The sequence below is a fragment of the uncultured Streptococcus sp. genome (assembly GCF_963545685.1).
In the GTDB taxonomy this organism is placed as follows: domain Bacteria; phylum Bacillota; class Bacilli; order Lactobacillales; family Streptococcaceae; genus Streptococcus.
This window is the reverse complement of the sequence record NZ_CAUUKN010000001.1, coordinates 115,344-158,033: the sequence shown is the minus strand read 5'-3', so window position 1 is coordinate 158,033 and position 42,690 is coordinate 115,344. Positions and strand designations below refer to the sequence as shown.

Annotated in this window: 40 protein-coding genes, 2 pseudogenes and 1 other annotated feature (1 of these 43 cut by a window edge); of the genes and pseudogenes, 38 read left to right on the top strand and 4 right to left on the bottom strand. The window is 38.6% G+C overall.

Translation table 11 applies throughout. From position 1 onward, the window contains the following. On the top strand, nt 1–1,583 hold a 1,583-nt coding region (locus RWZ99_RS00685; protein ID WP_314675752.1), incomplete at its 5' end, for a cation-transporting P-type ATPase. Between the two features lie 130 nt (nt 1,584–1,713). Continuing rightward, a pseudogene (locus RWZ99_RS00680) lies at nt 1,714–1,944 on the top strand (peptide deformylase); the annotation flags it as partial. Here RWZ99_RS00680 and RWZ99_RS00675 read toward each other — a convergent pair. Beyond that, nucleotides 1,919–2,694 (bottom strand): annotated as a pseudogene (locus RWZ99_RS00675) (helix-turn-helix domain-containing protein); the annotation flags it as partial. The pseudogenes RWZ99_RS00680 and RWZ99_RS00675 overlap by 26 nt on opposite strands. A gap of 387 nt (nt 2,695–3,081) precedes the next feature. Between RWZ99_RS00675 and RWZ99_RS00670 the strand changes: the two are divergent. Further along, nucleotides 3,082–5,766: a cation-translocating P-type ATPase gene (locus tag RWZ99_RS00670; protein ID WP_314675751.1), complete on the top strand. Its 2,685-nt coding sequence runs from the start codon at nt 3,082–3,084 to the stop codon at nt 5,764–5,766. A gap of 108 nt (nt 5,767–5,874) precedes the next feature. Further along, nucleotides 5,875–6,621 (top strand): NADPH-dependent oxidoreductase, encoded by a 747-nt coding sequence (locus RWZ99_RS00665; protein WP_314675750.1) that lies wholly within the window; start codon nt 5,875–5,877, stop codon nt 6,619–6,621. 24 nt (nt 6,622–6,645) lie between these two features. Here RWZ99_RS00665 and RWZ99_RS00660 read toward each other — a convergent pair whose 3' ends face one another. After that, a complete protein-coding gene (locus tag RWZ99_RS00660; RefSeq protein ID WP_314675749.1) occupies nt 6,646–7,503 on the bottom strand; it encodes a metallophosphoesterase in 858 nt (285 codons plus the stop codon). A 93-nt stretch (nt 7,504–7,596) separates the two neighbouring features. Here RWZ99_RS00660 and queG point away from each other — a divergent pair, with 93 nt between their 5' ends. From queG to RWZ99_RS00605, 11 genes are all read left to right on the top strand, one after another. Further along, nucleotides 7,597–8,715: a tRNA epoxyqueuosine(34) reductase QueG gene (queG, locus tag RWZ99_RS00655; RefSeq protein ID WP_314675748.1), complete on the top strand. Its 1,119-nt coding sequence runs from the start codon at nt 7,597–7,599 to the stop codon at nt 8,713–8,715. Nucleotides 8,716–8,767: 52 nt separating this feature from the next. Beyond that, nucleotides 8,768–9,866 (top strand): peptide chain release factor 2 gene (gene prfB, locus RWZ99_RS00650; RefSeq protein WP_314675747.1). Its coding sequence is split into 2 segments (ribosomal slippage): nt 8,768–8,839 and nt 8,841–9,866, totalling 1,098 coding nucleotides; the frame shifts between segments, so codons are not numbered across the junction. 87 nt (nt 9,867–9,953) lie between these two features. Beyond that, complete coding sequence (ftsE, locus tag RWZ99_RS00645) at nt 9,954–10,646, top strand: cell division ATP-binding protein FtsE (protein WP_314675757.1); 693 nt, start codon at nt 9,954–9,956, stop codon at nt 10,644–10,646. Then, complete coding sequence (ftsX, locus tag RWZ99_RS00640; RefSeq protein WP_314675746.1) at nt 10,639–11,568, top strand: permease-like cell division protein FtsX; 930 nt, start codon at nt 10,639–10,641, stop codon at nt 11,566–11,568. The genes ftsE and ftsX overlap by 8 nt, the downstream gene beginning before the upstream one ends. A gap of 156 nt (nt 11,569–11,724) precedes the next feature. Next, entirely contained in the window at nt 11,725–12,207 is a 483-nt protein-coding gene (locus RWZ99_RS00635; protein ID WP_314675745.1) for an 8-oxo-dGTP diphosphatase, read from the top strand. 9 nt (nt 12,208–12,216) lie between these two features. Continuing rightward, nucleotides 12,217–13,395 (top strand): AI-2E family transporter, encoded by a 1,179-nt coding sequence (locus RWZ99_RS00630; RefSeq protein ID WP_314675743.1) that lies wholly within the window; start codon nt 12,217–12,219, stop codon nt 13,393–13,395. Continuing rightward, entirely contained in the window at nt 13,385–14,614 is a 1,230-nt protein-coding gene (locus tag RWZ99_RS00625) for a tetratricopeptide repeat protein (RefSeq protein WP_314675742.1), read from the top strand. Before RWZ99_RS00630 ends, RWZ99_RS00625 begins: the two co-directional genes overlap by 11 nt. Before the next feature lie 122 nt (nt 14,615–14,736). Continuing rightward, a complete protein-coding gene (lepB, locus tag RWZ99_RS00620) occupies nt 14,737–15,294 on the top strand; it encodes a signal peptidase I (protein ID WP_314675741.1) in 558 nt (185 codons plus the stop codon). A gap of 148 nt (nt 15,295–15,442) precedes the next feature. Beyond that, a complete protein-coding gene (locus RWZ99_RS00615) occupies nt 15,443–17,638 on the top strand; it encodes a GBS Bsp-like repeat-containing protein (RefSeq protein ID WP_314675739.1) in 2,196 nt (731 codons plus the stop codon). An 80-nt stretch (nt 17,639–17,718) separates the two neighbouring features. Beyond that, entirely contained in the window at nt 17,719–18,942 is a 1,224-nt protein-coding gene (gene pepT, locus RWZ99_RS00610) for a peptidase T (RefSeq protein WP_314675738.1), read from the top strand. Nucleotides 18,943–18,998: 56 nt separating this feature from the next. Beyond that, entirely contained in the window at nt 18,999–19,508 is a 510-nt protein-coding gene (locus RWZ99_RS00605) for an EbsA family protein (RefSeq protein WP_314675737.1), read from the top strand. Here the strand turns inward: RWZ99_RS00605 and RWZ99_RS00600 are convergent. Beyond that, a complete protein-coding gene (locus RWZ99_RS00600; protein ID WP_314675736.1) occupies nt 19,483–19,680 on the bottom strand; it encodes a ferredoxin in 198 nt (65 codons plus the stop codon). The genes RWZ99_RS00605 and RWZ99_RS00600 overlap by 26 nt on opposite strands. A gap of 45 nt (nt 19,681–19,725) precedes the next feature. Between RWZ99_RS00600 and RWZ99_RS00595 the strand changes: the two genes are divergently transcribed. The 6 genes from RWZ99_RS00595 (at nt 19,726) to RWZ99_RS00570 (ending at nt 22,896) form a co-directional block, all read left to right on the top strand. Continuing rightward, nucleotides 19,726–20,340 (top strand): SAG1386/EF1546 family surface-associated protein, encoded by a 615-nt coding sequence (locus tag RWZ99_RS00595; RefSeq protein ID WP_314675735.1) that lies wholly within the window; start codon nt 19,726–19,728, stop codon nt 20,338–20,340. 20 nt (nt 20,341–20,360) lie between these two features. Further along, a complete protein-coding gene (cmk, locus tag RWZ99_RS00590; RefSeq protein WP_314675733.1) occupies nt 20,361–21,041 on the top strand; it encodes a (d)CMP kinase in 681 nt (226 codons plus the stop codon). Between the two features lie 23 nt (nt 21,042–21,064). Beyond that, nucleotides 21,065–21,187: a sequence feature (ribosomal protein L20 leader region), on the top strand. A gap of 13 nt (nt 21,188–21,200) precedes the next feature. Continuing rightward, on the top strand, nt 21,201–21,731 hold the full coding sequence (infC, locus tag RWZ99_RS00585) for a translation initiation factor IF-3 (protein WP_002885108.1): 531 nt from the start codon (nt 21,201–21,203) through the stop codon (nt 21,729–21,731). Between the two features lie 38 nt (nt 21,732–21,769). Continuing rightward, on the top strand, nt 21,770–21,970 hold the full coding sequence (rpmI, locus tag RWZ99_RS00580) for a 50S ribosomal protein L35 (RefSeq protein WP_003003453.1): 201 nt from the start codon (nt 21,770–21,772) through the stop codon (nt 21,968–21,970). Between the two features lie 49 nt (nt 21,971–22,019). Beyond that, nucleotides 22,020–22,379 carry a 50S ribosomal protein L20 gene (gene rplT / locus RWZ99_RS00575; RefSeq protein ID WP_314675731.1) on the top strand — a complete coding sequence of 120 codons (360 nt, stop codon included), beginning with the start codon at nt 22,020–22,022 and terminating at the stop codon, nt 22,377–22,379. A gap of 43 nt (nt 22,380–22,422) precedes the next feature. After that, entirely contained in the window at nt 22,423–22,896 is a 474-nt protein-coding gene (locus tag RWZ99_RS00570; RefSeq protein WP_314675730.1) for a GNAT family N-acetyltransferase, read from the top strand. 198 nt (nt 22,897–23,094) lie between these two features. On the opposite strand, the gene RWZ99_RS00565 is transcribed toward RWZ99_RS00570, so the two are convergent. Then, nucleotides 23,095–23,280, bottom strand: a complete 186-nt coding sequence (locus RWZ99_RS00565) for a 4-oxalocrotonate tautomerase (protein ID WP_002950885.1) — start codon at nt 23,278–23,280, stop codon at nt 23,095–23,097. A 229-nt stretch (nt 23,281–23,509) separates the two neighbouring features. On the opposite strand from RWZ99_RS00565, the gene pepV reads away from it, so the two are divergent. The 17 genes from pepV to cps2T all read left to right on the top strand — a co-directional run. Next, nucleotides 23,510–24,916 carry a dipeptidase PepV gene (pepV, locus tag RWZ99_RS00560; RefSeq protein ID WP_314675725.1) on the top strand — a complete coding sequence of 469 codons (1,407 nt, stop codon included), beginning with the start codon at nt 23,510–23,512 and terminating at the stop codon, nt 24,914–24,916. 39 nt (nt 24,917–24,955) lie between these two features. Beyond that, nucleotides 24,956–25,540, top strand: coding sequence for a uracil-DNA glycosylase family protein (locus tag RWZ99_RS00555; protein WP_314675724.1), 585 nt, complete (start codon nt 24,956–24,958; stop codon nt 25,538–25,540). Between the two features lie 875 nt (nt 25,541–26,415). After that, nucleotides 26,416–29,508, top strand: a complete 3,093-nt coding sequence (locus RWZ99_RS00550) for a GbpC/Spa domain-containing protein (RefSeq protein ID WP_314675723.1) — start codon at nt 26,416–26,418, stop codon at nt 29,506–29,508. A 169-nt stretch (nt 29,509–29,677) separates the two neighbouring features. After that, complete coding sequence (gene rpiA, locus RWZ99_RS00545; RefSeq protein ID WP_314675722.1) at nt 29,678–30,358, top strand: ribose-5-phosphate isomerase RpiA; 681 nt, start codon at nt 29,678–29,680, stop codon at nt 30,356–30,358. A 125-nt stretch (nt 30,359–30,483) separates the two neighbouring features. Beyond that, a complete protein-coding gene (locus RWZ99_RS00540; protein WP_314675721.1) occupies nt 30,484–31,695 on the top strand; it encodes a phosphopentomutase in 1,212 nt (403 codons plus the stop codon). A 1-nt stretch (nt 31,696) separates the two neighbouring features. Then, a complete protein-coding gene (locus tag RWZ99_RS00535; protein WP_314675720.1) occupies nt 31,697–32,242 on the top strand; it encodes a DUF1697 domain-containing protein in 546 nt (181 codons plus the stop codon). Nucleotides 32,243–32,262: 20 nt separating this feature from the next. Further along, nucleotides 32,263–33,072, top strand: coding sequence for a purine-nucleoside phosphorylase (locus RWZ99_RS00530; protein WP_314675718.1), 810 nt, complete (start codon nt 32,263–32,265; stop codon nt 33,070–33,072). 13 nt (nt 33,073–33,085) lie between these two features. Continuing rightward, the gene (locus tag RWZ99_RS00525) at nt 33,086–33,799 is read left to right on the top strand and encodes a LemA family protein (protein WP_314675716.1); all 714 of its coding nucleotides are present in this window, start codon (nt 33,086–33,088) and stop codon (nt 33,797–33,799) included. Nucleotides 33,800–33,986: 187 nt separating this feature from the next. Next, the gene (locus tag RWZ99_RS00520; RefSeq protein WP_314675715.1) at nt 33,987–35,228 is read left to right on the top strand and encodes a chloride channel protein; all 1,242 of its coding nucleotides are present in this window, start codon (nt 33,987–33,989) and stop codon (nt 35,226–35,228) included. Between the two features lie 2 nt (nt 35,229–35,230). Continuing rightward, nucleotides 35,231–35,956, top strand: coding sequence for a type 1 glutamine amidotransferase (locus RWZ99_RS00515; RefSeq protein ID WP_314675713.1), 726 nt, complete (start codon nt 35,231–35,233; stop codon nt 35,954–35,956). Nucleotides 35,957–36,280: 324 nt separating this feature from the next. Continuing rightward, entirely contained in the window at nt 36,281–36,991 is a 711-nt protein-coding gene (gene deoD / locus RWZ99_RS00510) for a purine-nucleoside phosphorylase (RefSeq protein WP_314675712.1), read from the top strand. A 343-nt stretch (nt 36,992–37,334) separates the two neighbouring features. Then, nucleotides 37,335–38,795 carry an LCP family protein gene (locus tag RWZ99_RS00505; protein ID WP_314675711.1) on the top strand — a complete coding sequence of 487 codons (1,461 nt, stop codon included), beginning with the start codon at nt 37,335–37,337 and terminating at the stop codon, nt 38,793–38,795. Next, on the top strand, nt 38,796–39,527 hold the full coding sequence (cps4B, locus tag RWZ99_RS00500; protein WP_314675710.1) for a capsular polysaccharide biosynthesis protein Cps4B: 732 nt from the start codon (nt 38,796–38,798) through the stop codon (nt 39,525–39,527). Nucleotides 39,528–39,535: 8 nt separating this feature from the next. Continuing rightward, complete coding sequence (locus RWZ99_RS00495; RefSeq protein WP_314675709.1) at nt 39,536–40,228, top strand: capsular polysaccharide biosynthesis protein; 693 nt, start codon at nt 39,536–39,538, stop codon at nt 40,226–40,228. Nucleotides 40,229–40,237: 9 nt separating this feature from the next. Beyond that, nucleotides 40,238–40,978: a tyrosine-protein kinase gene (locus RWZ99_RS00490; RefSeq protein WP_314675708.1), complete on the top strand. Its 741-nt coding sequence runs from the start codon at nt 40,238–40,240 to the stop codon at nt 40,976–40,978. Nucleotides 40,979–41,033: 55 nt separating this feature from the next. Next, nucleotides 41,034–42,401, top strand: coding sequence for a sugar transferase (locus tag RWZ99_RS00485; RefSeq protein ID WP_314675707.1), 1,368 nt, complete (start codon nt 41,034–41,036; stop codon nt 42,399–42,401). A 32-nt stretch (nt 42,402–42,433) separates the two neighbouring features. After that, a protein-coding gene (gene cps2T, locus RWZ99_RS00480; protein WP_314675706.1) for a beta 1-4 rhamnosyltransferase Cps2T crosses the window boundary here: on the top strand, nt 42,434–42,690 show its 5' end (the start). It continues 916 nt past the right edge of the window; only the first 257 of its 1,173 coding nucleotides appear in the window; the start codon lies at nt 42,434–42,436; its stop codon lies beyond the right edge, outside the window.

Below are 42,690 nucleotides of genomic sequence, written 5' to 3'. Positions count from 1 at the left end.
ATACAACGCTTCGTGTTATGAACTTTGCCAACGATACAAAAGTTGATCCAACAGGGAAATTGATTGGAGACCCAACTGAGACTGCCCTTGTACAGTTTGGTTTGGACCACAATTTTGAGGTCCGTGAAGTCTTGAAGGATGAACCACGTGTGGCTGAATTGCCATTTGACTCAGACCGCAAGCTTATGTCTACTATTCATAAGGAAGCAGATGGTTCTTACTTTGTAGCCGTTAAGGGTGCACCTGACCAATTGCTCAAACGTGTGACTCGTATTGAAGTCAATGGGGAAGTTCGTCCGATCACAGAAAAAGATAAAAATGCTATCCTTGCAATCAATAAAGACTTGGCTAAACAAGCCCTTCGTGTCTTGATGATGGCTTATAAATACGCGGATGCTGTGCCAACCTTGGAATCTGAAATTGTTGAGTCTGACCTCATCTTCTCTGGCTTGGTCGGCATGATTGACCCTGAGCGCCCAGAAGCTGCAGAAGCTGTCCGTGTCGCTAAGGAAGCTGGTATCCGTCCAATCATGATCACTGGTGACCACCAAGATACAGCGGAAGCAATCGCTAAACGTCTTGGAATCATCGATCCAAATGATACAGAAGATCATGTCTTAACTGGGGCTGAGTTGAATGAACTCACTGATGAAGAATTCCAAAAAGTCTTCAAGCAATACTCAGTGTATGCTCGTGTATCTCCAGAGCACAAGGTTCGTATCGTGAAGGCTTGGCAAAATGACGGTAAGGTTGTTGCCATGACAGGTGATGGGGTCAACGATGCGCCATCTCTTAAGACAGCTGACATCGGTATCGGTATGGGGATTACAGGTACAGAGGTTTCTAAGAGTGCTTCTGATATGGTTCTTGCCGATGATAACTTCGCAACCATTATCGTAGCAGTAGAAGAAGGACGTAAGGTCTTCTCAAATATCCAAAAAACAATTCAATATCTTTTGTCATCTAATACTGCAGAAGTATTGAGTATCTTCCTTGCAACCCTCTTTGGTTGGGATGTATTGGAACCAGTTCACATTCTTTGGCTTAACTTGGTAACAGATACCCTTCCAGCGATGGCTCTTGGTGTTGAGCCAGCTGAACCTGATGTTATGAAGCATAAGCCTCGTGGACGTAACTCAAGCTTTTTCTCAGGTGGTGTCTTGAGATCTATCATCTACCAGGGTATCCTGCAAGCAGCTCTTGTATTGGGTGTATACGGCTATGCCCTTCTCTATCCAGAGCACAGTACTTACGCTGAAATTCACGCAGATGCCTTGACTATGTCTTACTTGACTCTTGGTCTAATCCAGTTGGTACAGGCCTTCAACGTGAAGTCAGTTTACCAATCCATCTTTACAGTTGGTCCGTTCAAGAATAAGCTCTTTAACTGGTCTATCGTAGCTTCCTTCTTGCTCTTGGCAGCAACCTTGACTATTCCAGGCTTTAGTCCCTTCTTCAAGCTTTCAATTTTGACTCCAACTCAATGGTTGGCGCCTATTATTGCTTCAGCCCTCATGATTGTTGTTGTAGAAATTGTAAAATTTGTACAGCGTAAATTGGGCATGGATGAAAAAGCTATTTAAGCATTGAAAAGTCATCTTCGGATGGCTTTTTGTTTTTGTGTAAAGATAAATTGCCAAAGATTTTGTGTTATAATCAAGTATAATGGTAAAGATGGAGGAAAGAGTCTAGGAAAAGAAAATTGTAAAAGATATGTCATTTCTATCGCAGGTATCCCGGTCTGCTAGTCAGGAGGTTCTACCCCTAGCAAAGGGTTTGCAGGATACCCTTTAGGCTAACCGAGAAGCTTGTGTAGGACTAGTAGCCAATATGATTGGAGTGCAAAAACACGTCATTATTTTTAATATCGGAATGATTCCCATGGTCATGTTTAATCCTGTTCTCCAATCCTTTGAAGGTCCTTACAAGTCGGAGGAAGGATGTTCTTGATATCATAGAGTGTTTGGGAACCTCAAGGGCAGTTTTATTATCCAGAATCTAGCGAATATAAAGTTACAGAAAGATAGATTGAAGGTGAGTAGGACTTTGCCTCCTATCCTCCCCATAACGGAGTCCATTTCTAGCCAAGAATTCAGTTGCTTAAGGGACAAATAATTTTGGAAATCCTCATAGGAGCGGCCTTTTTTAGCTTCTTTAGGTATGGGGGAGATTACTTTTTATTCTTTCTTTAAATTTAACGGCTCTGGCAAGACCAATCGGAGCGATAGACAGGTAAGCTTTTCGGATGTGTCGATAGACAGTTGCGGAGCTAACATCGAGGTTATGAGTTTTGAGGATATGATAGATATGTTGTCCCTTCTTAACCCCATCAAAAATGACTTTGTCCATGTCCAAGAAAGTCTGAGAAATAATAGGAGTTCCTTCACGAGCTTCGACAATAATTCGTTCGTATTGTTTTTTAGCTTGTTTAGCGAGGTAGAAGATTTTCAGATAGCCACAATTTTGTCTTCTTTTAGAACTTCCATTACAGACAAAGGGAGCTTTATCGAGCAGAGGGCAAGAAAGGTTATCACAGGTAGACTCTAGGACTCGTCTATTTCGTTTGACTTCTTTGGCTACAGTAGTTGGGTCTTTTAGTATGAATTGTCCAATGGCTTTGAAGGTTTCACCGCGCTCGAAGCCTAATTGGATATCATTGCTATCTGAAAGGGTAAGGTGTTTATGTTTTGTCATAATGGACCTCATTTCTAGTTCAAACGTCTCACACTTAATTCCACCATTAAAATCCGTTTTAGACTAACTTCCACTTTGACCAGCCAAGTGGAAGTTACTTTGAGAAATTCCCCTCTTAGTAATAAGAATGAAGAATAACTGTATGTCAACCCTTGAAAACTTTTGAAATTCTGATATAATAGAGCTACTCAAGGGAGTAGCAGGCGACTTTAATCATGAGATTTGATTAAAGGTTGCGATTATGTCGTCATTACGAAATTTTACATTTCGGGCATATTCTTAAACAGCGAGACCTGTTTTTAATAAAACTGGTCTCTTTTTGTATGATTTTTTATATAAAAAGGGTCTTGTTAGCCATTTTTCCCTATTTAGAAGGAGGAGATTATTTTGTCTAAAGAGCAAAATAAAGACTTATTTTACACACAAACCGCAGAAGAAGTCCTAAAAAACTTGGACACTTCCGTTGATGGTTTGTCTACTGCACAAGCCAAGGAACGATTGGATGCCTATGGCTATAACGAGTTGGATGAAGGTGAAAAACGCAGCCTCTTATCAAAATTCATCGACCAGTTTAAAGATTTAATGATTATTATCTTGCTTGTCGCTGCTGCCCTTTCTGTCATTACAGAAGGTATGCATGGTTTGACGGATGCCTGCATTATTTTAGCCGTTGTTGTTTTGAATGCGGCCTTTGGTGTTTATCAAGAGGGACAAGCCGAAGCGGCTATTGAAGCTCTTAAAAACATGTCAAGTCCAATGGCTCGTGTGCGTCGTGATGGCAATGTGGTTGAAATTGATTCACGTGAATTGGTTCCTGGAGACATTGTTTTGCTTGAAGCAGGTGATGTTGTTCCAGCAGATATGCGTTTGCTCGAAGCTGCCTCACTTAAGATTGAAGAAGCTGCCCTTACCGGTGAATCCGTTCCAGTTGAAAAAGATATTACCGAAACGGTTGAAGCAGAAGCCGGAATTGGCGACCGTGTGAATATGGGTTACCAAAACTCAAACGTTACTTACGGTCGTGGTACTGGAGTAGTAACAAATACTGGTATGTATACTGAAGTTGGTAAGATTGCTGATATGCTAGCTAATGCGGACGAATCACAAACACCGTTGAAGCAAAGCTTGGAGCAATTGTCTAAGACTTTGACTTACCTTATTATTGCTATTGCCTTGGTGACATTCTTGGTTAGTGTATTCATTCGTGGCGAACAGCCCCTTGAAGGTTTGATGGTTGCCGTTGCTCTTGCAGTTGCAGCTATTCCTGAAGGTTTACCTGCCATTGTAACCATTCTCTTGTCACTTGGAACAACGACTCTTGCAAAACGCAATTCGATTGTTCGTAAATTGCCAGCAGTTGAAACCCTAGGTTCAACTGAAATTATCGCATCTGATAAGACTGGTACCTTAACGATGAACCAGATGACTGTTGAAAAAGTCTATACAAACGGTCAATTGCAAAGCGCTGATACAGAACTTGGTGCTGATAATACGACTCTTCGTATTATGAACTTTGCTAATGATACGAAGGTGGATCCAGATGGAAAATTAATCGGGGACCCAACGGAAACAGCTCTTGTACAGTTTGGTTTGGATCACAATTTTGATGTTCGTGAAGTCTTGAAATCAGAGCCTCGTGTGGCAGAGTTGCCATTTGACTCTGACCGTAAGCTCATGTCTACTATCCATAAGGAAGCTGATGGTTCTTACTTTGTAGCCGTTAAGGGTGCACCTGACCAATTGCTCAAACGTGTGACTCGTATTGAAGTCAATGGTGAGATTCGTCCGATCACAGATGAAGACAAACAAGCTATCCTTGCAATCAATAAAGACTTAGCAAAACAAGCCCTTCGTGTCTTGATGATGGCTTATAAGACAACGAGTGAAATTCCGACTTTGGAATCTGAAGTTGTTGAGTCTGATTTGATTTTCTCTGGTTTGGTAGGGATGATTGACCCTGAGCGTCCTGAAGCAGCAGAAGCTGTCCGTGTCGCTAAAGAAGCAGGAATCCGTCCTATCATGATCACGGGTGACCACCAAGATACAGCGGAAGCTATTGCTAAACGTCTTGGAATCATCGATCCAAATGATACAGAAGACCATGTCTTCACAGGTGCTGAGTTGAATGAACTCACTGATGAAGAATTCCAAAAAGTCTTCAAGCAATACTCAGTGTATGCTCGTGTATCTCCAGAGCACAAGGTTCGTATCGTGAAGGCTTGGCAAAATGACGGTAAGGTTGTTGCCATGACAGGTGATGGGGTCAACGATGCGCCATCTCTTAAGACAGCTGACATCGGTATCGGTATGGGGATTACAGGTACAGAGGTTTCTAAGGGTGCTTCTGATATGGTCCTTGCCGATGATAACTTTGCGACAATTATCGTTGCTGTAGAAGAAGGACGTAAGGTCTTCTCAAATATCCAAAAATCAATTCAGTACCTCTTGTCAGCCAACATGGCCGAAGTCTTTATTATCTTCTTTGCTACATTATTTGGATGGGATGTGCTTCAACCAGTACACCTTCTCTGGATTAACCTAGTAACGGATACCCTTCCAGCCATCGCTCTTGGCGTTGAGCCAGCTGAACCAGGTATTATGACTCACAAACCTCGTGGACGTCAATCAAACTTCTTTGATGGTGGTGTCTTTGGTGCTATCATGTATCAAGGTATTTTCCAAACTATCCTGGTTCTTGGAGTATATGGTTGGGGCCTTGTTTTCCCAGAGCATCACACACAAGCAGAAATTCACGCAGATGCCCTTACAATGGCCTTTGCAACACTTGGTTTGATTCAATTGCTTCACGCGTTTAACGTTAAGTCTGTTTATCAATCGGTCTTTAAAGTTGGCCTCTTTAGAAATAAGACATTTAACTGGGCAATTCCAGTCGCCTTTGTTCTTCTGATGGCAACTATCGTGGTTCCTGGATTTAATGACCTTTTCCATGTGTCACACCTAAGCTCTACACAATGGCTTGCAGTTATTGTAGGTTCCTTCTTGATTGTGGTTTTGGTTGAATTAGTTAAAGCTATTCAACGTGCCCTTGGTAAGGATAAAGACGCTATTTAAGACATAAAGTCAGAGATTATGCTCTCTGGCTTTTTCTTATAAGCTATTGAATTCATTAGCTGTCTTGTTTATAATTGAAGGGAACTATCACAAGTTAAGGAGAGGGCCATGAACGAGACCATTAAGACACAACTCAATCACCGTAGTATTCGTCAGTTTAAACCTGTGGCTTTGTCACAGGAAGAAATTGACCTTCTGGTTGATGTTGCCAGGCATACATCAACGAGTAATTTTAGACAGGCTTATTCAATTATTAGCATTACTGATTCAAAATTGAAGGAACAAATTGCAGAAATTGCTAATCAACCTTACATTCCAAACGCAGGCCACCTCTTTGTATTTGTTGTGGACCAAAGACGTAATACCTTGATTGCAGAAGCTAAGGGAGCTAAGGCTTTGGTACAAGGTAGCCCCGAACGCTTTATCTCGGCCTTCTCGGATGCTATGATTGCTGCTCAAAATATGGTGGTGGCTGCTGAGAGTTTAGGTATGGGAGCTGTTTTTTTAGGAAGTATTTTGAATGACAATGCTAAGCTCTCAGAGCTTCTCAAACTTCCAAAGTATGTCTATCCAGCAGTTGGTTTGGCAGTTGGTTGGCCAGATCAGGAGCCACAGCTGAAACCCCGTTTGCCACGTCACGTCATCCATATGGAAAATTATTATCAGGATTTGGAAAATCCACTGGAAGAACTCAAAGACTACGATGCTGACGTTCATGAGTATTATGACCTTCGTGATCTCAATAACAGAGTTGATGAATTTACGACTCAGATTGCAAAGACCATGGACAAATCTGTTGCCAATCGTGCTAATACCTTGAAGGATCTTCAAAAGCAGGGATTTTTCATCGACTAAAAAACGACTCTTCAAAGAGCCGTTCTATAAATCGAATAATGTCATAGATGAAAGGAACTCATTTGCTAGTTCCTTTTTTTCGTAATCTAAAAACTCCGACCGTTTCTTGACTAGGTTGTAACGTTTGGAGAGGTTCCATGTTCCGGTAGGATTGAGTTCAGGGTGATTGGATACATAGTCAATGGTTAAATCCCATTCTCGTCGGTATCCAAGAGGACGCGAGTGATAGGTCACACCGTCAATCGTTACCGTCCCATAACTTCTGTGGGCATGACCAAAAACAACATCTTTAACGCCGTGCTTGACGAAAATCTGATGGAATTGTTCAGAACCTAAAAAAGCATTAAAAGGTTTAAACCGCTCATGAGTCATGGTGAAACGACTGTGGGGGACAAAATGCATGGCAACTATAAGCTTGCTAGTGTCTAAATCATTTAGAATATTGTCTAGCCTTTTGAGACTATTCTGACAGATTTCTGGATCAGTACCCAATCGCTTGAGGCGTCTATCGAACCAGAGTTGCTTCTTACGTTTGAGAATCTTATCCAACTCTTCATCAGAATAGGAATAATCATACCATCCATGAAAGGCCAATAATGTCTGGCTACCTAAATCAATCACCTGAAAATCAAGCTTATCAATAAGGTCATCCTCTAAATCAAGCATATCATGATTGCCTAAATTATAGGTGACCTTGACCTCCTTAGAAAGTTTTCGTAGAAAAGGTTTCGTGTCGATATAGTAATGGTTAGAAATATCACCAGCGATATGGAGGTGGGTGACCTCCTGAACTTTTAGACACTTTATAAGAGTATCAATTTCATATGTCTCAAAGTGATTTAAATCAATATGTAAATCACTCATTACTGCAAGTCTTGTCATAGAAACATTGTAACAAAAAGCTCAAGCCTTGTCTCTATATGAAGATGGAGAAAAATACTTGCCCTAGGGCTAGATTTTCATTATGATAAGAATATGGATATCAAGTTAGAAATACAAAAGATGGCCAAGGAAATTGGCATTTCAAAAATTGGTTTTACAACCGCCGATGATTTCGCCTATCTGGAAAAATCCCTTCGACTTGGTGTCGAAGAAGGGCGAACGACAGGATTTGAGCATAAAAATATTGAAGAGCGTATTTATCCCAAATTGACCTTGGAATCGGCTAAAACCATTATTTCCATTGCAGTGGCCTATCCTCATAAGTTGCCGCAACAACCCCAAAAAACAGAATATAAGCGCGGCAAAATCACCCCAAATTCATGGGGCCTAGATTATCACTATGTTTTGCAGGACAAACTGAAACGCCTGGCAGAAGGTATTGAAAAACTAACGGAAAACTTCGAATATAAAGGTATGGTGGATACTGGGGCCTTGGTCGATACAGCAGTGGCCAAGCGAGCTGGAATAGGCTTTATCGGGAAGAATGGACTCGTTATCTCGAAAGAATACGGGTCATACATGTATCTTGGCGAGCTCATCACAAATCTAGAGATTGAACCAGACCAAGAAGTTGACTATGGTTGTGGGGATTGCCGTCGTTGTCTGGATGCCTGTCCGACATCTTGTCTCATTGGTGATGGTACTATGAATGCTCGTCGTTGTCTATCCTTCCAAACCCAAGATAAGGGGATGATGGATATAAAGTTTCGAAAGAAGATAAAGACTGTTATCTATGGTTGTGACATTTGTCAGATTTCCTGCCCATATAACAGAGGTATCGACAATCCCTTGGCTTCAGACATTGATCCTGAGCTTGCTATGCCTGAATTGCTCCCATTTCTGGAGCTGACAAATAAGTCTTTTAAGGAGACATTTGGGATGATTGCTGGTTCCTGGCGAGGGAAGAATATTCTTCAACGTAATGCCATTATTGCCTTGGCTAACCTACATGATCGCAATGCTATTGTCAAACTGATGGAGATTATTGATAAGAATAATAATCCCATCCATACGGCGACTGCCATTTGGGCTCTCGGTGAGATTGTTAAGAAGCCCGATGAGGCTATGTTAGACTATATGAGGGAACTGTCACCTAAGGATGAAGACTCCCAAGCAGAGTGGGAGCTTGTGTGTGCAAAATGGCAAATTTAAGTGATTTATGCTAGAATTAAACATAATACTATAAAATGGAGGAAACCTATCCATGGAAGTGGCAGAAATTCGCCAAAAAATCTCTGAAAATCAAGAGAAGCTCGTGAGCTTCGGGAGGTCTCTTTGACTTAGATCGTTTGGAAGAGGACATTGCGCTTCTTGAAAACCGAATGACTGAGCCAGATTTTTGGAATGATAATATTGCAGCTCAAAAGACCTCACAGGAGTTAAATGAGCTCAAAATGAAATACGAAACTTTCAACAACATGAAAGAGCTCTCTGATGAGACAGAACTTTATTTGGAAATGTTGGAAGAAGATGATAGTGTTCAAGAGGAACTCGAAGAAACGCTCGAAAAACTTGATAAGATTATGACAAGTTACGAGATGACGCTACTCTTGTCTGAGCCATATGACCATAACAATGCCATTCTTGAAATTCATCCAGGATCTGGTGGAACTGAAGCTCAGGACTGGGCAGATATGTTACTCCGTATGTACCAGCGTTATGGAAATGCTAAAGGGTTCAAGGTTGAAACATTGGATTATCAGGCTGGTGATGAGGCTGGAATCAAATCTGTAACCCTTGCTTTTGAGGGACCTAATGCCTATGGATTCCTCAAGTCAGAAATGGGTGTCCATCGTTTGGTTCGTATCTCACCATTTGATTCTGCTAAGCGTCGTCACACTTCATTTACATCAGTGGAAGTCATGCCTGAATTGGATGATACCATTGAAGTTGAGATTCGTGATGATGATATCAAGATGGATACTTTCCGCTCAGGTGGTGCAGGTGGTCAGAACGTCAATAAAGTTTCTACCGGTGTGCGTTTGACTCACATTCCAACAGGTATTGTTGTAGCTTCTACGGTTGACCGTACACAATACGGAAACCGTGACCGTGCTATGAAGATGCTTCAAGCAAAGCTCTATCAAATGGAGCAAGAAAAGAAAGCAGAAGAAGTGAATGCTTTGAAAGGTGATAAGAAAGAAATCACTTGGGGAAGCCAAATTCGCTCATATGTTTTCACCCCATATACCATGGTTAAAGATCACCGTACAGGTTATGAAGTTGCCCAAGTTGATAAAGTAATGGATGGGGATATTGAAGGTTTCATCGATGCCTACCTCAAGTGGCGTATGGAAGAATAGTAAAAACATACTATTTTAAAGTATTAAGATACTCTATCTCAATGAAAGGAAGACTTTCAGCTATTTTAATAGTTGAATACTGATATTATGGCTCTTATTGAATTAAAAGACGTTACGAAGAAGTATGATAAGTCAACAACAGCCCTTAGACATATTGATCTATCTGTCAACTCAGGGGAGTTCGTTTACTTGGTCGGTCCTTCTGGTGCAGGTAAATCAAGTCTAATTCGCTTGTTCTACCAAGAAGAAAAATTGACGAGTGGTTCTATGAAGGTTGGGGAGTTTGATTTAACTCGTCTTCGTAAGAAAGATGTACCACTCTTGCGACGTTCTATTGGAGTTGTTTTCCAGGATTATAAACTTCTACCAAAGAAAACAGCTTTTGAAAATGTTGCCTATGCCATGGAAGTTATTGGTGAGAAACCTCGCCATATCAAAAAACGTGTGGCAGAAGTTCTCGAGTTGGTTGGTCTCAAACACAAGATGCGTTCATTCCCAAATCAATTGTCTGGTGGTGAACAACAACGTGTCGCTATTGCGCGTGCCATTGTTAACAATCCAAAAGTTTTGATTGCAGATGAACCAACAGGGAACTTAGACCCAGAGATTTCTTGGGAAATTATGCAGGTTCTTGAACGAATTAACATACAAGGGACTACCATTTTAATGGCAACCCATAACTCAACTATCGTTAATAATCTTCGACATCGTGTCGTAGCGATTGAAGAAGGACGTATTGTTCGTGATGAAGAGGAAGGAGAGTACGGTTACCATGATTAGAGGCTTTTTCCGTCACTTAGGAGAATCTATTAAAAACCTCAAGCGTAATTTATTGTCGACACTTACGGCAGTATTTTCGGTTATGATTGTCCTTTCGCTTTTAGGTGTATTTGGTTCTGTTATTCTTAACACGCAAAAATTGGCTTCAGATATTGAAAAGAATATTCAGGTTAATGTTTACTTGGATCCAGATTCAGCAGATGCTTCAGAAACAGTCAAGGATCTTTCTGGACAAATCGTTGCCAATAAGGACTACCATAAAATTTATAATGCTTTGACTAAAATCAAAGGTGTAGAAAAGGTTACTTTCTCAAGCAAAGAAGAACAAAAGAAGCAACTTATTGAAACAATGGGTTCAAGTTTTGAGACAGCTACTGGGGATGCCAACCCTTTATCAGATGTATACATCGTTCAAACTAAATCACCAGATGATGTTAGTCGTGTTGCCAAGGAAGCAAAAGCCATTCAGGGCGTTGATAATGCTAACTATGGTGGATCAGATACCGAAATTTTAATGGCGACTATGAAACGTGTTCAATTTTGGGGGATCATTGCTACAGCTCTCTTAACTATTGTAGCTGTTCTATTGATTTCAAATACCATCCGTATTACCATTATGTCACGTGCGACTGAAATTCAAATCATGCGTTTGGTAGGGGCGAAAAACTCATACATTCGTCGTCCTTACTTGATGGAGGGAGCTTGGATTGGAGCACTTGGTGCTATCATCCCATCTGGCCTTATTTACCTTTTGTATCACATGGTTTACTCAACCTTAAATCCTGATTTTGTTAAAGCTGGTATTTCTATGTATGATGCAGACTGGTTTGTCTATGCAGTCATTGGAACCCTCTTCGCAGTCGGTATTATTATCGGTTCGATTGGGTCACGTATGGCAATGCGCCGTTATTTGAAATATTAAAGAAGTCAAGGGAGAACCAATTTGGTTCTCTTTTTGCTTGTCAAGAGAATTAAAAAAAGCAGATATCCAACTATATCTCAAAATCGTCTGCTCAAAGTCCAAAATCAATCATAGATTTGGTATAATGTTTAAAAAACATTGGAAAAGAGAGACATTATGACAAAGTTAGCTACCATTTGTTATATTGACAATGGAAAGGAGCTTTTGCTCCTACATCGTAATAAAAAGCCTAATGATGTTCATGAAGGAAAGTGGATTTCCGTTGGGGGAAAACTAGAAGCGGGAGAAACGCCTGACGAATGTGCTCGTCGTGAAATTTTCGAGGAAACTCATTTGACAGTAAAGGAGATGGACTTCAAAGGTATGATTACCTTTCCTGAATTTACACCGGGCCACGATTGGTATACCTATGTCTTTAAGGTGACTGATTTTGAAGGAAAACTCATTTCTGATGAGGAATCTCGTGAAGGGACACTTGAATGGGTGCCATATGACCAGGTTTTAACTAAGCCAACCTGGGAAGGTGACTATGAGATTTTTAAGTGGATTCTTGAAGATAAACCTTTCTTCTCTGCGAAATTTAGCTACGATCGTAATCAGAACTTGGTAGATAAAGCTGTAACTTTTTATGATAAATAAGGAGGAACTATGAGCCGTAAAAAGACAGAAAAATTTTCAGAAACATGGTTTTTTAAGTGGATTTTGAATAATCAGGCGGTAGTGGCCTTTCTAATCTTATTCTTGATTGGTTTGACGATCTTGATTTTTACCAAAATTAGTCCAATTTTTTCACCAGTTGTTCAATTTCTGACCATTATCATGTTGCCACTGGTTATTTCCATGCTCCTTTATTATTTGATAAAACCTTTGGTGATGTTAGTCGAAAAAACTGGTTTAAACCGAACCATGTCTATCTTGGTTATCTATGCTATTCTCGCCTTGCTCTTAGTTTGGGGAATTTCGACGGCTATTCCTAACTTACAAGATCAAATTTTGATTTTGATTAGAAATACACCATCATACATTGCTCGGGCAAATAGTGAAACAGAACGTTGGTTGAAACTTCCTATTCTTTCCAATTTTCATGGAGATCTAGAGACCATGCTCAGTGATTTTTCAGCGAGAATGGTCAATTATGCTGAGAATTTTTCTACTTCAGCTCTGACTTGGATCGGTACCTTTGCTAGCACAGTAGCAAGAGTAACAATTGCTATCATATTGGCACCATTCATTCTTTTTTATCTCTTAAGAGACAGTCAAAAGATGAAACATAGCTTTGTCTCAGCTTTACCGACACGTTTTCGTGCAACGACTGTCCGTATGCTTTCAGATATCAATAATCAACTTGAAGGTTATGTTCAAGGTCAAGTGACAGTAGCGATTGTCGTGGCAATTATGTTCTGTATCATGTTCAAGATTGTTGGGCTTCGTTATGGCATGATTTTTGGTATTTTAGCGGGATTTCTAAACATGATTCCCTATCTTGGAAGCTTTCTAGCTATGGTACCCGTTGTTATTATGGGATTGGTTCAAGGTCCTGCTATGCTAATCAAGGTCCTCATCATTTTTGTTATCGAGCAAACTATTGAAGGACGTTTTGTTTCTCCACTTGTTTTGGGAAATAAACTAAGCATTCACCCTATTACCATTATGTTCATTCTTTTGACAGCAGGTTCTCTTTACGGTGTTTGGGGAGTTTTATTGGGTATTCCAATTTACGCTTCTATCAAGGTTGTTGTTAGGGAGATTTTTGATTGGTACCGTTCTGTAAGTAATCTTTACCAAGATGACAATGAAAATGAAGGACAAAAAGACGATGTTAAATAGTGAAAAGATGATTGCCTCTATCGGAAAACAAGATTTAGACCATGCGGATAAATATTTTAAAAAAGCTTTAAATGAGGACCCATCAGAGGTTCTTGTTGAGTTAGCCGAATATTTGGAGTCTATTGGCTTTTTACCACAAGCACAGGAAATTTACGAAAAAGTTCGTTTTGCTTTTCCTGAGGTCAATGTTAATCTAGCACAAATTGCAGCCGAAGATGGCGATATTGAAGAAGCGTTTCTCTATTTAGATGCTATTCCTGAGGAGTCTGAGGACTATTTGTCTGCTTTAATTGTAAAGGCAGACCTCTACCAAATGGAGGGGTTAACGGATGTAGCGCGTGACAAGTTGTTGGAGGCAAGTCGATTATCAGATGACTCATTGATTATTTTTGGCTTGGCTGAGATGGAGTTTGAACTCGGAAACTTTGAGCAAGCCATTCAATACTATGCTAAACTAGATAATCGTGATTTCCTTGCCACAACTGGTGTTTCTACTTATGAACGCATCGGTAAGTCTTATGCCAGTCTTGGTAAATTTGAAGCTGCTCGTGAATTTTTGGAAAAAGCCATTGAAATTGAATACGACGATACCATTGCTTTTGAATTAGCCACTTTGCTATACGATCAAGAAGAATATCAAAAAGCTAATTTTTACTTCAAGCAGATAGAAACCATGTCTGCCGATTTTGCAGGATATGAGTATATTTACGCCTTATCGCTTCACGCTGAAAATCGAACAGAAGAAGCTTTACGTATAGCGCAGCAAGGAATTTCAAAGAATGCTTTTGATGTTCAATTACTTTTGTTAGCATCACAGTTATCCTATGAGTTACATGACACTCAGTCAGCTGAATCCTATTTGAAGCAGGCTTTACCACTAGCGGAAGATAAAGACGAAATCGTCTTACGGTTAAGTTCTCTTTATTTGGAAGAAGAACGTTTCGATGATCTTGTAGCTTTAGCTGATTACGAGGTTGATTCTGTTTTGGCTCGTTGGAACATCGCCAGGGCTTATCAAGCACTTGATGATGAAGAAGAAGCCTTTCGAATCTATCAAGATTTGTCTAAAGATTTGGCTGAAAATCCTGAATTCTTACAGGATTATGCTTTTATTCTAAGAGAATTTGGTTACAGAGACCAGGCGCGTCTAACAGCAGAAAAATACCTTGCCATGGTGCCAGACGATGCCAATATGCAAACGTTTCTTGAAGATTACTAAGCATTAAAACACTTTAAGTGGTGGTTTAAAGAGAGGGAGAGGAGTGCTAAGCTTGCTCAACCCCCTCTTTTTTTATTTCGCTATTTATGTTATGATTTTATTAGAACCCATAAGGAGTAAATATGGTTAAGAGAGATTTAATTCGAAATATTATCATAGCAGTTCTTGTCATTGTAGTGATTTTATTGTTAAGAGCTTTTGTGTTCTCAACACACCGTGTAACTGAAGGTCAGGCAAATGACTATATTCATGCGGGTGATTATGTTACTTTCAATAAAAATGTTGAACCGCAGAATAAGGATTTTATCTTGTATACGGTTAATGGTAAGGAATACATCGGCCGTGTCATTGCGGATGAAGGTAAGAGTGTAACAGCTATGGATGATTTTCTTTATATTAATGATAATCCAGTTGAAGAAACCTATATCAGCAAAGATAAGTCTGCTTATTTAGCAACAGTTTCACCTGGGAATTTTTTCACAGATGATTTTTCAATTGCAACATTGACTGATAATAAGCAAACCAAGATCAAGAAGGGGCAGTACCTTGTACTGAACGATAATCGTCGTAATACTGAAGATAGTCGTAAGTTTGGTCTTATTGAAAAAGATCAAATCAAGGGAGTTATCTCTTTCAGATTGTACCCACTATCTCGCTTCGGTTTTGTTGATGTTGATTAATATTTCAATACTACTAAAAAAGCTAGGAACTATTGATAAGTTTCTAGCTTTTTTGCGTATAGATAGGTGATAGTTTATTTTATGACACTAATCGTTAAATGGTTTTAAAATGAATTAGCATAAATTTGAAGGAGAAAAAGAAATTTATATGCAAGCAAAATCTTATTTCGGATTTAAGAAAAGTAAGGCATATGGACTGTGTGGGGTTATGCTGACTACCCTATTGTTAGGAACTTACGGTTTGACAGTAGGAGCAGATGAAGTAAGACCAGGAACAATTGACGCAGGCTCTTTAAGTCAGGAATCGATAGAGAATAGAGCAAACTCAAGCTCTACGGGAATTTTAAATCCCGACTTGGCAAGGAAAGATGACAAACAAACGTTAGAAGCGAATATTGGAAATAATGCTAATACATTAAATAAGGAATCTTCATTTTATGATGATGGTGAAAAGCTGTCAGAATCAATTTACCCTACTCAGGAACAGAAGACAGAAGTAGCTGTTCTGACTAATAGTTATGTCACGACAAGTTCCTATCAAGAGACAGATGATGCTAGCGAAACTAATCAAAATCAAAGTCGTTTTCTAAGTGCTATTAAGCAAGGTGCCATAGATGGAGCCAAGGAAGGAGTTCTCCCTTCTATTACGGCAGCTCAAGCTATCCTAGAAAGTGGTTGGGGGACCTCAAGTCTTGCTAAGTCTCCTAACCACAATCTTTTTGGTATTAAGAATTCAGAGGACTGGATTGGAGAAACCGTAACTGTGCCTACTCAGGAATATGTTAGTGGTGAATTTATCACAGTTAATGCGACTTTTCGAAAATATGCTTCCTGGAATGACAGTGTTGTAGATCATGCAAAATTTTTTACGGGTACTGAGTGGCGAAAAAACAATTATCGAAAAGTTGTCAATGAAATAGATTACCATATTGCGGCTCAGGAACTTAAAAATGCAGGTTATGCAACAGATCCAAATTATGCAGAAAAACTTATTCGTTTGATTGAAACATACAAGTTGTATGAATGGGATGAAATGAGCCGTAATTCCATCTCTACCGTAGATAATGAGGAAGTAGTGAGTCAGGATCCTAAAGCCGACCTTGCCATCACTGGTCTCAACAATGCTACTGGTAGCTATGATCTTGTCATTTCAAATTTAGTTGCACCACGTGGCTTTAAGGAAGTCCTAGTTCCAACCTGGTCAGAAAAGAATGGTCAAGATGATATCATTTGGTACAAGGCAGCTAGACAAGCCAATGGAGACTATAGGGTGACCGTTCGCTCAAGCAACCATAAGGGAGATAGCGGAGTCTATAACTCTCATGTCTATTTGGTTGATAATGATGGTAAATTCATTGGACTAGGTGGCAAACAAGCGACACTAGATACCACTAAGACCCAAGGCACTCTAACCATCGCAAACAATGATAAAAATCGAGGAACTTTTGATGTCGTCATCACCAACCTCACGAATCCAAGTGGTATTTCAGGTGTCCTTATCCCTGTCTGGTCTGAGCAAAATGGTCAAGATGATCTTGTTTGGCATAATGCTACAAAACAAGAGGATGGTTCCTACAAGGTGACTATTTCAGCTAGTCAGCACAAATGGAATTCAGGCAAGTACATCGTTCATGGTTATATTGTAGATGCTTCAGGTAAGAATATCGGCTTTGGGGCAACTTCAGCTGATGTGGTAGCCCCTAAGAAAATCGGTTCGGCATCAAGAGGAAACTACGATGTTTTGAATAAGATTGTCTATCTAGATGCTGGCCATGGAGGCTATGATCCGGGTGCGTCGTACTTTGGTATTTCTGAAAAGAGCTTGACCTTGGCTATCCAAGATCGCGTTAAGGCTAAGCTAGAAGCGGAAGGCTATCAAGTTGTGACCACACGTACTAGTGATACCTATGTTGATTTGACAGATCGCTCTCGTGCAGCAAATGCTTCTGAATCAGATATCTTCGTAAGTATCCACATCAATGCCTCAGGTAGTTCAGCAGCACAGGGAATCGAGACCTACTATTACCAACCATATGCAGAATACCCATCACGAATTAATGCGACCTATCATGCCAATCCAACTCGTTTGAGCATGAGTGACACCTTGGCTAATGCCATCCAGTCTAGTCTTATTAATGCGACAGGAGCACAGAATCAGGGTGTAAAACGTCAAACCTTTGCGGTCTTGCGTGAAACAACAGCACCGGCAGTTCTCCTTGAACTTGGATTCTTGTCAAATCCACAAGAAGCAGCTCGCTTGAATAGCTCTGCTTACCAAGAGACTTTAGCTAACGCAATTGTGGCAGGGATTAAGGCTTATTACGAAAAAGAATTTAAAGTTTAAGTTATACGGTTAACCCATCAATATGATGGGTTTTTATGCTATAATTGAGATAAATAGTAAATACAATAAAAGGAGCGCTTATGGCCTACGATTTACTCTTAGAGCGTTTTCTACGCTATGTCAAAATTAATACACGTAGTGATGAAAATGCAACAAGAACGCCAACAACACAAAGCCAGGTAGATTTTGCTTTGAATATTCTAAAACCAGAATTGGAAGAACTAGGTTTAAGTAACATTCATTACTTGGAAAGTAATGGTTACCTAGTGGCAACCCTGCCGGCTAACGATGACCAATTAACACGTAAGATTGGTTTCATCTCTCATATGGATACTGCAGATTTTAATGCTGAAGGAGTATCACCCCAAGTTATTGAATCCTATGAAGGAGGCATTATTCCTCTTGGAACTTCAGGATATAACCTAGATCCAGCTGATTTTCCAAATCTCCAAAATTACATCGGTCAGACACTTATTACGACAGATGGTACCACTCTTCTTGGAGCTGATGATAAGTCTGGTATTGCTGAGATTATGACAGCATTGGCTTATTTGAAGGCTCATCCTGAAATCAAACATTGTGAGATTCGTGTAGGTTTTGGTCCTGATGAAGAAATTGGAATTGGTGCAGATAAGTTTGATGTTGATGATTTTGATGTCGATTTTGCCTACACTGTTGACGGTGGCCCATTGGGGGAATTACAGTATGAAACTTTTTCTGCCGCGGGTGCCGAGCTGACCTTTCATGGCCGTAATGTCCACCCTGGAACAGCAAAAGGTCAGATGGTCAATGCTTTGCAATTGGCAATTGATTTTCATAATCAGTTACCAGCACAAGATCGTCCAGAGTTGACTGATGGTTATCAAGGTTTCAACCATCTTCAAACAATGACTGGTACTGTTGAAGAAGCAAAATCCTCATATATCATTCGTGATTTTGAGACAGAGTCTTTTGAAAATCGGAAAGCAACTTTCCAAGAGATTGCCGATAGAATGAATCAAGCCTACGGTCAAAAGCGAGTTGATTTGGTGATTAAAGATCAATACTATAATATGCGTCAAGTCATTGAAAAAGATATGACGTCTGTTGAGTTGGCTAAGGCAGTTATGGAGGAGCTTGGTATTACTCCAGTCATCGAGCCAATTCGTGGTGGAACAGATGGTTCAAAGATATCTTTCATGGGAATTCCAACGCCAAACCTTTTTGCTGGTGGTGAAAATATGCATGGTCGTTATGAGTACGTTTCTTTGCAAACAATGGAAAAAGCTGTAGATGTTATTCTTGGAATTGTCAGTAAACCTTAATTGTGCTTGCTAAAAACTGATTTTATGGTAAAATTAGAAGTAATGGAGGTGCTGAGATGATTAAAATTTTCGGCAAGTATCGTTACCATTGGCAACCCGAATTATCTTGGCTTATCATTTATTGGTCTTTAGCCATCACGCCAATCTTTATTGCAGCGGCCCTTCTGTTCGAGTTGTACTCGGTACCCTCACATATTTTGATGCTTTTCACTATTTTTGTTGCTTTATTTGGTTTAGGGTTCCATCGTTACTTTATTATTGAAGATCATGGAATACTGCGTATTGTTTCTTTCAATATTTTTAAACCACGTAAGGTGCAGATTAGTGACATTGAAAAAGTGGAAGTTATCAAAACTGGCTTGTGCCTCATTTTTAAAAATGGAAAGAAACGTCAGTTTTATATGAGAAAGTGGCCTAAGAAATATTTCTTAGATGCTTTAGCGCTTCATCCTGATTTCAAAGGTGAAGTAGAACTAATGGATCATATGACTAATTTTGATTATTTTGCCTTTTATGAGGAATCAAAAAAAGCCCTTAAGCTTAAACTTCGCAAGAAAGGGCTTTAGTTGGACATGACTTGACAGCTATCAAGGTGTCGGGGCTATCTTCAACGATTAGACTGAGTTGATCGCTATCTTTAAACCTAACGATTCCTTCGTCATCATAATCAAAGACGGGAGAGTAGGTTTGACACAAACCACAAGCGATACATTTTTCTGGAATTAATGATACTTTCATAGTATTATTTTAAAATAGATTTATTGTTTTTACAAGGAGAAGATCATGAGTAAAAAACCATGGGAAGATAAGGTTTCTGACGAAGAGTTGGAAGAAGTAGTTGATGCTGATTTTCTAGATGATGAAGATGAGCTTGAGGATTTTGAAGAAGAGGAAAGCACTCCTTCAGATGAGAAGCAAGAAAAAGGTGGCTTTATTAATTCGTCATTCTTGACAGTCTTGCTTGGTTTGTTCTTTATTATTGTTGTATGTATTTTGTTCTTTGTTTTCTACACATCAAATGTTGGAGGAAGCAAAACTGCAGCGTCTAAGGAATCTTCAGGTTTCTCTTCAACTTCAACTAGCAAAGTTGTTGAATCTTCATCAAGCGAAAAAGATTCAAGTAAGGATGAAGATAGCGAGAAATCATCATCAACGAAAACATCAAACTCTTCTAAAAATGTTGAAAAAGACAGTGCAACTGAGTCAGCTGAAACAACACCATCGAGTGCTACAGCAGCAACTGACGGTTCGACAATCGTTGTTCAATCTGGTGAAGGTGCCGGTTCTATCGCAGCTCGTGCCGGTATCTCTGTAGATGAGTTGGAACGTCTGAATCCAGACCACATGACAAATGGTTACTGGTATGCCAACCCAGGAGATGTTGTTAACGTTCAATAATTTAAAAGCAAAGGAACATCATGAAAGATATTAGAATTGCTATTGATGGTCCTGCGTCAAGTGGAAAAAGTACAGTAGCCAAGATTATTGCAAAAAATCTTGGCTATACTTATCTTGATACAGGTGCTATGTATCGTTCTGCAACTTATCTAGCCTTGCAGAATGGTTTGACTGAGGAAAATGTACCAGAAATTTTAGATCAACTCTCACAACACCCTATTTCATTTGGAAAAGCGGCAGATGGTAGTCCACAAGTTTATGTTGGTGATGTTGATATTACAGACCCAATCCGTGATAACCAAGTTACAAATAACGTTTCTTGGGTAGCGGCTATTCCTGAGGTACGCAAAGAACTCGTTTCGCAACAACAGCGTATTGCTCAGGAAGGTGGTATCATCATGGATGGTCGTGATATTGGTACAGTGGTTTTACCTGATGCAGAACTCAAGATTTTCTTGATTGCTTCTGTTGATGAACGTGCAGAACGACGTTATAAGGAAAATATTGAAAAAGGTATTCCTGCTGATTTTGAGACACTAAAAAAAGAAATTGCTGAACGTGATTATAAGGATAGTCATCGTGAGGTATCACCTCTTAGACCAGCTGAAGATGCCATCACTTTTGATACTACAGGTGTGTCTATTGATGGTGTTGTGAAATTTATTCAAGAAAAAGCAAAAAAAATTATTGACAAAGGATGACTCACTTGTTATACTAAGAACAATGAGAAAAGCAGAAGTGAGAACTTCTCGCCTTGCGACTTAGGTTGTCTGGCCCAACATGTCAAATCCTAAAAGGGATATTATGTGTGCGGGCTTGTATATCAAGTCCGCTTTGTTTTTCTCTAAAAAAATAAAGAGGTGAAGATCATAGCTAAGAAAGATCTATTCATTAATGATGAAATTCGCGTTCGTGAAGTTCGTCTTGTTGGTCTTGATGGTGAACAATTGGGAATTAAACCATTGTCAGAAGCGCAAGCTATTGCAGATGATGCAAATGTTGACTTGGTTCTTATCCAACCACAAGCTACGCCACCTGTAGCGAAGATTATGGACTATGGTAAGTTCAAATTTGAGTATCAAAAGAAACAAAAAGAACAACGTAAGAAACAAAGCGTTGTTACCGTTAAGGAAGTTCGTTTGAGCCCAGTTATTGATAAAGGTGACTTTGAAACAAAACTTCGTAACGGCCGTAAATTCCTTGAAAAAGGAAACAAGGTTAAAGTTTCTATCCGGTTCAAAGGTCGTATGATTACTCATAAAGAAATCGGAGCTAAGGTATTGGCGGAATTTGCTGAAAAAACACAAGATATTGCGATTATTGAGCAAAGAGCTAAGATGGATGGACGTCAAATGTTCATGCAACTTGCACCAATTCCTGACAAAAAATAATTGTCAAACTAACACTATTTTAAGAGGAGAATTTTAAAATGCCAAAACAAAAAACACACCGCGCATCAGCTAAACGTTTCAAACGTACAGGTTCTGGTGGACTTAAACGTTTCCGTGCTTACACTTCTCACCGTTTCCACGGAAAAACTAAGAAACAACGTCGTCATCTTCGTAAAGCATCTATGGTGCATGCAGGAGATTTCAAACGTATCAAAGCAATGCTTACTCGCTTGAAATAATCGCGTATTTGTAAGTAAAGAATTCTAGGAAATATTGGAGGAAATATAAATGGCACGTGTTAAAGGTGGCGTTGTATCACGCAAACGTCGTAAACGTATTCTTAAATTAGCTAAAGGTTACTATGGAGCTAAACACATCTTGTTCCGTACTGCAAAAGAACAAGTAATGAACTCTTACTACTATGCATACCGTGACCGTCGTCAAAAGAAACGTGATTTCCGTAAACTTTGGATCACACGTATCAATGCGGCAGCTCGTTTGAACGATTTGTCATACTCACAATTGATGCACGGTTTGAAATTGGCTGAAATTGAAGTTAACCGTAAAATGCTTGCTGATTTGGCAGTTAACGATGCAGCAGCTTTCTCAGCTCTTGCAGATGCAGCTAAAGCAAAACTTGGTAAATAGAAATAAAGATGGGTTTTACCCATTTTTTTTTATGGAGGCAAATATGATTCGTTTGGCAAAGAAAGAAGATATTCCAAGACTACAGGAACTTCTAGAGCAAATCCTAATAGTTCATCATCAAGCTCGTCCTGATATTTTTAAAGCAGAAGGTAGTAAATTTACGGATAAAGAGTTAGAAGCAGTAATAGGGGATACTAATAAACCTGTATTTGTCTATGAAGATGAGAATGGTATGATCTTGGGGCATCTCTTCTTGATGATTAAAGAAGTATCTGAAAATGATGGTCCTCAAAAACCTGTTAAGACTCTCTTCATTGATGATCTTTGCGTTGATGAAAAAGCTCGTGGACAAAAATTAGGAGAGAAACTTTATCAGTTTGCTTTGGATTATGCGAAGCAACTTGGTTGTTACAATCTAACGCTTCACGTATGGGATGATAACAAAGGTGCTCTACGTTTTTATGAGCGTTTGGGAATGAAACCGAGATATACAGAAATGGAAACTATCCTAAAATAATATGTTTTAATTTACTAGTAGTTGGTCCAATGTCACGTTTTATTTTGGAAAACTCCAGAAACCATTTCCTGGTGAAGAAGTCGTTGAGAATTTTGAAGGCGCTGACGAATTACCAACTATTCTCTAAGTTTTGAATTGGAGATAGTCTCCAGTTTTTTATATCAAAAAGCAGCCACGGATGTGACTGCTTTTTGATGATTAGTTTTTCTTTTTCATTTCACCGTGTGGGTAGTAAGTCCCTTCTGGCATATCGTTAATGAAAACATGGATAGCTTCCTTAGGAGCTTTTGCAACACGTGATACAACTTCAGTAACTTCGCGAGCAAGTTCAATCTTTTGTTCTTCTGAACGACCTTCAAAGAGATCAATTTTTACAAATGGCATAATGCATCTCCTTAGTTTTGATAGTCCTATTATAGCATTAATTAAGAGAATATTCTAAAGTTTTTGGAAATTCTTGAAATAATGCTAGACTATGATTTGTTTTGAAAGTGGTGGGTGTCTTGTGATGTTAGAAAACAGTTTGAGTTTTTAATTTGGAATATTTAAAGAGATGAAAACTCTTACTAAAAATGGTAAAATAGTGCTAACTAGAGACAGTAAGGAGTAAACTATGACAATTGATTTTCGTGCCGAAGTTGATAAACGTAAGGATGCTTTGATGGAGGACCTCTTTGGTCTTTTGCGTATTAACTCAGAACGTGATGACAGTAAGGTTGATCAAAAGCACCCATTTGGTCCTGGACCAGTGAAAGCTCTAGAACATTTTCTTGCTTTAGCTGAACGTGATGGCTATAAGACTCGTAATATTGATAATTACGCTGGTGACTTTGAATTTGGTCAAGGTGATGAGGTTTTGGGTATCTTTGCACACTTGGATGTGGTTCCAGCGGGTAGCGGATGGGATACTGATCCTTATGAACCAGTAATCAAAGAAGGAAAGCTTTATGCTCGTGGTTCATCAGATGATAAAGGACCGACAATGGCTTGTTATTATGCCTTGAAAATTATCAAAGAGCTTGAGCTTCCAGTATCTAAGCGTGTTCGCTTTATTGTTGGTACAGATGAAGAATCTGGTTGGGGTGATATGGATTATTACTTCGCTCATAATGGATTGGAAGATCCTGATTTTGGTTTTTCTCCCGATGCAGAATTTCCAATTATCAATGGCGAAAAAGGAAATATTACTGCCTATCTTCATTTTGAAGGGCAAAACGATGGTGACTTTAGTCTCGTAAGCTTTAATGGTGGCTTGCGTGAAAATATGGTTCCTGAATCTGCAAGTGCAGATTTTACGGCACCTATCACTTTACAGGAACTCGAGTCTAAACTTGCTGACTTTGTTGCTGACCAAAAAGTGACTGGTCAAGTGACTGAAGAAGCAGGTGTTTTCCATGTGACTATTCATGGGAAATCAGTTCATGGTATGATGCCTCAAAAAGGTATTAATGGTGCAACCTATTTAGCCCTCTTCCTAAGCCAATTTGATTTCCAAGGAAATGCGGAAGCTTATTTGAACTTCATTGCTGAAACACTTCATAAAGATTTCTTTGCTGAAAAGACTGGTCTTGCATATACAGATCCAAAAATGGGTGAGTTGACTATGAATGCAGGTGTCTTTACCTTCAACAAGGAATCTGAAGATAATACAATTGCTTTGAATTTCCGCTACCCTCAAGGAGTTGATGAAGACGGTATTAAGGCTGGTCTTGAAAAACTTGAAGGACCTAAGGAAGTTTCTCTTTCAGAACACGGACATGTCCCTCATTATGTACCAGTGAGTGATCCTATGGTTCAAACACTTCTTTCGGTTTATGAGAAACACACAGGACTTAAAGGCGAAGAACAAATCATTGGTGGTGGAACCTTTGGACGTCTCCTTAAACGTGGTGTTGCCTATGGAGCTATGTTCCCAGGTTATGTCAATACAATGCACCAAGCCAATGAATTTACTGAAGTTGAGGACTTGTACCGTGCAGCTGCCATTTATGCAGAAGCTATCTATGAGTTGATTAAATAAAAAATAAGAGACATTTTGTCTCTTTTTTTGGAGGAAAATATGGAAACACTTGAAGAATTGACACAAGCTATTATGGCTGACGAACAAAATAAAACGTATACTGAACAAGGTATCAAACCCTTGTTTAGTATTCCAAAAACTGCGAGGATTAATATCGTAGGACAAGCTCCTGGTATACGTGCTCAAGAGTCTGGGCTTTACTGGAATGACCCTAGTGGGGATAATCTACGGGACTGGATGGGTGTTTCGCGAGAAGAATTTTATGAATCCGGTATGTTTGCCATTGTACCAATGGATTTTTATTTCCCGGGGCACGGAAAATCAGGAGATTTACCTCCTCGCAAAGGTTTTGCAGATAAGTGGCATGAGAGAGTTCTAGATTTAGCTCCAGATATTCAATCAACTATACTAGTGGGAAACTATGCTCAGCGATACTATTTGCATCAAAAATCATCAGCTAAGTTAACAGATACAGTTAAACATTACAAAGATTATCTTCCAGACTATTTTCCTTTAGTGCATCCGTCACCACGGAATAATATCTGGCAAGCAAAAAATCCATGGTTTGCGGAAGAAGTGATTCCAGATTTAAAAGCATTGGTAAAAAAAATTTTGAGTCAATAAATTCTGATAACTGACCTTAGATAGTCTCTAGTGATTGTTAATTGGTCAATGAAACAACTATCAGAACATAGCCAACACCACCAACTATGGTTATAGTCAATGTGTCTAAGAAACCTGTTTCACCTAAAGAACTTGTAGCCCCTAAAGTAAAATGGCATAAAAATTATATTATTGAGCGAGTAACACGCCCAATACCAACACCACCAACAACTCCTCATAAGCCCAAACCCCAGAAACTCCCACAGCAATTACAACATCTTCTGTGCTTGCTAAGAACGAAGTAGCAAGAACTAATAGTGAAGTATTATCAGAGAGAGGTAATACAAATCAAAAATTGGCGTCTGTAGCGGGTGTGGGCTTCCTTTCAATGGCTATTACAGGTCTATGGTCAGCCTGTAAACATAAACATTAATAAGATAAAATGAAAGATTAGGTTGTTTTTGCCAAGCAAGACAGTCTGATCTTTTTTTCTTATTTTTTATCACTTCATTTTACTAGTGTAGGAAATAAGTAACAGAGATAATTATAGTAAGAAAGTCTTACGCTATGAAAATAAAATGCATTTAAAGTTGAATTTTGCCTTGTAAAAACACAATGAAAGCTTGTGGTCAATACTCTTTCACATTTTTTCAATAAAAATACATTAAAGTAATCATCACTAGTTATTAAAAAATTAAACGTAGTAACATGGAGAAGAAATGCTTTTGTAATAGGATTGGACTATATCCGTAACATAGATATTAAAAATTACTCGAATTTAAGAATTTAATAGAATTTAAAGGAACGTATCTGTTTATGAGATATCTCAAATTGACATGATTCTTTCTTTTGTTAGAATATGAACATAACTAAATATATAGAAGGATGTAATTTAAATGGGGAAAAAGGAATTACAACGTTATTCACTCAGAAAGTCTAGCCTTGGTGCAGCTTCTGTTCTTTTGGGGACTGCAGTTCTTGCAGTAGGAGCTTCAAATGCAAGCGCTGATGAAGTGGCAACAACCACAGATTCTGCAACACCAACAGTTGAAGCGCAAGATGCTGTTGAAGAAAGCACAGCTACTGTAGCAGATTCAACTGAGAAAAAGGTTGTTAATGTTACCGAAGAGGGTAACACAACTGTTACAACGAGTGAAGTAACAAATACAAGCTTAGAAAATGCAAAAGCTACTGCAGAAAATGAAGGGATTGAGGTTAAGGAAGAACCTGCTCAAAGCAAAGAAACTGTAGAAGCAGCTGCTGCAGATAATAAAGCACAGGCAGAAAAAATCAATACAGTCGTTTCGGAATATAAAACGGCTAAAGAACAATACAAGTCAGATAAGGCTGACTATGATAAAGCAAAAGCCAATTATGATGCTAAACTAGCTGAAAAAGCACTAGCTGATAAGACTAACGCTGAGGCTCAGGCTAAATATGATACTGAGAAAACAGCATATGACAAAGCTTCAGAGCAATACCAAATTGCTAAGCAAGCTTATGAGACAGCTCTTTCAGAATATAAGACTAAGAAAGTTACTTATGATGCGAAGGTAGCAGAAAAAGAAGCAGCTGATAAGGAAAATGCGCTTTCTGCTGCTAAGTACCAAGCAGAGTTGGCAACATACAATCAAGCAAAAGTAGATTATGAAGCAGCTCTTGCACAATATAATAGTGACAAAGCAAAATACAATGCTGAAAAAGCCAATTATGATAATAAAGTAGCAGAAAAAGTTGTTACTGAAAAACGTAATGCTGAAGCTGAAGCTAAATACCAAACTGAACTTGCGGCATATAATGAAGCAAAAGCTAAGTATGATGTTGAAAAGGCGGCATACGATAAGGCTCTTGAACTTTATAACGCTAAAAAATCAGCTTATGAAGCAGATCTTGAAACAAAACAAGCAATTGAAAAATATAATGCAGATGCTAAAGCTAAATACGACGCAGCTTTGGTAGTCTACAATGATCAAAAAGCTAAATATGATCAAGAGTATCTTGAGTACCAAAACAAACTAGCTGTATACCAAACAGCACTTAAACAATACGAAGCAGCTAAAGAAGCTTACGATAAATACATGAATGACCCTGTATATCGTAACCTCAAAGATTCTGAAGTTGTTCAAGAATTAACCTTCCAACGTGAAAATGATGCTACTCATAAGGTTGAAGGTGTTAGCAATTATTTGACAAAAGAAGCTCAAGAGCGTCTTAACACAAGCAACGTCTTCCAATATGATTCGAACAAGTTGGAAGCATCTGACATTGTATCAAATAGCCCTTGGACAAATACTGAAGATGAGTGGATTCAAGTTAAAGAGGGTGACAAATTCGTTGTTACTTACGATGGTTTGAACCAATCTAGCATGTTGGTTGCAAATGAAGCATCCGCTATTAAGCGAGTTGTTTACCGTTACGAAATTATTAGTTTGCCATCAAATGATGGAAAGGGTATCGCGAAAATCAGTAAAGACCCAACAGTTACTATGACAGTTGGAGCTTCAACTGACCAAGATAAACCAGTTAAGGTTGCGGTAGATATTGAGTTTTACGATAAAGATGGTAAAATGTTCAATCTCAATGAACACAATGCTATTGTTGCGCTTAACTCACTTAACCACTGGAACGGTGCCGCTTATGTCGAAACTTCAGAGCGCCCACGTCCACTTACAGTGGAAGCGAAAGATATTAATGGTAATACTGTACGTGGTACTTACAATCCTTATGCAGATGGTTCAACATTGGCAATTCAAAATGGTGAAGTTGTTACGAAATCTGGTTACGCAGATTTCGGTGGTGCTACTGTTAACATTTCAGATGATAACCCACTTAAGGTAGTTGTTCCAATAATAGACTGGAATGGCTCAGAATGGTTTGTATCACGAGAAATTCCATCTGATGTGACAACTCTTAATGCGTCAGGTAGCGGTAATGGGCATGCTCTTGGCAACGTAGATTATACTTTTGGTGATAAGGATGATGTTATTGGTTCATACAGCGTTTCAGCTGAAACAGGATTGATTACATTCACACCTAAGAAAAAATACCAATCAACTCGTCACCAAGAATATGTAAATATTGGCGACAACCAATTTATTGCTATTCCAAAATCATCAGTAACTTATGATGCTACAAGTAAAGAAGTAACATCAGTCAATGATAACCAATACATTGACCATGGTGCAGTCTTTAATGGTGAGACAACATCAGAATTGACAGGATGGGATAATGCTGATTCGCCATATCTCTACTATGGAGGAGCTGGTATCAAGATGACCAATGGTCACTTGGTGTTTACTGCTGAAGGTGCTAATGCAGATGGTGCGCCAACAGTTTACTGGTTTGCAATTAACTCTAACCTTGGCTTACCAAAGAATCCAGGTGATAAACCAGTAGAACCTAAGGCACCAACACCACCAGTAGCACCAGTTAAACCAGTGTTTAAAACAGTTGGAATCAATCCTCAAGAGCCAACACCACCGACACCACCAACAGAGCCAGTGGCCCCAACGCCACCAACTCCAGAGGTAGTGGAAGTTCCTGGTAAACCTCAAGAGCCAACACCACCAACAGGTCCAACGGCACCAACACCACCGACACCAAAAGTGGTTGAAGTTCCAGAAAAACCAGTTGAACCAACACCACCAACAGGTCCAACGGCACCGACACCACCAACACCAAAAGTGGTTGAGGTTCCAGCTAAACCAGTTGAACCAAAAACACCAGAAAAACCAACTGTTGTATGGCATAAGAATTACGTTGTTGAGAGAGAGTCTCATGTTGTACCGCCAACACCACCGACTCCACAAACACCACCGACACCTGTTACACCACCAACTACACCAACTCCAGATACTGAAGTTCCTGTAGTTCCTCAAGCTGAGTTGCCACAAACTGGCGATCACACAAGCAATGCAGGGTTCCTTGGATTTATTTCAATGATTTTTGCAGCTTTCGTAGGATTCTTCAAACGTCGTAAAGAAGACTAAGTGGTGCTATTATATTAGTTCCCCATCCAAACTAGATTCTAATTTTAGGGTCTAGTTTTTATTGTTTTAAAATTTTTGGTAGCCTTTTCATGCTTATCGTTGTAATTTAAAGAAGACTCATGTTATAATGAATCTAACCGACTATTTAGAAAGATGCAAGGAGATCTGCATGGAAGAATTAAAAAAGCTCGCTGGTGTAAGTGCTGCCAGTTTTGTTGAAGATGGCATGGTTGTTGGCCTAGGTACTGGCTCAACAGCTTATTTCTTTGTAGAGGAGATTGGTCGTCGAATAAAGGAGGAAGGACTCAGTGTAGTAGGTGTAACGACATCTAGTCAAACAACGAAGCAAGCTGAAGGTCTAGGTATTCCTTTGAAATCAGTGGATGATATTGATAGTATTGATGTTACCGTTGATGGCGCCGACGAAGTGGATCCTCAACTCAATGGCATTAAAGGTGGCGGTGGTGCCCTCTTGATGGAGAAAATCGTTGCTACACCTACTAAAGAGTACATCTGGGTAGTTGATGAGTCTAAGATGGTTGATCAACTTGGTGCTTTTAAATTACCAGTCGAAGTTGTTCAATACGGTGCTGATCGCTTGTATCGCATTTTTGAGTCTAAGGGCTATAAGCCATCATTCCGAGTAACCGAACAAGGTGATCGCTTTGTTACAGATATGAAGAATTTCATTATTGATTTGGATCTCGGCAAAATTAATAATCCAGTTGCTTTAGGTGACGAATTAAAAGCTATGACTGGTGTTGTTGATCATGGTTTATTCAATGGAATGGTTAATAAGGTTATCGTCGCTGGAAAAGACGGTGTTAAGATTGTTGAGGTTAAGGATTAGTCCTGTTTGATTTTTAATCTAAATTGTAACTGAAGAAAGTAACCTATTGTTTAGGTTATCACTAAATTATTATATAGAAAGGAAAGAGGTAATTTCGAGAGATTTTAGCTCTTTGTGGTGTTCTTATGTCCAAATTTAATCGAATGCATTTAATCGTTCTTGACTCAGTAGGTATTGGTGCAGCTCCAGATGCCAATAACTTTGTCAATGCTGGTGTTCCTGACGGAGCTTCAGATACCCTTGGACACATTTCTAAAACTGTTGGTTTGAATGTACCAAATATGGCTAAGCTTGGACTTGGAAATATTCCTCGCGAACAACCCTTGAAGACAGTTCCAGCTGAGAGCAATCCAACTGGTTATGCAACTAAGTTAGAAGAAGTTTCTCTTGGAAAAGATACCATGACAGGTCACTGGGAAATTATGGGTCTTAATATTACAGAACCTTTCGATACTTTCTGGAATGGCTTCCCGGAAGAAATTCTTACTCAAATCGAAGAATTCTCAGGACGTAAGGTTATTCGTGAAGCTAACAAACCTTATTCTGGTACAGCTGTTATCGATGATTTCGGACCACGCCAAATGGAAACTGGCGAGTTGATTATTTATACATCGGCTGACCCAGTTCTTCAAATCGCAGCTCATGAAGATATTATTCCTCTTGAAGAATTGTATCGTATTTGTGAATTTGCTCGTTCTATCACTTTGGAACGTCCAGCTCTTCTTGGTCGTATCATTGCTCGTCCTTACGTTGGTGAACCTGGAAACTTCACTCGTACATCTAACCGTCGTGACTTGGCCGTTTCACCATTTGCTCCAACTGTTTTGGACAAATTGAATGAAGCTGGTATCGACACTTACTCAGTAGGTAAGATTAGTGATATCTTCAATGGTGCAGGTATTAACCACGATATGGGCCACAACAAATCAAATAGTCACGGTGTAGACAACTTGATTAAAGCTATGACATCAGAAGAGTTTAAACATGGTTTCTCTTTCACAAACTTGGTAGACTTTGATGCCCTTTACGGACACCGTCGTAATCCACATGGCTACCGTGATTGCTTGCATGAATTTGATGAGCGTTTGCCTGAAATTATCGCTGCTATGAAAGAAGATGATCTCTTGATGATTACTGCAGACCATGGTAACGACCCAACTTATGCTGGTACAGACCATACTCGTGAATACATCCCATTCTTGGCTTACAGCCCATCATTCAAAGGTAACGGCTTAATTCCTGTTGGTCACTTTGCTGATATTTCAGCTACAATTGCTGAAAACTTTGGTGTAGACAAAGCTATGATTGGTGAAAGTTTCTTGGATAAACTTGTCTAAAATGAAACGTTATGCATTCCTGATTCGGGGGATAAATGTCGGCGGTCGTAATAAGGTAGTCATGGAACAATTCTGCCATGAACTTGAGAAACTTGGTTTTAAGAATGTTTCTTCCTATATTAATAGTGGAAATCTTTTCTTTGATTCACCCATGATGAAAGAAGAATTACTTTTAGTCATAGAAGAATTTCTGAATAAGTCTTACCCTTTTATTAATGTCTTTTCCCTTTTCACATTAGAGGAATACCAAAATGAGTGTAAAACTCTACCGAAATGGTGGGAAAATGATTTGTACAGAAAAGACGTCCTCTTTTATACAGTACAATTAGACAAGGATGACTTAAAAAGGGTAATAAATTCTTTTGATTTGACAGATGAAACTCTTCATTTTGGGGAATTAGGAGTTTACTGGGGGAAACATGATAAGACAAGCTACAACCAAACGGCTTATCATAAAAAACTATTAAAGTCATCATTTTATCCCTATATTACGATTCGAAATGCAAGAACTTTTTCAAACATTGGTTCTTATTTAAAAATAAAGTAAGTAATTAAAGGAGATTGATAATGTCACTACTTGAAAAAATTAGAGTTACTCAAGCTTACTTGGAAAGCAAAGGAATTGTAAAACCTGAATTTGGTTTGATTTTGGGTTCTGGGCTTGGCGAATTGGCTGAAGAGGTCCAAGATGCTATTGTTATCGATTACGCAGATATTCCAAACTGGGGACAATCAACAGTAGTCGGTCATGCAGGTAAACTTGTATATGGAACTTTGTCTGGACGTAAGGTATTGGCTCTTCAAGGACGTTTCCATTTTTACGAAGGAAATCCTCTCGAAGTGGTAACTTTCCCTGTACGTGTTATGAAGGCTCTTGGGTGTGAAGGTGTTATCGTAACCAATGCTGCTGGTGGTATTGGCTTTGGTCCTGGTACTTTGATGGCTATTACTGACCATATCAACATGACTGGTCAAAACCCATTGATTGGAGAAAACTTGGATGAGTTTGGTCCACGTTTCCCAGATATGTCTAAGACTTACACTCCAGCCTACCGCGAAATTGCTCATAAAGTAGCTGATAAACTTGGAATCAAGTTGGAAGAAGGTGTCTATCTTGGAGCAACTGGTCCAACTTATGAAACACCTGCTGAAATCCGTGCCTTCAAGACTCTGGGTGCAGATGCTGTTGGTATGTCAACTGTTCCTGAAGTTATCGTCGCTGCTCACTCTGGTTTGAAAGTCCTTGGTATCTCATGTATTTCTAACTTCGCAGCTGGCTTGCAAGAAGAATTGAACCACGAAGAGGTTGTAGAAGTAACTGAACGCATCAAGGGAGACTTCAAAGGATTGCTTAAAGCTATTTTGGCTGAACTATAGAAAAGAATAATTGATGTCAAATTTAATGAAAAACCCGTTGTTTCGTATCATTCGTGGAGTTTTTATAGTTGGTTTCTTGACATTCGTTTGGTTGATTATATTTTCTGCCATTGATACAAGTGGTAGTGAAATAAACTATGAACCGTTTCAAGGAGCATCTATTGTATTTGCGATTTTAAGCTATATCATAGTATTGTTTTTATTTCAATATCATAAAGTCGTCAACTTAAAAGAATTAATTAAATCTTCATACAGCGCAATTGAAATTAAAGAACAGTATGTGGAAAAGTTGATTGTACAACTGCGTGAATTGACTGATAAGATTGTTGATCATGAGTTAAAAATGTCTGTTAGGAAGAATGTTTCAGAATTGTTGGAGGAAAATAAGTCTGTCAACAATTTTACTAATGATGAAAACAAAGCTAATCATTCAGAATCAAAGCGTAAGTTTTATGGTGAGTCTGGCAATTCTTCTAAGCATAAATACTCTACTAAAGTTGAGGAAACAAAGAATAAAATTATAGAGGAAATCGAAAGAGACACAACTATTACCGCTGATCAAAGCATAAAGGATTTGATTGCTGAGATTAAAGAGTCAGAAGTGCTAGTTGCAAATCAAAAATTACACTATAATGAAATGGTGTCGGAATATAATAAAACAATTTACACTTTGCCATTTGCCTTTTTAAGAAGAACTTTTGGCCATTCAGAAGTAAACTATTTATAACAGTTAACAAAATTACTAAGACTAGAGTTTAGTTAAAAAAGGTGAGACAATGTTCTCTGGTGTGAGGTGTTCTAATTCGAATACGATTTTGCCTTTCTATCAAATTTAAAAAAAGAAACGAATTGATTTCCCACTAAAAGCAGTGGGAATCAAGTTGGTTAAAGCTATTTTATCCGAACTTTAATATATGGGTACTCAAGGAAGAAAAAGTTTGACTTGCCTTCCCAAGTCGCTTAGATTATTTTTAGCAGTTATCGGAACCGGAATTGCTTCTGGTTTTGTTGGGATTATTTGTCATTACCTTTTGGAGCTTGTACAAGTTATTGCATTTGGTCGTGATCAAACTGATCTCCTGAGACTGTTTAAATCTGTCAGTGCCTTTCGACGTTTTTCAGTTCTACTTGTAGTCGGTATTTTGGCAAGTTTGTTTTGGTATTTTCTTCAACGACGAGTTTCTCTCCTTTCTATTAGTAAGGCTAAACAACTTGTTGGTAAGAAGAGTCCAAATTTTCTTGGTCAAGCTTTACATGCTTTGATACAGGTGGCAATTGTCGGAGCAGGTGCCTCAATTGGCAAAGAAGGAGCGCCTAGAGAGTTAGGTGCTCTATTTGGTGGTAGTCTATCCAAAGGTTTAGATTTAGATGTTCCTGACAGACAATTGTTAATTGCTTGCGGTGCGGGTGCTGGTTTAGCTGCAGTTTATCAAGTCCCCTTTGCTAGTGTTTTGTTTGTCTTAGAAACGTTAGGGATAGGATGGCGATTAAAGAATATTGTCATTATATCAGTTACCACTTATTTAGCAGCTTATTGTGCTCGACCTATTGTAGGAGATGAGGCTATCTACTTAGTTAATAAGGTAACAATCCTACCCTCTAGCCTAATACAAGTTGCACTATTAGTACTAGGCTTGACTCCTCTTGCTTTGATTTTTAGTCTCTTAACCAAAAGAGCCAGTAAGCATCGTATTACTGACAAACACCTTCTGTGGTCCATGCCCCTATCTTATATTGTATTAGGTGGGATTGCAGCTTTCTATCCTATGATTATGGGAAATGGTCAAGTAATGGCTCAATGGTTGTTTTCAGGAGGCTCTTCGATTTATCTTCCTATTTATCTAGTAGTCAAGGGGCTTATAGTCTGTTTGCTTCTATGGGGAGGTACTTATGGGGGAACTTTGACACCTTCCTTTACTTTAGGTGTAGGTTCCGGTTATTTACTGACAATATTACTCGGGACTTTTGGATTATCTCTTAATCATACTTTAGGAATGTTACTAGGTGCAACCATATTTTTAGGAACAACTTTGGATGCCCCTTTGACTGGTATAGCCTTAGTTTTAGGTTTTACTGGTCAAGGAGGGGTGGTAGCAGCACCACTAATCTTAGCGAGTCTACTATCAAGGATAATTAAAAATAGATGGAAGAAATAACAATGAATATACATTTTATCTTACATGAAACGTTTGAGGTTCCAGGAGCTTATTTAAAATGGGCTCAAGATCGAGGTCATCAGATTTCATCGACCAAGGTATATGAGGAAACGCCCCTTCCTGATACAGTTGATGGTATTGACTTTCTAATTGTAATGGGAGGTCCTCAATCACCCGAAGAAGACCGTCAGGCCTTTCCTTATTATGACCCTAAGGCTGAGATTGCTTTTATTCAAAAAGCAATTGCTGCTGACATCTATATTGTCGGGGTATGCTTAGGGGCTCAACTTTTGTCTGTAGCTTATGGTGGTAAGTATGAGCATAGTCCAGAGCGTGAGATTGGTGTTTATCCTTTAAGCTTAACTGAGGCAGGTTTAGTAGACGAGCATGTCAAAGGTTTCGGAGAAACTCTCAATACTGGACATTGGCATGGAGATATGCCTGGTTTAACCGACAAGGCAGTTGTTCTAGCGACCAGTCAGGGATGTCCACGTCAAATCATTCGCTTTAGCCCTAAACATTATGCCTTCCAAGCACATTTAGAGTTTGATCTTGAAGCGATTGATTTACTCATAGCTGCGGATGGTGAAGAGCATTTGCTTGAGCAACATAAGGTGCTATCTTTTGTTCAAACACCAGAACAATTGCGTGCCCATGATTATTCTCAAATGAATAAAAAGTTATTCGCTTTTCTAGATTCACTAACCCAGGGCAAAACATTTAAGTAGCTTATATGCTATTAATATAATAGTAGAAAACTTTAAAAAATATAACTTAAGAATGGTAGAGAGTATGTCCTAATTATAACTCTATTGAAAAGCTAGGAGAATAGAAAATCCTCTTAGATGCGAGGCAACTACGTCAGATTCCTAGTTTTCAGTTGCTTTCTGGTTGCTCTTTTACCTTCATAAATAATAGAAAGGATGGGTTAACTGTATTCACTGAACTGAATACGGGCGGAGAACGGTGAAACAAATAAACTGGTTAGCATTTGCAATGCGTCGTCAGTTTATTATTTTTACGTCGTCTCTGTCTCCCTTAATATCTTAATTATGTCTATTCATATTTCTGCCAAACAAGGAGAGATTGCTGACAAGATTCTTCTTCCTGGGGATCCTTTGCGTGCAAAATTTATTGCCGAAAATTTCCTTGAAGATGCAGTGTGTTTCAACGAAGTCCGTAACATGTTTGGTTACACAGGAACATACAAGGGTGAATGTGTCTCAGTAATGGGAACTGGGATGGGGATGCCATCTATCTCTATCTATGCACGTGAGCTCATTGTTGACTACGGTGTCAAAAAATTAATTCGCGTAGGGACTGCTGGTTCTTTGAATGAGGATGTTCACGTTCGTGAGTTAGTTCTAGCACAAGCAGCAGCAACTAACTCTAACATTATTCGTAATGACTGGCCTCAATACGATTTTCCTCAAATTGCAAGCTTCAATCTCTTGGATAAGGCTTATCACATCGCCAAAGATCTTGGTATGACAACACATGTTGGTAATGTTTTATCTTCTGATGTTTTCTACTCAAATTATTTCGAAAAAAATATTGAGCTTGGGAAATGGGGCGTGAAGGCTGTCGAAATGGAAGCAGCAGCACTTTATTACCTTGCAGCTCAACATCAAGTAGATGCTCTTGCTATTATGACTATTTCTGATAGTTTGGTAAATCCAGATGAGGATACAACTGCTGAAGAACGTCAAAATACCTTTACTGACATGATGAAAGTAGGTCTTGAAACTCTTATTGCAGACTAGATTATGAAAAGGATGTCTTTAGCCATCCTTTTTTGATTAGCCGAAAGGATATATTACTTCGATAGCTAGAAAGGTTAAAAGTTTTCAAACTACAAGAATACTCTAAAAATATTTGAAGGATTATATTTCTAATAGTAAGATAAATAACTGACAATTTGATAAAGTGGCTTAAAAATGTGAAAAAACACTTACAATATTAGAGATAGTGATAGAGAATAGATACCTGATAGGCTTATAAAAAACGGTTTCTTCTTTTTTAAAAATAATGACAATTGAAATGAAGTTATAGTAATGTTATAATGATAATGGGAAATGTCTAATTTAATAGTCAGGAGCAATTTATATGAGTTCGCGTACGAATCGTAAGCAGAAACGGACGAATAATAGATCGTGGGGAATGGTCAACATTGGGTTGACCATTCTGTATGCTATTTTGGCAGCGGTCTTATTATTCATTATGTTCAATTATAACTTCCTATCTTTTAGGTTTTTGAACATCATTATTACCCTTGGTTTGTTGGTGGTTCTTGCCATTAGTATCTTCCTTCAGAAAACAAAAAAATCACCACTAGTGACAACGACTGTATTAGTAATTTTTTCACTAGTTTCTTTGGTTGGTATTTTTGGATTTAAACAAATGATTGATATCACTAATCGTATGAATCAGACTGCGGCCTTTTCAGAAGTAGAAATGAGCATTGTGGTTCCGAAGGATAGTGACATCAAAGATGTGAGTCAGATTACTAGTGTTCAAGCACCAACTAAGGTTGATAAGAATAATATCGATACTTTGATGTCAGCTCTAAAGGAAGACAAAAAGGTTGATGTCAAAGTCGATGATGTCTCTTCCTATCAAGAAGCCTATGACAATCTTAAGTCTGGAAAATCTCAAGCAATGGTTTTGAGTGGTTCTTATGCAAGCCTACTAGAGTCCGTTGATAGTAACTATGCTTCAAATCTAAAAACGATTTATACCTACAAAATTAAAACGAAGAATAACAGTTCTGCGAAACAGGCGGATTCAAAAGTTTTCAATATTTATATTAGTGGTATTGATACCTATGGTTCGATTTCGACAGTATCACGTTCGGACGTTAATATCATTATGACTGTTAATATGAATACGCATAAGATTCTTTTGACGACAACACCTCGTGACGCATACGTTAAGATTCCTGGTGGTGGAGCGGACCAGTATGATAAGCTAACACACGCAGGTATCTATGGTGTTGAAACATCAGAGCAAACTTTAGAAAATCTTTATGGTATTAATATTGATTATTATGCACGTATCAACTTTACGTCATTCCTTAAGTTGATTGACCAACTTGGTGGTGTGACAGTTCATAATGATCAAGCCTTCACAAGTCTTCATGGGAAGTTTGATTTTCCAGTTGGAGATATCCAAATGAATTCAGAACAAGCTCTTGGTTTTGTTCGAGAACGTTATAGTTTGGATGGAGGAGATAATGATCGTGGTAAAAACCAAGAGAAAGTTATTTCTGCGATTATAAACAAGTTGGCTTCGCTAAATTCTGTATCCAACTTTACGTCAATTGTTAACAATCTTCAAGATTCTGTTCAAACAAATATGTCTTTGGATACCATTAACGCCTTGGCTAATGCACAACTTGATTCTGGATCTAAATTTACAGTTACTTCGCAAGCAGTAACTGGTACAGGTTCAACAGGTCAATTGACTTCTTACGCTATGCCAAATTCTAGTCTCTACATGATGAAACTAGATGATTCTAGTGTGGAAAGTGCCTCTCAAGCTATCAAAAATCTGATGGAGGAAAAATAAGTGATTGATGTTCACTCACATATTGTTTTTGATGTCGATGATGGTCCTAAAACTTTAGAGGAGAGTTTGGAGCTCATTGGGGAAAGTTACGCTCAAGGTGTGCGTACGATTGTTTCTACCTCTCACCGTCGTAAGGGGATGTTTGAAACCCCAGAGGATAAAATCTTTGCAAATTTTTCAAAGGTTAAAGCAGAAGCAGAAGCACTTTATCCAGGCTTAACTCTTTATTATGGTGGTGAACTTTATTACACCTCAGACATTATCGACAAACTTGAAAAAAATCTCATTCCTCGTATGCACAACACGCAATTTGCTTTGATTGAGTTTAGCGCCAGAACATCTTGGAAGGAAATTCATAACGGGCTGAGTAATGTTATACGAGCAGGTGTAACACCTATTGTTGCTCACATTGAACGCTATGATGCTCTTGAAGAAAACGCTGACCGTGTTCGTGAAATTATCAACATGGGTTGCTACACACAAGTTAATAGCTCTCATGTCTTAAGACCAAAGCTATTTGGCGATAAAGAAAAAGTGAGAAAGAAACGGGTACGCTTTTTCTTGGAAAATAATTTAGTTCATATTGTTGCTAGTGATATGCATAATCTTGGTCCAAGACCACCATTTATGAAGGATGCATATACTATTATTGAAAAAACATATGGAACGAGACGTGCGCGTAATCTCTTTATCGAGAACACACAAACACTACTTGAAAATCAATACATATAGGAGAAATTATGACTCAGGAAAACACGAAACGTGTTGAAATCGATGTGCTTGCACTTTTGCATAAACTTTGGATCAAAAAGGTATTCATTCTTTTTACGGCCTTTTATGTAGCTGTCTTTGCCTTCTTGGGAACTTATTTCCTAATCCAACCTACATATACGTCATCTACTCGTATCTATGTGGTTAATCAAGCCAATGACAGTAAAAATATTTCAGCTCAAGATTTGCAGGCTGGCACATTTTTGACAAAAGACTATAAAGAAATTATTACATCTAATGATGTCTTATCTGAAGTTATCAGGGATGAAAAATTGAACATGACTGAAACTGAGCTTGCTAAGATGATCTCAGTTAATATCCCTACTGATACACGTCTTATATCGATTTCTGTCAATGCTAAAACAGGTCAAGACGCTCAAGCCATTGCTAATAAGGTACGTGAAGTTGCTTCAGAAAAGATCAAGAACGTGACAAAAGTCGAAGATGTGACAACACTTGAAGAAGCTAAATTGCCAGAGTCACCATCTTCACCAAACATTAAACGTAATGTCCTTCTTGGAGCAGTACTTGGAGGATTCCTTGCAGTGGTTGGTGTATTGGCTCGTGAAATCTTAGATGATCGCATTCGCCGTCCAGAAGATATTGAAGAGATTCTCGGAATGACACTTCTTGGAATTGTCCCTGATACAGATAAAATTTAAGGAGAAGAAATGCCTCTATTAAAGTTAGTAAAATCTAAAGTAAACTTTGCCAAACAAACAGAAGAGTATTACAATGCCATTCGCACAAATATTCAATTTTCTGGTGCTCAGATGAAAGTGATTGCGATTAGCTCTGTTGAAGCTGGTGAAGGAAAATCAACAACATCTGTTAACTTGGCGATTTCATTTGCTAGTGTTGGGCTCCGGACACTTCTGATTGATGCGGATACTCGTAACTCTATTTTGTCAGGAACATTTAAATCAAATGAGCCTTATAAAGGTCTTTCAAATTTCCTTTCAGGAAATGCTGATTTAAATGAAACTATTTGTCAAACTGATGTTTCTGGTTTGGATGTTATTGCATCTGGTCCTGTTCCACCTAATCCAACAAGTCTTTTGCAAAATGATAATTTTAGACATTTGCTGGAAGTTGCTCGTAGTCGTTATGATTATGTCATCATCGATACGCCACCAATTGGTTTGGTAATTGATGCCGTTATTATTGCTCACCAGGTTGACGCAAGCCTCTTGGTTACAGCAGCTGGAAGAATTAAACGTCGCTTTGTAGCCAAAGCTGTTGAACAATTGGAACAAAGTGGTTCTCAATTTTTAGGTGTCGTTCTTAATAAAGTTGATATGACAGTAGATAAATATGGATCATACGGTTCATATGGATCATATGGTGACTACGGAAAAAAAGCAGAACAAAAAGAAAGTCATTCAAGAGCACATCGTCGTAAAAAAGGATAGCATTAATGGGGATAATGCGGCTCCTTATACATTAATATTTTAAGAGGAGTTAAGAGTGAAAGAAAAACAAGAAATTCGTCGCATTGAAATTGGGGTTATACAGTTAGTTGTGGTTGTGTTTGCAGCCTGGTTAGCTAGTAAATTACCTTACACTGAGATAACCAAAGGAAGTATTGTTCTTCTAGGTGTGGTCCATGTTGTCACATACTATATCAGTAGTTATTATGAAAACCTTAAATATAGGGGTTACTTAGATGAGCTTATTGCAACAGTTAAGTATGGTTTTATATTTGCTCTAATTGCAACCTTCCTATCATTTTTTGCAGATGGTGATTTTTCGATTTCACGACGAGGACTTCTATACGTCACTCTTATCGCATGTACTTTGTTATATCTGACAAATAGTCTTCTAAAGTACTTCCGCTCATCCATTTATACACGCCGTAAAGGGAATAAAAATATCCTCTTAATTTCTGATCAAGCACGTCTTGAAAATGTCTTGACTCGTATGAAAGACAATATGGATGGTAGGATTACTGCAGTCTGTGTTTTGGATAATCCTTATTTCACAAATCCTTTTATTAAGAGTGTAAAACCTGAAAATCTTGTTGAATATGCTACACACTCGGTTGTTGACCAAGTACTAATTAACCTGCCTAGTGAACAGTATAAAATTTGGGACTACGTCTCACCTTTTGAGCTTATGGGAATTCCAGTATCCATTAATCTAAATGCACTCGAATTTATGAGTCAAGGTGAAAAACGTATCCAACAGTTAGGTCCTTTTAAAGTTGTTACTTTTTCAACGCAATTTTATAGTTACGGTGATATCGTAGCTAAACGTTTTCTCGATATCTGTGGAGCCTTGGTTGGTTTGCTCTTATGTGGTTTAGTAGGAATCTTTCTTTACCCTCTTATCCGTAGGGATGGTGGTCCAGCAATTTTTGCTCAAGATCGTGTAGGTGAAAATGGACGTATCTTCAAGTTTTATAAATTTCGTTCGATGCGGGTAGATGCTGAAGAAATTAAGAAAAATTTGATGTCACAAAATCAGATGTCTGGTGGTATGTTTAAGATGGACAATGATCCACGGATTACCAAAATCGGACATTTCATTCGTAAAACGAGTCTTGATGAACTTCCACAATTTTGGAATGTTCTAAAAGGTGATATGAGTTTAGTTGGAACACGCCCTCCAACATTGGACGAATACGAATCTTATACACCAGAACAAAAACGCCGTCTTAGCTTTAAACCAGGGATTACTGGTCTTTGGCAAGTAAGCGGTCGTAGTGAAATTACTGATTTTGATGAAGTTGTCAAACTAGATGTTGCTTATATGGACGGTTGGACAATCTGGCGCGATATCAGAATCTTATTGAAGACAATTAAAGTAGTAGTAATGAAGGATGGAGCAAAGTGATGGCTTTCTCCATTTCTTTTGATGGTGATTAAATGATAAAAACAGTTTATATCGTTGGTTCTAAGGGAATTCCAGCAAAATATGGGGGATTTGAAACCTTTGTTGAGAAGTTAACAGAGTTCCAACAAGACAAAGCTATTCAGTATTATGTGGCTTGTATGCGTGAAAATTCGGCTAAATCTGGTATTTCAGCAGATACTTTCGAGCATAATGGAGCAAAATGTTACAACATTGATGTTCCTAATATTGGACCTGCGCGTGCGATTGCTTATGATATCGCAGCTCTTAA

Excerpts from the sequence above, each read along its gene's own strand:
- lepB (WP_314675741.1), top strand. The coding sequence starts at position 14,737 with ATGGTTAAGAGAGATTTAATTCGAAATATTATCATAGCAGTTCTTGTC.
- pepT (WP_314675738.1), top strand. The coding sequence starts at position 17,719 with ATGGCCTACGATTTACTCTTAGAGCGTTTTCTACGCTATGTCAAAATT.
- RWZ99_RS00635 (WP_314675745.1), top strand. The coding sequence starts at position 11,725 with ATGACAAAGTTAGCTACCATTTGTTATATTGACAATGGAAAGGAGCTT.
- deoD (WP_314675712.1), top strand. The coding sequence starts at position 36,281 with ATGTCTATTCATATTTCTGCCAAACAAGGAGAGATTGCTGACAAGATT.
- RWZ99_RS00520 (WP_314675715.1), top strand. The coding sequence starts at position 33,987 with ATGGGTACTCAAGGAAGAAAAAGTTTGACTTGCCTTCCCAAGTCGCTT.
- RWZ99_RS00570 (WP_314675730.1), top strand. The coding sequence starts at position 22,423 with ATGATTCGTTTGGCAAAGAAAGAAGATATTCCAAGACTACAGGAACTT.
- cmk (WP_314675733.1), top strand. The coding sequence starts at position 20,361 with ATGAAAGATATTAGAATTGCTATTGATGGTCCTGCGTCAAGTGGAAAA.
- RWZ99_RS00490 (WP_314675708.1), top strand. The coding sequence starts at position 40,238 with ATGCCTCTATTAAAGTTAGTAAAATCTAAAGTAAACTTTGCCAAACAA.
- rpiA (WP_314675722.1), top strand. The coding sequence starts at position 29,678 with ATGGAAGAATTAAAAAAGCTCGCTGGTGTAAGTGCTGCCAGTTTTGTT.
- queG (WP_314675748.1), top strand. The coding sequence starts at position 7,597 with ATGGATATCAAGTTAGAAATACAAAAGATGGCCAAGGAAATTGGCATT.
- pepV (WP_314675725.1), top strand. The coding sequence starts at position 23,510 with ATGACAATTGATTTTCGTGCCGAAGTTGATAAACGTAAGGATGCTTTG.
- RWZ99_RS00665 (WP_314675750.1), top strand. The coding sequence starts at position 5,875 with ATGAACGAGACCATTAAGACACAACTCAATCACCGTAGTATTCGTCAG.
- RWZ99_RS00495 (WP_314675709.1), top strand. The coding sequence starts at position 39,536 with ATGACTCAGGAAAACACGAAACGTGTTGAAATCGATGTGCTTGCACTT.
- RWZ99_RS00595 (WP_314675735.1), top strand. The coding sequence starts at position 19,726 with ATGAGTAAAAAACCATGGGAAGATAAGGTTTCTGACGAAGAGTTGGAA.
- RWZ99_RS00530 (WP_314675718.1), top strand. The coding sequence starts at position 32,263 with ATGTCACTACTTGAAAAAATTAGAGTTACTCAAGCTTACTTGGAAAGC.
- RWZ99_RS00515 (WP_314675713.1), top strand. The coding sequence starts at position 35,231 with ATGAATATACATTTTATCTTACATGAAACGTTTGAGGTTCCAGGAGCT.
- RWZ99_RS00565 (WP_002950885.1), bottom strand. The coding sequence starts at position 23,280 with ATGCCATTTGTAAAAATTGATCTCTTTGAAGGTCGTTCAGAAGAACAA.
- RWZ99_RS00605 (WP_314675737.1), top strand. The coding sequence starts at position 18,999 with ATGATTAAAATTTTCGGCAAGTATCGTTACCATTGGCAACCCGAATTA.
- RWZ99_RS00600 (WP_314675736.1), bottom strand. The coding sequence starts at position 19,680 with ATGAAAGTATCATTAATTCCAGAAAAATGTATCGCTTGTGGTTTGTGT.
- rpmI (WP_003003453.1), top strand. The coding sequence starts at position 21,770 with ATGCCAAAACAAAAAACACACCGCGCATCAGCTAAACGTTTCAAACGT.
- ftsX (WP_314675746.1), top strand. The coding sequence starts at position 10,639 with ATGATTAGAGGCTTTTTCCGTCACTTAGGAGAATCTATTAAAAACCTC.
- RWZ99_RS00525 (WP_314675716.1), top strand. The coding sequence starts at position 33,086 with ATGTCAAATTTAATGAAAAACCCGTTGTTTCGTATCATTCGTGGAGTT.
- RWZ99_RS00630 (WP_314675743.1), top strand. The coding sequence starts at position 12,217 with ATGAGCCGTAAAAAGACAGAAAAATTTTCAGAAACATGGTTTTTTAAG.
- RWZ99_RS00615 (WP_314675739.1), top strand. The coding sequence starts at position 15,443 with ATGCAAGCAAAATCTTATTTCGGATTTAAGAAAAGTAAGGCATATGGA.
- RWZ99_RS00555 (WP_314675724.1), top strand. The coding sequence starts at position 24,956 with ATGGAAACACTTGAAGAATTGACACAAGCTATTATGGCTGACGAACAA.
- RWZ99_RS00550 (WP_314675723.1), top strand. The coding sequence starts at position 26,416 with ATGGGGAAAAAGGAATTACAACGTTATTCACTCAGAAAGTCTAGCCTT.
- RWZ99_RS00660 (WP_314675749.1), bottom strand. The coding sequence starts at position 7,503 with ATGACAAGACTTGCAGTAATGAGTGATTTACATATTGATTTAAATCAC.
- RWZ99_RS00540 (WP_314675721.1), top strand. The coding sequence starts at position 30,484 with ATGTCCAAATTTAATCGAATGCATTTAATCGTTCTTGACTCAGTAGGT.
- RWZ99_RS00625 (WP_314675742.1), top strand. The coding sequence starts at position 13,385 with ATGTTAAATAGTGAAAAGATGATTGCCTCTATCGGAAAACAAGATTTA.
- rplT (WP_314675731.1), top strand. The coding sequence starts at position 22,020 with ATGGCACGTGTTAAAGGTGGCGTTGTATCACGCAAACGTCGTAAACGT.
- ftsE (WP_314675757.1), top strand. The coding sequence starts at position 9,954 with ATGGCTCTTATTGAATTAAAAGACGTTACGAAGAAGTATGATAAGTCA.
- RWZ99_RS00505 (WP_314675711.1), top strand. The coding sequence starts at position 37,335 with ATGAGTTCGCGTACGAATCGTAAGCAGAAACGGACGAATAATAGATCG.
- RWZ99_RS00535 (WP_314675720.1), top strand. The coding sequence starts at position 31,697 with ATGAAACGTTATGCATTCCTGATTCGGGGGATAAATGTCGGCGGTCGT.